The organism is Pelomonas sp. Root1237 (assembly GCF_001425055.1).
Lineage (GTDB): Bacteria > Pseudomonadota > Gammaproteobacteria > Burkholderiales > Burkholderiaceae_C > Pelomonas.
The window spans coordinates 341,146-397,174 of sequence record NZ_LMDK01000019.1 but is presented as its reverse complement, the minus strand read 5'-3'; the positions used below and the strand labels follow the sequence as shown (position 1 = coordinate 397,174).

Annotated in this window: 53 protein-coding genes, 2 tRNA genes and 1 pseudogene (2 of these 56 running past the window's edge); 27 read left to right on the top strand and 29 right to left on the bottom strand. The window is 66.0% G+C overall.

Features of this window, described 5'->3' with window-relative positions:
• The 4 genes in view from ASC91_RS24620 to ASC91_RS24605 are tightly spaced (at most 32 nt apart) and all read left to right on the top strand, a layout consistent with a single transcriptional unit that may run on beyond the window.
• A protein-coding gene (locus tag ASC91_RS24620) for a sugar-binding domain-containing protein (RefSeq protein ID WP_056203467.1) crosses the window boundary here: on the top strand, nt 1-224 show its end. It extends 2,716 nt beyond the left edge of the window; the window shows 224 of its 2,940 coding nt (coding positions 2,717-2,940); its start codon lies beyond the left edge, outside the window; the stop codon is at nt 222-224.
• Between the two features lie 3 nt (nt 225-227).
• Nucleotides 228-1,244, top strand: coding sequence for a family 43 glycosylhydrolase (locus ASC91_RS24615; RefSeq protein WP_056203464.1), 1,017 nt, complete (start codon nt 228-230; stop codon nt 1,242-1,244).
• The gene (locus ASC91_RS24610; RefSeq protein WP_056203461.1) at nt 1,241-2,020 is read left to right on the top strand and encodes an alpha/beta hydrolase; all 780 of its coding nucleotides are present in this window, start codon (nt 1,241-1,243) and stop codon (nt 2,018-2,020) included. Before ASC91_RS24615 ends, ASC91_RS24610 begins: the two co-directional genes overlap by 4 nt.
• Before the next feature lie 32 nt (nt 2,021-2,052).
• Nucleotides 2,053-2,919, top strand: coding sequence for a hypothetical protein (locus ASC91_RS24605; protein WP_056203458.1), 867 nt, complete (start codon nt 2,053-2,055; stop codon nt 2,917-2,919).
• A gap of 52 nt (nt 2,920-2,971) precedes the next feature.
• On the opposite strand, the gene ASC91_RS24600 is transcribed toward ASC91_RS24605, so the two are convergent.
• The 8 genes from ASC91_RS24600 to ASC91_RS24565 all read right to left on the bottom strand — a co-directional run bounded on the left by ASC91_RS24600 (nt 2,972) and on the right by ASC91_RS24565 (nt 15,296).
• A complete protein-coding gene (locus tag ASC91_RS24600) occupies nt 2,972-3,484 on the bottom strand; it encodes a hypothetical protein (RefSeq protein ID WP_056203453.1) in 513 nt (170 codons plus the stop codon).
• A gap of 9 nt (nt 3,485-3,493) precedes the next feature.
• Nucleotides 3,494-4,465 (bottom strand): family 43 glycosylhydrolase, encoded by a 972-nt coding sequence (locus ASC91_RS24595; RefSeq protein WP_056203450.1) that lies wholly within the window; start codon nt 4,463-4,465, stop codon nt 3,494-3,496.
• A 19-nt stretch (nt 4,466-4,484) separates the two neighbouring features.
• Nucleotides 4,485-4,979, bottom strand: coding sequence for a hypothetical protein (locus tag ASC91_RS24590; protein ID WP_157282042.1), 495 nt, complete (start codon nt 4,977-4,979; stop codon nt 4,485-4,487).
• 42 nt (nt 4,980-5,021) lie between these two features.
• On the bottom strand, nt 5,022-7,448 hold the full coding sequence (locus ASC91_RS24585) for a glycosyl hydrolase 115 family protein (protein WP_056203445.1): 2,427 nt from the start codon (nt 7,446-7,448) through the stop codon (nt 5,022-5,024).
• A 61-nt stretch (nt 7,449-7,509) separates the two neighbouring features.
• Nucleotides 7,510-8,496, bottom strand: a complete 987-nt coding sequence (locus ASC91_RS24580; RefSeq protein ID WP_200955331.1) for a hypothetical protein — start codon at nt 8,494-8,496, stop codon at nt 7,510-7,512.
• The gene (locus tag ASC91_RS24575; protein ID WP_056203442.1) at nt 8,493-10,325 is read right to left on the bottom strand and encodes a rhamnogalacturonan lyase; all 1,833 of its coding nucleotides are present in this window, start codon (nt 10,323-10,325) and stop codon (nt 8,493-8,495) included. The genes ASC91_RS24580 and ASC91_RS24575 overlap by 4 nt, the downstream gene beginning before the upstream one ends.
• A 95-nt stretch (nt 10,326-10,420) precedes the next feature.
• Nucleotides 10,421-13,567 carry a TonB-dependent receptor gene (locus tag ASC91_RS24570; protein WP_056203437.1) on the bottom strand — a complete coding sequence of 1,049 codons (3,147 nt, stop codon included), beginning with the start codon at nt 13,565-13,567 and terminating at the stop codon, nt 10,421-10,423.
• 376 nt (nt 13,568-13,943) lie between these two features.
• On the bottom strand, nt 13,944-15,296 hold the full coding sequence (locus tag ASC91_RS24565) for a hypothetical protein (RefSeq protein ID WP_056203434.1): 1,353 nt from the start codon (nt 15,294-15,296) through the stop codon (nt 13,944-13,946).
• 120 nt (nt 15,297-15,416) lie between these two features.
• Here ASC91_RS24565 and ASC91_RS24560 point away from each other — a divergent pair, with 120 nt between their 5' ends.
• Nucleotides 15,417-17,063 carry a rhamnogalacturonan acetylesterase gene (locus ASC91_RS24560; protein WP_235532088.1) on the top strand — a complete coding sequence of 549 codons (1,647 nt, stop codon included), beginning with the start codon at nt 15,417-15,419 and terminating at the stop codon, nt 17,061-17,063.
• A 54-nt stretch (nt 17,064-17,117) separates the two neighbouring features.
• Nucleotides 17,118-17,194 (top strand) — tRNA-Met (locus ASC91_RS24555).
• A gap of 296 nt (nt 17,195-17,490) precedes the next feature.
• On the opposite strand, the pseudogene ASC91_RS24550 reads toward ASC91_RS24555, so the two are convergent.
• Nucleotides 17,491-18,483: pseudogene (locus ASC91_RS24550) on the bottom strand (IS3 family transposase); the annotation flags it as partial.
• 664 nt (nt 18,484-19,147) lie between these two features.
• Between ASC91_RS24550 and ASC91_RS29050 the strand changes: the two are divergent.
• Together ASC91_RS29050 and pepA are read left to right on the top strand one after the other, a co-directional pair.
• Complete coding sequence (locus ASC91_RS29050) at nt 19,148-19,960, top strand: class I SAM-dependent methyltransferase (RefSeq protein ID WP_162247859.1); 813 nt, start codon at nt 19,148-19,150, stop codon at nt 19,958-19,960.
• Nucleotides 19,961-20,221: 261 nt separating this feature from the next.
• The gene (pepA, locus tag ASC91_RS24540) at nt 20,222-20,887 is read left to right on the top strand and encodes a flocculation-associated PEP-CTERM protein PepA (protein ID WP_056203427.1); all 666 of its coding nucleotides are present in this window, start codon (nt 20,222-20,224) and stop codon (nt 20,885-20,887) included.
• Nucleotides 20,888-20,916: 29 nt separating this feature from the next.
• On the opposite strand, the gene ASC91_RS24535 is transcribed toward pepA, so the two are convergent.
• Nucleotides 20,917-21,738, bottom strand: coding sequence for a Crp/Fnr family transcriptional regulator (locus ASC91_RS24535; protein ID WP_200955330.1), 822 nt, complete (start codon nt 21,736-21,738; stop codon nt 20,917-20,919).
• Between the two features lie 311 nt (nt 21,739-22,049).
• On the opposite strand from ASC91_RS24535, the gene ASC91_RS24530 reads away from it, so the two are divergent.
• Entirely contained in the window at nt 22,050-22,427 is a 378-nt protein-coding gene (locus ASC91_RS24530) for a hypothetical protein (RefSeq protein ID WP_056203424.1), read from the top strand.
• Nucleotides 22,424-23,779 carry a tRNA (N6-isopentenyl adenosine(37)-C2)-methylthiotransferase MiaB gene (gene miaB, locus ASC91_RS24525; protein ID WP_235532087.1) on the top strand — a complete coding sequence of 452 codons (1,356 nt, stop codon included), beginning with the start codon at nt 22,424-22,426 and terminating at the stop codon, nt 23,777-23,779. Before ASC91_RS24530 ends, miaB begins: the two co-directional genes overlap by 4 nt.
• Here the strand turns inward: miaB and ASC91_RS24520 are convergent.
• Nucleotides 23,769-24,044 (bottom strand): hypothetical protein, encoded by a 276-nt coding sequence (locus ASC91_RS24520; protein ID WP_056203421.1) that lies wholly within the window; start codon nt 24,042-24,044, stop codon nt 23,769-23,771. The two genes, miaB and ASC91_RS24520, sit on opposite strands and share 11 nt — an antisense overlap.
• Nucleotides 24,045-24,099: 55 nt before the next feature.
• Here ASC91_RS24520 and hemA point away from each other — a divergent pair, with 55 nt between their 5' ends.
• The 6 genes from hemA (at nt 24,100) to ASC91_RS24490 (ending at nt 28,955) form a co-directional block, all read left to right on the top strand.
• Nucleotides 24,100-25,362, top strand: a complete 1,263-nt coding sequence (gene hemA / locus ASC91_RS24515; protein ID WP_056203417.1) for a glutamyl-tRNA reductase — start codon at nt 24,100-24,102, stop codon at nt 25,360-25,362.
• 68 nt (nt 25,363-25,430) lie between these two features.
• Nucleotides 25,431-26,516, top strand: coding sequence for a peptide chain release factor 1 (gene prfA / locus ASC91_RS30505; protein ID WP_056203414.1), 1,086 nt, complete (start codon nt 25,431-25,433; stop codon nt 26,514-26,516).
• A complete protein-coding gene (gene prmC, locus ASC91_RS24505) occupies nt 26,513-27,322 on the top strand; it encodes a peptide chain release factor N(5)-glutamine methyltransferase (RefSeq protein ID WP_056203410.1) in 810 nt (269 codons plus the stop codon). Before prfA ends, prmC begins: the two co-directional genes overlap by 4 nt.
• Before the next feature lie 111 nt (nt 27,323-27,433).
• On the top strand, nt 27,434-28,018 hold the full coding sequence (locus tag ASC91_RS24500) for a hypothetical protein (RefSeq protein WP_056203407.1): 585 nt from the start codon (nt 27,434-27,436) through the stop codon (nt 28,016-28,018).
• 56 nt (nt 28,019-28,074) lie between these two features.
• Complete coding sequence (gene grxD, locus ASC91_RS24495; RefSeq protein ID WP_056203405.1) at nt 28,075-28,389, top strand: Grx4 family monothiol glutaredoxin; 315 nt, start codon at nt 28,075-28,077, stop codon at nt 28,387-28,389.
• Nucleotides 28,389-28,955: a UbiX family flavin prenyltransferase gene (locus ASC91_RS24490; RefSeq protein WP_056203402.1), complete on the top strand. Its 567-nt coding sequence runs from the start codon at nt 28,389-28,391 to the stop codon at nt 28,953-28,955. The genes grxD and ASC91_RS24490 overlap by 1 nt, the downstream gene beginning before the upstream one ends.
• 167 nt (nt 28,956-29,122) lie before the next feature.
• On the opposite strand, the gene ASC91_RS24485 is transcribed toward ASC91_RS24490, so the two are convergent.
• From ASC91_RS24485 to ASC91_RS24475, 3 genes are all read right to left on the bottom strand, one after another.
• The gene (locus tag ASC91_RS24485; RefSeq protein WP_056203399.1) at nt 29,123-31,261 is read right to left on the bottom strand and encodes a M3 family metallopeptidase; all 2,139 of its coding nucleotides are present in this window, start codon (nt 31,259-31,261) and stop codon (nt 29,123-29,125) included.
• Between the two features lie 83 nt (nt 31,262-31,344).
• Complete coding sequence (locus tag ASC91_RS24480; RefSeq protein WP_056203398.1) at nt 31,345-31,953, bottom strand: lytic transglycosylase domain-containing protein; 609 nt, start codon at nt 31,951-31,953, stop codon at nt 31,345-31,347.
• Nucleotides 31,950-33,695: a proline--tRNA ligase gene (locus ASC91_RS24475; RefSeq protein ID WP_056203395.1), complete on the bottom strand. Its 1,746-nt coding sequence runs from the start codon at nt 33,693-33,695 to the stop codon at nt 31,950-31,952. Before ASC91_RS24475 ends, ASC91_RS24480 begins: the two co-directional genes overlap by 4 nt.
• Nucleotides 33,696-33,862: 167 nt before the next feature.
• Between ASC91_RS24475 and ASC91_RS24470 the strand changes: the two genes are divergently transcribed.
• On the top strand, nt 33,863-34,465 hold the full coding sequence (locus ASC91_RS24470) for an RNA pyrophosphohydrolase (RefSeq protein ID WP_056203392.1): 603 nt from the start codon (nt 33,863-33,865) through the stop codon (nt 34,463-34,465).
• 13 nt (nt 34,466-34,478) lie between these two features.
• Here the strand turns inward: ASC91_RS24470 and proB are convergent, their stop codons facing one another.
• From proB to rplU, 4 genes are all read right to left on the bottom strand, one after another.
• Nucleotides 34,479-35,594: a glutamate 5-kinase gene (gene proB, locus ASC91_RS24465; RefSeq protein WP_056203390.1), complete on the bottom strand. Its 1,116-nt coding sequence runs from the start codon at nt 35,592-35,594 to the stop codon at nt 34,479-34,481.
• Complete coding sequence (gene cgtA, locus ASC91_RS24460; RefSeq protein WP_056203387.1) at nt 35,591-36,655, bottom strand: Obg family GTPase CgtA; 1,065 nt, start codon at nt 36,653-36,655, stop codon at nt 35,591-35,593. Before cgtA ends, proB begins: the two co-directional genes overlap by 4 nt.
• Before the next feature lie 197 nt (nt 36,656-36,852).
• Complete coding sequence (rpmA, locus tag ASC91_RS24455; protein WP_056203384.1) at nt 36,853-37,116, bottom strand: 50S ribosomal protein L27; 264 nt, start codon at nt 37,114-37,116, stop codon at nt 36,853-36,855.
• A 37-nt stretch (nt 37,117-37,153) separates the two neighbouring features.
• Nucleotides 37,154-37,465: a 50S ribosomal protein L21 gene (rplU, locus tag ASC91_RS24450; protein WP_056203376.1), complete on the bottom strand. Its 312-nt coding sequence runs from the start codon at nt 37,463-37,465 to the stop codon at nt 37,154-37,156.
• 367 nt (nt 37,466-37,832) lie between these two features.
• On the opposite strand from rplU, the gene ASC91_RS24445 reads away from it, so the two are divergent.
• The 8 genes from ASC91_RS24445 (at nt 37,833) to ASC91_RS24410 (ending at nt 44,515) form a co-directional block, all read left to right on the top strand.
• Entirely contained in the window at nt 37,833-38,762 is a 930-nt protein-coding gene (locus ASC91_RS24445; RefSeq protein WP_056203374.1) for a polyprenyl synthetase family protein, read from the top strand.
• Nucleotides 38,763-38,782: 20 nt separating this feature from the next.
• Nucleotides 38,783-38,859: transfer RNA gene (locus tag ASC91_RS24440), tRNA-Pro, on the top strand.
• Nucleotides 38,860-39,072: 213 nt separating this feature from the next.
• Entirely contained in the window at nt 39,073-40,740 is a 1,668-nt protein-coding gene (gene pilB, locus ASC91_RS24435) for a type IV-A pilus assembly ATPase PilB (RefSeq protein ID WP_082532993.1), read from the top strand.
• Between the two features lie 19 nt (nt 40,741-40,759).
• On the top strand, nt 40,760-41,983 hold the full coding sequence (locus ASC91_RS24430) for a type II secretion system F family protein (RefSeq protein WP_056203372.1): 1,224 nt from the start codon (nt 40,760-40,762) through the stop codon (nt 41,981-41,983).
• On the top strand, nt 41,983-42,912 hold the full coding sequence (locus ASC91_RS24425) for an A24 family peptidase (protein WP_056203370.1): 930 nt from the start codon (nt 41,983-41,985) through the stop codon (nt 42,910-42,912). Before ASC91_RS24430 ends, ASC91_RS24425 begins: the two co-directional genes overlap by 1 nt.
• 4 nt (nt 42,913-42,916) lie before the next feature.
• The gene (gene coaE / locus ASC91_RS24420; RefSeq protein ID WP_157282070.1) at nt 42,917-43,525 is read left to right on the top strand and encodes a dephospho-CoA kinase; all 609 of its coding nucleotides are present in this window, start codon (nt 42,917-42,919) and stop codon (nt 43,523-43,525) included.
• Between the two features lie 22 nt (nt 43,526-43,547).
• Complete coding sequence (gene zapD / locus ASC91_RS24415) at nt 43,548-44,303, top strand: cell division protein ZapD (protein WP_056203365.1); 756 nt, start codon at nt 43,548-43,550, stop codon at nt 44,301-44,303.
• On the top strand, nt 44,300-44,515 hold the full coding sequence (locus ASC91_RS24410; protein ID WP_056203363.1) for a DNA gyrase inhibitor YacG: 216 nt from the start codon (nt 44,300-44,302) through the stop codon (nt 44,513-44,515). Before zapD ends, ASC91_RS24410 begins: the two co-directional genes overlap by 4 nt.
• Nucleotides 44,516-44,523: 8 nt before the next feature.
• Here the strand turns inward: ASC91_RS24410 and ASC91_RS24405 are convergent, their stop codons facing one another.
• Genes ASC91_RS24405 through tal form a run of 3 tightly spaced genes read right to left on the bottom strand, consistent with a single transcriptional unit; the run spans nt 44,524 to nt 47,706 of the window.
• Entirely contained in the window at nt 44,524-45,144 is a 621-nt protein-coding gene (locus ASC91_RS24405; RefSeq protein ID WP_056203360.1) for an HAD family phosphatase, read from the bottom strand.
• Nucleotides 45,141-46,763 (bottom strand): glucose-6-phosphate isomerase, encoded by a 1,623-nt coding sequence (pgi, locus tag ASC91_RS24400; protein ID WP_056203357.1) that lies wholly within the window; start codon nt 46,761-46,763, stop codon nt 45,141-45,143. Before pgi ends, ASC91_RS24405 begins: the two co-directional genes overlap by 4 nt.
• Before the next feature lies 1 nt (nt 46,764).
• Entirely contained in the window at nt 46,765-47,706 is a 942-nt protein-coding gene (gene tal / locus ASC91_RS24395; protein ID WP_056203355.1) for a transaldolase, read from the bottom strand.
• Nucleotides 47,707-47,829: 123 nt separating this feature from the next.
• Here tal and zwf point away from each other — a divergent pair, with 123 nt between their 5' ends.
• Together zwf and ASC91_RS24385 are read left to right on the top strand one after the other, a co-directional pair.
• A complete protein-coding gene (gene zwf / locus ASC91_RS24390; protein ID WP_056203641.1) occupies nt 47,830-49,275 on the top strand; it encodes a glucose-6-phosphate dehydrogenase in 1,446 nt (481 codons plus the stop codon).
• A gap of 2 nt (nt 49,276-49,277) precedes the next feature.
• Entirely contained in the window at nt 49,278-50,138 is an 861-nt protein-coding gene (locus tag ASC91_RS24385) for a MurR/RpiR family transcriptional regulator (protein WP_056203638.1), read from the top strand.
• Here ASC91_RS24385 and ASC91_RS24380 read toward each other — a convergent pair whose 3' ends face one another.
• The 8 genes from ASC91_RS24380 to ASC91_RS24345 all read right to left on the bottom strand — a co-directional run.
• Nucleotides 50,139-50,447: a lipid asymmetry maintenance protein MlaB gene (locus tag ASC91_RS24380; RefSeq protein ID WP_056203352.1), complete on the bottom strand. Its 309-nt coding sequence runs from the start codon at nt 50,445-50,447 to the stop codon at nt 50,139-50,141. It abuts the gene before it with no gap.
• Nucleotides 50,448-50,449: 2 nt separating this feature from the next.
• Nucleotides 50,450-51,100, bottom strand: coding sequence for a phospholipid-binding protein MlaC (locus ASC91_RS24375; protein ID WP_056203349.1), 651 nt, complete (start codon nt 51,098-51,100; stop codon nt 50,450-50,452).
• 88 nt (nt 51,101-51,188) lie between these two features.
• Nucleotides 51,189-52,049: a VacJ family lipoprotein gene (locus tag ASC91_RS24370; protein WP_235532086.1), complete on the bottom strand. Its 861-nt coding sequence runs from the start codon at nt 52,047-52,049 to the stop codon at nt 51,189-51,191.
• Nucleotides 52,046-52,546: an outer membrane lipid asymmetry maintenance protein MlaD gene (gene mlaD / locus ASC91_RS24365; RefSeq protein WP_056203343.1), complete on the bottom strand. Its 501-nt coding sequence runs from the start codon at nt 52,544-52,546 to the stop codon at nt 52,046-52,048. Before mlaD ends, ASC91_RS24370 begins: the two co-directional genes overlap by 4 nt.
• Nucleotides 52,547-52,558: 12 nt before the next feature.
• On the bottom strand, nt 52,559-53,338 hold the full coding sequence (mlaE, locus tag ASC91_RS24360; RefSeq protein WP_056203342.1) for a lipid asymmetry maintenance ABC transporter permease subunit MlaE: 780 nt from the start codon (nt 53,336-53,338) through the stop codon (nt 52,559-52,561).
• On the bottom strand, nt 53,335-54,189 hold the full coding sequence (locus ASC91_RS24355) for an ABC transporter ATP-binding protein (RefSeq protein WP_056203339.1): 855 nt from the start codon (nt 54,187-54,189) through the stop codon (nt 53,335-53,337). Before ASC91_RS24355 ends, mlaE begins: the two co-directional genes overlap by 4 nt.
• Nucleotides 54,190-54,227: 38 nt before the next feature.
• On the bottom strand, nt 54,228-54,887 hold the full coding sequence (locus ASC91_RS24350) for a hypothetical protein (protein ID WP_056203336.1): 660 nt from the start codon (nt 54,885-54,887) through the stop codon (nt 54,228-54,230).
• Nucleotides 54,866-56,029, bottom strand: partial view of a pilus assembly protein gene (locus ASC91_RS24345; RefSeq protein WP_162247858.1) — the end only. Its footprint extends 2,352 nt past the window's final position; 1,164 of the gene's 3,516 nt are visible here — the last part of the coding sequence; its start codon lies off the right edge, out of view — the gene reads right to left on this strand; the stop codon is at nt 54,866-54,868. Before ASC91_RS24345 ends, ASC91_RS24350 begins: the two co-directional genes overlap by 22 nt.

The window sequence follows — 56,029 nt, the reverse complement described above, 5'->3', positions numbered from 1 at the left end:
AGGTCTGGCGCGGCCTGACCGAGCGCAGCCTGGGCTATGTGACGCTGCCGCTCAAGCCCCAGCGCGGCCAGACGGTCGGCATCGAGCTGGCCGGTGAGGCCGAAGGCGGCACGGAAACGGCGAACACCGAAGTCGCCAACCAGAAAATCGTCGACACCGGCGCCAGCCGCCTCGGCCGCGGCGTGCTGTCCATCGTCGAGGCCGAGTTCTACCGCCTGCCCTGAACCATGTCTGCTGCAAACCTCACCCGCCGCCAGCTGCTGACCACTGCACTGCTCGCCACGGCCCTGCCCGCCGGCGCCCAGCCCACATCCTGGCCCAACCCGTTGGTCCCCCAGCGCGCCGACCCGCAGATCCTGCGCCGCGGCGATTGGGTCTACCTGATGGCCACGGTGCCCGAATACGACCGGCTGGAGCTGCGCCGCGCGCGCAGCATCGCTGGCCTCGCCACTGCCGATCCGAAAGTGATCTGGCGCCGGCACGAGCAAGGCCCGATGAGCCACCACGTCTGGGCGCCCGAGCTGCACTTCATCGACAACCGCTGGTTCATCTACTTCAGCGCCGGTGAAGCGAAGGAGCCGTGGAAGATCCGCCTGTGGGTGCTCGAGAACGCGTCGCCCGACCCCATGCAGGGCGACTGGACCGAGCGCGGGCAGATCAGGACGCAGTGGGAGACGTTCACGCTGGACGCGACCGTCTTCGAGCATCGCGGCCGGCGCTACATGGCCTGGGCCCAGACCGACCCGGCGAAGAAGAACCACAGCACCGACATCTTCATCTCAAGCATGAAGAGCCCGACCGAACTGCAAGGCCCGCAGGTGCGGCTGAGCCAGCCCGACTACGCCTGGGAGAAGGTGCGCCACTTCGTCAACGAGGCGCCGGCTGCGCTCATCCACGGCGGCCGCGTCTTCATGACCTACTCGGCCGCCGGCACCGGCGCCGAGTACTGCCTGGGCCTGCTGTGGGCCGACGAGAACGCCGACCTGTTGGACGCGAAGAACTGGCGCAAGTCGCCCGGCCCGGTGTTCACCAGCAGCCCGGAGAACGGCATTTACGGCCCCGGCCACAACAGCTTCGTCACCGAGCCGGATGGCAGCGTGCTGAACGTCTTCCATGCCCGCAACTACCGCGACATCGTCGGCGACCCGCTGAAGGACACCGGTCGCGCCACCCGCGTACAGCCGCTGGCGTTCACGGCCGACGGCATGCCGGACTTCGGCCTGCCGCTGCCCGAGAAACGATGAACCTCATTGCTCTGTCAGCCGGCGCGCCGAATGTCTTTGACGGCGAATCGCCCGACCGCATCTGCCGCCGCCCGACGCGGGCCGAGCTGCACGCCTATCCGTCGCCCTCACCGGCGCGCGGCCGTGCCCTCGTCTATGCCGGCGGCGGCTACCTGCAGCTGATGCACGACAAGGAAGGTGTCGAGATCGCGCAATGGCTGAACACGCTGGGGCTGGACGCCCATGTGCTGGTGCATCGCCTGCCCGGTCAGGACGGCCAGCCCTTCGACATCGCGCTGCAGGACGGTCTGCTCGCGCTGGATCACCTCGCCACGCTGCCGCCGCTGCCGCTGCTGCACGTGGGCCTCTCCTCCGGCGGCCATCTGGCCGGCGTCATGGCCTGCCAGCGGGAATCGGCGGGCGCCGTCATCGCCTACGCGCCTCTCAATGCCAACCACCGTGATCACAAGTTTCCTGCCGGAAAACCCGACTTTCCGCCGCCCGAGAAGCAGGCCTTCTACGACGCCTGGCCCATCGGCATTGCCAGCCAGCCCCACGGCCTGCCGCGCTGCCCGGTGTTCCTGGCCTATGCGCTGCACGACCCCGTCGTGCCCGTCGCCCATGCACTCAACCTGATCGCCGCGGCCCAGCAACACCGGCTCGACGTCGAGGCCCATGTCTTCCCGCAGGCCGAACACGGCTTCGCGCTGCGGGAACTGGCCGGCACGCAGGATCAATGGCCAGCGCTGGCAGCCCGCTGGATGGGCGAGAAACTGGGCAACCCAAACTTCGCCTAACCTTGCGCGCTTGTCGGGGCAATAAAGCAAGCATGCTGCAAGAGATCAATACCTGGGCTGACTACCGTTCCAAGCTGCGCGAGTTCGACGCCGTGCTCGAACATGGCAAGGCGGTTTCCGCGGCCCTGACCGGCCAGCCCCTCTCGGCTGTGCATGTCAGCTATGGCGAACAGATCTTCGCCAAGCTGCTGTCCCACGGCATCGCCTTGCGCCGGCTGGCGCCTGACCCCACCCAGCAGCCGCCTCTCGATCTGTGGGATCTGCCGTCCATGAGCGCCCTGGCGCGCTGCGTCATCGAGGCCCATGACGCCTTTGAGTACATCGCGGGTCATCAAGTGCCGGACTCGGAACGCAGCTTCCGCATCCGGCTCTGGGAACTGCATGACGCCACGCGCCGCCTGAAGATCCTGGGCGGCATCGCTTCGACGGACCCGGCCATCACCGGCATCCTGGCCGACGCGGCGCGGCTCCAGCTGGCGCTGGAAGCGCACGAATACATGGCTTCGCTGCCGGCTGTGCCACAAGCGGAATTGCGCCTGCGACTGCGGCGCAGCGACCCGCCGGACTTTCATCTGAGCCGCCGCCAGCGCTGTGCCATGAGTGGCGTCGACGCCGATTGGCACAAGTCGGTCACGATGCAACTCGCGCAGCACGCGCTCACGCTGCCGTTCTCCGTCCACCAGTTGCACCAGTTCCAGGCGGGTACGCCCCAGGCGCTCCGCCTACTGGCCATGCCGCTGCTCTTCGCCCTGCCCTTCCTGGTTCGCGCCATCCAGGCCATGGACCTGCTGACGCCCGGGCGAGTCCCCAAGCCGCCAAGCCGCACGGCTCGCACCATGACGGTGTGGCGCACCCTGGCCGAGCGAGGCACAAGAGACACCGGACGAGCCGCTGGCTAAAGGTACTGCTGCTCTGGATGACCCGTCTGCAGCGGCGGCAGCGAGCGGGCCATCAATCCCGCAGTACCGCCTGCAGGCGTTCGGCCAACTGGGCACGCTTGGCGTCCGAGCCGGCATTCGCCAGCGCACGCCGGGCCGCGGCCTTGGCCTCGTCGGCGCGGCCGACGGCCAGCAGCGCCTCGGCCTGCGCGGTGTTCAGCAGCCAGTCATCGGGCAGGGCGGCCAGCGACGGCGCCAGCACCTTCAGCGCCCGCCCGGTCTCCGCCAGGCGCAGCAGCCGGTCCGCCAAAAAGTAGCGCGCCACCTTCACGCTGGGCTGCGAGTCCCCCTGCCCCAGCGCCAGTTCTGCCGCCAGCGCCAGTTCGGATTGGGCGACGGCATCGGCCAGACGGCCGGCACCGTCCATCACGGCCGCCAGCTGGCCGTGCAGGTCGGCGACACCCGCCTGCCCGCCGGCTGCGGCGATGGCTCGGACAAAGCAGGCCTCGGCCGCGTCGAGGCGCCCGGCCTCCCAATGCGCGCGGGCCTGCCGCGCCAGCGCGTTAATCGATTCATCAGTGTTCATCGCTCCCCCTCAGCGCTTCGCGGCGCGCTGCGGGAAGTCGCCCACGCCTTGCTCCGTGCGCTCCACCTTGCGGATCGTGCCGTCGTCATTGAAGTGCAGGTACTCCGCCGCCACGTGCCGCTGCTTCTTTGCACAGACCGCACCGGAGACGTCCAGCCAGCGGTGATAGAACAGCAGCCACTGGCCTTTGTACTGGACGATGGAGTGGTGGTTGTTGCCGCCCTCGGCGTCCATGATGACGCCGCGGTAGGTCCACGGGCCTTTGGGCGAGGTGCCCGTGTAGTAGGTCAGGATGCGGTTGTGCTCGGGCATGGTGAAGTAGTACAGGCCGTTGCGCTTGAACACCCACGGGCCTTCCATCGGCGGCTCGTAGCCGCCCATGTCCATCTTCTGCAGTTCGCCCTTGATGCTGCGCATGTCGTCAGCCATCTCCGCCACCAGGTAGTTGACGCCTGATGTGCGGCTGTAGAGGTAGGCGCGGCCGTCGTCGTCGACGAACAGCACCGGGTCATTGGCGTAGGGCTTGCGCCACAACGGCGCGCCGATCATGTCCTTGAAGGGGCCGGCGGGTGAGTCGCTCTCGGCGATGCCGATGCCCATCCACTTGGTGCTGTTCTTCGGGTTCTGGCGGTCCTTGACGCCGGTGCCGGCGGGGAAGACGAGGTAGTACTTGCCGTTCTTGTAGGCCGCGTCGGGCGCCCAGGCGTAGTCGTCAGCCCACTTCAGGTCCTTGACCGACAGCACCGCGCCGTGGTTCGTCCAGTTGACGAGGTCGGTGGACGAGAAGGCGGTCCAGTCCTTCATGTGGAAGTCGGCCTGGCATTCCTCGTCGTGCGAGGTGTAGAGCCACAGGCGGCCGTCGGGCCAGACATGGCCGGAGGGGTCGGCGGTGCGCAGGTCCTTGCCGAGGGCCAGCGGGTTCTGGGCTTGGCAGGCCGAGGCGGCGAGCAGGGCGGCAAGGGCGAGCGAAGCAAGTTTCACGAGGTCACCTCAGAAGCGGTTACCGGCACGTTGCGACGAGCACGCGGCGGAGCACCTTGCCGAGCGAGGCACCCTGCTCGTCGAAGGCCTCCATCAGAACCTGGCCGCCGAACTTGTCCGTCTTGCCGATGAGGTCGAACGTCCTGAGCCGCCGCACGTCGGCGGGCGAGAACGGCAGGTTGACGAAGTCACGCGTCTTCGGGGATTCGCGAAGACCCTGCAGGTGCACCAGCGAGCGTTCGGCGGCATTGAACTGCGCGAACTCCTTGCCATGGGGATCGGCAGCGAGGTTCAAGCCGGGGCGGACGACTTCGTCCACGGGCGAGGTGGCCGCGTTCGTCGTGCTGCCGTTGACCACCGCATCAAATCGTCCGTCCGGTCTCGCCTTGATCTCGACGGCAAACCGCCCCTGGCCGAACGCCGAGAAATCTGCGACGCAAGTCGTCTGCGCATGAGCGGCGCCTGCGAGGGCCAGCAGACAAGGGATCAGCGTGACTGGGATGCGTGCTCTCATGGGGAGGGTGGGGTCAACAAGGTTGGGAATTCTGACTCGCGGTCAGGAGCGGCAGGCACCGGGCAGCAGTTCGGCACCATCGAACATCAGGTCGCGCTGGCCGGCCGCCAGTTGCAGCCGCAGCGTTCCGGCGGCGCGCTCTGGCAGGCTCAGGGATGCGCTCAGTCGATTGGCCAGCACGCCCTGACCCCAGGCGGCGTCCTGCACGCCGCGCGGCCAGCGCAATGGGTGGGTCTGGCCGTCGACGACCACATCAGCCTGCCAGGGCTCGCCTGCGGTCAACGGGTAGGTGGGGAGCACGTAGACGCGCAGGCAGCTGGCGCCGGCGGGTGCCTGGGCTTGCAGCGCCAAGGTCGAGCCGGGCTGCTGTGCGGCGAGCACGCCGTCGCCGCGACCGAGGCCGGGGATGAGGCGCCAGCCCTGCGAGGCGGTCACACGCAGCGCGGGTGGCGCTGCAGCGGCCGTGGCCACGGGTGCGAGGTCGGCAGCGGCTTTCGCGATGTCGCTCAGCGCATCGGCCGTGCTGCCACCCAATCCGGCGGCCGGTAGCAACGGCGCCTGCTGGCGGTAGCTGGTCCAAAGGCCATCGGCCGGTTCCTCGGCCAGGATGCCGGCCCAGCGGCCGCCGTTGCAGCGCGCGGTCAAGGCCTTGAGGCGCTGATCGGCGCGCACGGCCTGGGCGGCGAAGCGGCGGGCACCAGCGGGATCGCGCTCCATCGTCGCCGCGTAGCGCTCCAACGCGAAGAAGCGCTCGTTGGCCAGGGCCGAAGCGCGCAGCGGGTATTCGACCAGTTGGAAGAAACCGTCGCGCTGCGCGGCGGCGATCCGAGGGCGCACGGCGTCCAGGCGGGCAAGCAGCTGGGCGAAGCGATCCAGGCGCTCGTCGATGACGGCCGGCGCCAGGCCACTGCGCTTCACGCGTTCACCGGGCAGGTGATATTGCAGATGCTCGGGGCGGCGCTCGAAGTTGAGGCGGTAGTAGCCGTCCCAAATCGCGGCGATCTCGGCGGCGATGCCAGCAACGCCGAAGAGCCGCTGCGCCAGCTCACGAAGGTAGGCCTGCTGGCCCTGCGCCCGCACGGCGGCCGGGTTCCAGGCCAGGTCGAACCAGTGGCTGAGGTTGACCTCGTGCGGCTTGATGTCGCCGGCGTTGGCGATCCACAGCCGCTGCGCGCCGGCATCGAAGGCGCGGCCCATTTCTTCGGCGACGAGTGCGGGCGGCGTGGTGGACAGCCACAGATAGGACAGCGGCGCGCCGAGATAACTCAGGTGGTAGTACACGCCCGAGCCGCCTGAGCGCTTGGTCTGCTCCGCGTCGGGGAACTGGCGGAGGTAACCGAAGTTGTCGTCGGGCCAGACCAGCGTCACGTCGTCGGGCAGGGCCAGCCCGGGCAGCAAAGGCAGCACTTCCTTGTAGGGCACGAAGACCTGGGGCAGCGTCACCGGGTCGCCTACGCGCTTTGCCAGCAGCTCTCGTTGGTCGGCCAGCAAGCGGTTCAGCAGCGCCTGCTTCTCGGCCACCGTGCCGCCGCCCTGCATGCCAGAGTCGTGGATGCCGCGCATGCCCAGCGTGTAGAGGTTGTCGAAGCGGCCATTCGTCTTCAGCCGCTCGGCCCAGTAGTCGCGCACCTGTTCGGGATGGGTTGCGTAGTTGTACTGCTCGGCCGGCGCCTTCCACTCGGCGACGTTGTTGCGCAGCATCGGCTCCGCGTGGGATGAGCCCATGACGATGCCATAGCGCTGCGCGAGCTCGGCATTGCGCGGATCGGCGTTGAAGGCGCCCGAGACTTGGTGCATGGCCGGCCACAGCGTGTTGGCCTTCAGGCGCAGCAGCAGGCGGAAGACCTGCTCGTAGGTGCGCGGGCCAATCGTGCGGGCCTCGGGCTCGAAGGTGCGAGAGGCCCAGGGGAAGAGGCCCCAGTCCTCGTCGTTGATGAAGAGGCCGCGGTATTTCACGGCGGGACCGTCGTGCAGTGGCTCAGTCAGGCTGACATGCAATGGCCCGCGCTTGAGCGGCGCGACGTCCGCCCACCAATGCCAGGGCGACACGCCCAGCGCCTGGCTCAGCGTGTAGACGCCGTAGGCGGTGCCGCGGCGGTCGGCGCCGGCGATGACGAGTGCCTGCTTCACGCCGGGCGCGGGGTCGCGCAGCAGCGCAATCTGGAAACATTCCCAGCAACTCTTGAGCTTGCTGAGGTCGAGGCCGGCGGCGTCAATCTGCGCATGCCGGCCGGCCGTGCCGACCCAGATCTGCACGGCGCCCTTGTTGCCAGTCCGCAAGCCGAGGCGCTTGAAGTCTTCCGCCAGGTCTTGCGCAACGAATGCTTCCAGCGGATCAGCGTTCGCGCTGCCAACGATGACGGCGCCATCCAGCGGCAGGCTGGTAGGCGTGGCATGAGTCGAGACGTCCAGCGCCGCATGGACAGTTCCCGCAAAGAACAGGACACAGCCACAGAGCCACAGAGGCACAGAGAAAGTGCGTCTGCCTCCGTGCCTCTGTGCCTCGGTGGCTGTGTTCATGAATGGCCTTTCACCGCGCCTTGAATGCGGAACGCAGGTCCGGCGGTGGCGCGTTGCGGTCCACGGTCAGCCAGCCGTCCTGCAGCTTCATCTCCGCGACCTGGATGACGGTGCGCTGGTGCCAGCGGTCGTCGGCCTTCGCTTCAGGCTCGCCGCTCTGGTGCGTGAAGTAGAAGAGGTAAGCCCGGCCGTCGACAACGGTGACGCCCGGGTGCTGACCCTTGGCGCGGTCGGTGGGGTGCTCGCCGATGCCGGCCAGCAGTCGCGTGGGCTGCTCCTGCCAGTGCTCGGCGTCGTCGGAGCGCAGCACCAGCAGCCCCTTCCACAGGTCGGCAACCAGCCACCATTTGCCGGCGAACTGGAACACCGTCGGCCCTTCACCGGGCAGCGGGCTGACCGGGCCGCGCACGGTCCACGTCTTCATGTCGGGGCTGTCAGCCACCGTGAGCTTGCTGCCGGCCTGCTCGTCCTTGAACCACATGCGCCAGCCGCCCTGCGGCGCGCGGATGACGGATGCGTCGATGACCTTGGGCGAGCCCAGCTCCGCCTTGCCGGCGCAGGTCCAGTTGCGCAGGTCCGTGCTGGTGAGGTGCTCGATGCGCCGCTCGCCCGTCCAGCTCTTGTGCACGCCGGGCACGATGGTGAGCCACAGGTGGTACACGTCGTCGAAGTCCTGGATCTCGGGCGCCCACAGCGTGGCGCCGGTGCACTCGGCAGGGAACTTCGCCTCGCCCGACGCGCGCCAGCGGTTGCCGTCGTCCGTCGTCGCGATGCCGATGGGCGTGGCGTGCACCCAGGTCACGTCCTTGGGGTCGTCCAGCCGCAGCGTCGCGCGGCGGTTGGTGTAGAACATCTCCCAGCGCTTCAGGCCGCGGTTGAAGACGAGCGACACGTCGGCCGCGCCGTCCAGCACCGGGTCGCGGTAGAGCGGCCGCGGCGCAGGTTCCATGCTGACGCAGCCGGCCAGCGCAACAAGCAACAGCGCGACCAGCCTCATGGCGTGGTGATGGGCAGGTAGCGCGGCGGCTTCATCCCGTGGCCGAGGTGGAAGCTGGTGTGCGGCGGCTGGTTGTAGCCGGCGTTCTGCGCGGCCACCTGCACGCGGTATTGCGGGTCGTGCATCAGCGTGACGAGGCGGTGCTCAGTCGGCACGGCCGTCGAGAAGACCAGCAGGGCCGTGCTGTCCTCGTTGCGCCAGACGACTTCCTCGCGCCAGTCGCCGAACAAGTCGGCCGACAACACCGGGTTGCCCTTGGTGCCGTTGTTGGACGCCGCACCAAACTTCTTGCCGTTCAGCACGTTCTCGAACTTGACGCTGGCAGGGTTCCACTTGTCGATGGCGACGTGGTCCAGCGACTCGCGCAGCAGGTCGCCATCCCACCAGACGGCGAAGTTGTAGCGGTTGGGGTGCTGCTCGCTGATGAGCTTGCCGCCCGCGCTCATCAGGCCGCCGACGGAGCCCCAGCATTCGGCGCCGGGATAGGCTGGGTCGATGTCGAAGCAGACGCCGCGGCCGACGTCGGTGTTCTTGCCGGACATGCTCCACAGCAGCTTGCCCGTGGCCGCGTCGTGCATCTCCAGGCCGTGCTCGCCGTAGCAGCGCGGAGTCTCGTGAACCATGAAAACTTGCTGGCCCTCGCGCGCCGGGTCGAAGGCGCTGACGTGCAGCGCGTCGCCGTGGCACAGGCTGGTGCTGTAAAGCAGCTTGCCGGTGCCAGAGATGGTGGCAGCGCCGTAGATGATGTCATCCAGGCCGTCGCCGTTGACGTCGGCCACCGAGAACCAATGCGCGCCCTGGCCCGCAGCGGGCTTGCTCGCAGCATCCGCGTCGCTGTCGAACACCCACCGCTGGGTCAGCTTGCCATCGCGCCAGTCCCAGGCGGCCAGCACGGCGCGGGTGTAGTAGCCGCGCGAAAACACCGCGCTGGGGCGCTGGCCATCCAGGTAGGCCACGCCGGCCAGGAAGCGGTCGACGCGATTGCCGTAGGCATCGCCCCAGGCGGCCACGTCACCGCGTGGCGGTGTGTAGTCCGCAGTGGCCATGGCAGCGCCGGTCAAGCCGTTGAACACGGTCAGGAACTCGGGGCCGGCCAGCACATAGCCCGCCTCGTTGCGGTAATCGGCCTTGGCGTCGCCAATCACCTTGCCCGCACCATCCACCGCGCCATCGGCCGTCTTCATCATGAGCTCGGCCTTGCCGTCACCATCGAAGTCGTAGGCGAGGAAGCTGGTGTAGTGGGCGCCGGCACGGATGTTCTGACCGAGGTCGATGCGCCACAGCCGCGTGCCGTCGAGCTTGTAGGCGTCCAGCAGCGTGTGGCCGGTATGGCCCTTGTGCGAGTTGTCGTGGGCGTTGGTGGGCTGCCACTTCACGATCAGCTCGTATTGGCCATCGCCATCCAGGTCGGCCGCCGCGCCGTCGTTGGCCTCGTAGCGGTAGGCCACGCCGTCGGGCGTCACGCCGCCTTCGGGCTTTTGCAGCGGCACACGCAGATAGGGCTGGCTCCACGGCGCGGTGGCGGTGGACGCGGGCTGCTCCTGGCCGCCCACAACGGCGCGCACGGTGTAGAGGCTGTCGCTGCGGCCTTGCGCGTCCACCAGGTTGGTCAGCGCCTGCGGCTCGTGGTTGATGCGCTTGCCATCGCGGTAGACATTGAAACGCACCCCGGCTGGCTCCGTGCCCAACAGGCGCCAGCTGACGAACACGCCGGACGAAGTCGTCAACGCAACGACGCCGCGATCAAGCCTCTCCATCTGCCTGGGCTGGGCTTGCGCAACGCTGGCCAACAACAGGCAGCAGACGAGGAGATGGCGCAGAAGACTCATGGTGGCGGTCAAAAAAAGCGGCCCCAGCGGAGGCGGGGGCCGGTGCGCGATCAGCGCAACACAGAGGCCATGCCGGCCCGGGAGTCCAATTCAGGTCAGAGCTTGTAGCCCAGTGTGACGTAGTAGCGGCGGCCCGACCAGGCCAGCTCGTTGGGCCGGCCCAGGTCGCCGGCATAGGTCAGCTCGGCCTGGTTGGTCAGGTTCTTGGCTTCCAGAGCCAGCGTGAAGTTCTTCGTCGCCTTCCACTGGATCTTGGCGTCCAGGTAGCCGGTCTTGTCGCTGAAGTTGGGATTGCCCGACACGTCGTTGCCGCCGGTGTAGTACTTGTCGCGATAAGCGTAGGCCAGGCGCGCGTTGAAGTTGCCGTCGTCGTACCACAGGCCCAGGTTGTAGGAATTCTTCGACATGCCTGGGTAAGGCAGAACCGAGTTGTCCAGCGGGCTGATGAGTTCGTTGCCCTTGGCGTAGCTGAACGCCATGCGCGTGTAGTTGGCATCCACGCCGAAGTTGCCCAGCCAGCCCGGCAGGAAGGACAAGGCCGTGCGGCCCGCCAGCTCGATGCCCTGCGTCTTGGCACCCTCGCCGTTGACGGCCTGGGTCACGTCGAACAGCCGACCGTCGCCGTAGAAGTTCACGCTCGGCCGGTAGACGCCGGTACGCACATAGGTGCCGATCTCGGTGCGGAAGGTGGCCAGGCTGACCTGCGTGTCGCGGCTGGGGTAGTACTCCACGCTCAGGTCGTACTTGGTGGCGCGGTAGGGCTTGAGTTCCGGGTTGCCGGCCGTGCAGTCGTCGGTGCCGTCACCGCCGCGCGCCGGGTCGCCGCTGCCGGTCGTGCAGGTGACGTTGGGCGCCAGCAGATTGATCGCCGGACGGGCCATCACCTTGGCCGCACCACCGCGGACCAGCAGCTTGCCGTTGATCAGCTGCAACGTGGCGTTCAGGCTGGGCAGCACGTCGCTGTAGCTGTTGCTGATGGACACCACCTTGTTCGTGTTCACGAGCGGCGAGCAGGTCGACACCGTGGCCGGGTTGCAGGTACGGTCCGTCTGCAGGCCGGTCGAGGTCACGTCGGTGCGGGTGTAGCGCACACCGACATTGCCATCCAGCGGCAGGCCGAGGATCTCGGTGCCCCAGTCCAGCCGCACGTAACCCGCCTTGACCTTCTCGGTGATGTCGAAGGCCGGGATCTGCGGGTAGGTCTTGCCGTCGTTGCCAGGCGTCGAGTACAGGTATTTGTGGCTGAAGTCGCTGGTGTCGAAGATGCCCGAGGCCACCGTGGCGGCATAGTTCGGCGCCGTCCAGTTGGCGGGTACGCCGGAGACGTCGCCATAGCCGCCCATGAAGGTGCCGGGCGACTTGGTGCGGATCGCGTTGACGATCTCCTGCATGCGCGCGCCGGTCACGTACGCCGTCTTGTAGCCGCTGTTGATGTAGGTCTGCGCGTCGTTGGGGCGTTGCGCCGTGCCGGTGTAGAGCGGGTCCCAGATGAAGGTCTGGTTGACGTTGGCCGTGCGGGCATTGATGTCCACCGCCTCGTCGGTGGCGGTCAGGCTGCCGTTGTTCTGCACCAGGTAGCCGCCACCGTTGTACTGGCGCGAACTGGACTCGCGCGCCTGGCCGCCGAACCACAGGCTCTGGAAGAGGTTGTGGTCGAAGTTGTACTGGAAGTCCAGCTTGCCCTGGCGCTCGGCGTTCTTCGTGGCCGACGGCCGGTACTGCAGCTGCGCCTGCACATAGGACGACGCGTTGTCCGGGCTGTAGGCCGTCGGGAACGTGAACTGCGGCAGGTGGCTGCCGTCGAGCTTGACGACCAGGCCCGGCGCGTTCTGCGTCAGCACGATGTTGTTGCTCTCGCTCTTGTAGTCCGACTTGGAGTCGCCCAGCAGCCCTTCGACGCGCCAGCTGTTGTTCTTGAACTTGAAGCCGGCGGTGGTGTACTTGGACTCGATGTCCAGCGCGAAGTCGCGCGCCGACGTGCTGAACGCGCCCTGGCCGCCCTGGCCCGCCACGTTCAGGCAGTTGCCCACGGTGAACTGCGTGACGTGGTGGTTCTCCACCACCATGCCGGCCGGCGTGGTGGTGGTGGGCGCCGCGACGCAGGTGCCGGCAGTCTGCACCGTGGCGTCGGCGCGGTAGACCGGCGCATTGCCCGGCGAAGCCAGCCGCGTCACCGCCGAGAAGTCGGTGCCGTAGTTCATGTCGTTGAGCCGCTGGGCCTGCGTGTTGGCCTGGTAGCTCACGTAGGCGTCCAGCTCCCTGGTGAACTGGTATTGCGCCGTCACCTCGGCGGAGCTGCGCTTGTGGTCGCGGGTCCAGATGCCGTAGCGCGAGATGCGCGGCGAGTAGTCGAACCACTGGCTGCGGCAAGGCGCCTGGTCAGCGGCAGCCAGGCTGCTGCAGCCGGCCGACGTGGTGACAGCCGCCGCATTGGCGTTCAGGCTGGTGATGGTCTTGTCGGCCGAGAAGTCCCAGTCGCGCAGGAAGGCCCAGGAGGTGTTGCGGGAGAAGTCACCGCGCGTGTAGATCTTGTCGTAGACCAGGTTGGCCATGAGGCCGAGCTTGCCGTCCAGGAATTTGTCGGCCAGCAGCAGCGTGCCGCGCGGCTGCATGCCGCCGCGCAGACTGCCCTGCTCGGCCGCCAACGTACCAGCGATGGTGCGCTTGGTGAAGTCGAGCGGCTTGCGCGTCGTGATGCGCACGGTGCCGCCGATGCCGCCTTCGGTCAGGTCGGCCGTGGAGCCCTTGATGACGTCGATGGAGGAAATCAGCTCCGACGCCAGCTCGCGCAACTCGGCCCCGCGGCCCGCGCCGCCGTTGGTACCGAGCACCGACATGCCGTTGATCTCGACGCGGTTCAGGTCGGGCTCGACACCGCGGATGGACACCTGCGAGCCTTCGCCGAACTGGCGCGACAGCTGCACGCCGGTGATGCGCGACAACGCCTCGCCGACGTTCTTGTCCGGGAACTGGTCGATGTCTTCCGCCACGATGCTGTCGCTGACGGTGGAGGCGTTGCGCTTGCGGTCGATGGCGCTCTGGATGGAGCGGCGGATGCCGGTGACGGTGACCGTGTCGAGCTGCTGGGCCTTGGCCTTGTCGGCCGCCGCAGGTGCCGAAGCGGCATCTGCCGGCGCGGCGGGCTGCTGGGCGTGCGCCTGGCCGGCCAGGGCCGCCGAGATAGCCAGGGCCAGCGGCGTCCAACGCGAAACCGGCGAACCACCGTGAATCTTCTTCAGCATTTTGTCTGTCTCCGAAAATATCAACCGGGGAGAGCTCGAAAAGGCTCTCTTTATTGCCCCGAAGACAGTCTAGGGGCCGGTTTTGCGCTGTGTTCACACGCCGGCAAAGAATCACGACCGTGATTGCTTTGACTCCGCAAAAACCCTTGAAAGGCGCAGATTCTCTCAAATTCCTGATTAACCCGGCCCAGCGGCTGAGCGCGCAACGGCCCAATGGCCAGTGATGCGGCCATGCGCCAGCCGCGTGCCGGCAATTTGAGCGTTAGGCAATATGGCGCCTGATTTTCAATATCAACAAACCCGCCCGCGGCGGTTTCATTCGAACGAATCGAATATCAATATTTGAATATTGGCGTCGAACCGTCAGCGTACAAGCTCACGGCTTGCGCTCAAGCCAAGCCTGGGGTACCGGCACGATGCAGATATTCATCTCGCGTCCGTCGGCGGCGAGCATGGCGGACTGGATCTGGATCTTCTTGCCGTCCGGGCTGAAGGTCGGGTGCGGGTGGTCGCGCGCCGTGGTCTTGTGGCCGGTGGTCAGCAGGATCATTTCGCGCGTCTTGCGGTCGATCAGGTAGAGGCTGCGGCTGAAGTCGTCGCCAACCGCAAAGCGCCCGTCTGACGAGCCGTGGACATGCCACAGGCCGCTGCCCGAGGGTGTCTGGCCCGCAATCGTCATCTCCCGCGTGCGCAGGTTGACGATGGCCAGGCCCGTCGGCTTCTCGCGCGTGCCGGCATCGCCCCAGGCGGCGTCCTGACCGGGGTTGGCGCCGCCCACGTCGGTGGCGGCCGGCCGGTTCGGATCAACGACGCCGGGAATAGCGCGGTGGCCCATGATGGCCAGCGCCACCTCGTCCTTGCCGATGAAGGCCTCGTGCGTGACCCATTCATACGGTGCTTCGGGATAGAGCGGCCGCAGGCCGGTGCCGTCGCCCTTGACCGTCCAGGTCCGCTGCGGTGACTTGCCGCCCGTCTCCCAGCTGAACACCAGCTCGCCCGGGTTCCAGCTGTTGCTCTGGATGTGGCCGATCTGGAAGGGCACCGAGACGACGTGGCGGATCTCGCCCGTCTGCACATTGATCTTGCCGATGGCATGCGGCCCGGCACCCATGCCGCGCGGGCCGAAAGGTGGCTCGATCTTGGTACCAGCGGGCAGCCGCGCGCCGGCGTAGGCCTTGCCCTGGATGCGGAAGTAGAACCACTGACCGTCCGCGTCGAGCGCGTTGTCGCCCACGGCTTCCAGTTCGGGCGGCAGCGTGCCGATGACGCGCTGGTAGCTGCTGGCCGGCTTGATCATGCCGGCGCGGCTGTCGGCGAAGACGCGGTCCAGGTCCACCTCGATGGCCTGCATGGCCCTGGGGGCGCCCTTCCTGTCGGGCCGCAGGAAATAGAGCTTGTTGCCGCCCGACTGCGCAAGGTTGAGCATGCCGTCATAGCCGCCTTCGGTCACCTGCACCATCTCGCCACTGGCCTCGTTGACGGCGATGGCCTCGCCCTTCACGCGCGCCGAGCGGAACACCAGCCACTGGCCGTCGGCCGTCCACTGCGGATGGCTAGGGTAGATCTTCGAGTCGCCGCGCGGCAGCGTGGTCAGGAAGGTCAGCGGCGTGCCGGTGACGGGGTCAGGAACGACGCGCTTCTCGGACGGGAAGCGCTGGCCGATCTGTGCCCAGGTGGACGCCGTGGCCAACAGCAGGCACAGCAGCAGGGAGGTCTTGCGAAGCGACATGATGGGTGCCCGGTAGAAGTGGCGCGACTCTAGGACTCGCTCTGTTGCGCGATGTTGCTGGGCCTCAATCGCTCAAGAACTTGCGCCGTCCTGGCCCGGCCTGCTCCTAGCATGCGCGCCATGATCCGCACGCTCATCGCCTTGCTCTCACTGTTCGCCTTGCCCCTGACACAGGCCCAGACCTTCACCGCCAGCACCGACCCCGCCCGCGCCCAGGTCAAGCTGCCCGAGCCAGCCAAGCCCGAACTGCCGTCGCTGATCCTCATCGGCGACTCGACGGTGCGCAATGGCCAGGACGACGGCCAGGGCAAGGGAGCCGAAGGTCAGTGGGGCTGGGGCAACCCGATCGCCGCCTACTTCGACACGAACAAGATCAACGTCGTCAACCGCGCCGTGGGCGGCCTCTCCAGCCGCACCTACCGCAGCAGCGGCCATTGGGACCGCACCAAGCCCTTCATCAAGCGAGGCGACTGGGTCGTCATGCAGTTCGGCCACAACGACGCCAGCCCCGTCAACGACAACAGCCGCGCCCGCGGCGTGTTGCGCGGCACGGGGTCGGAGAAGGAAGACATCGACAACCAGCTGACTGGCAAGCCGGAGACGGTCTACACCTACGGCGCCTACCTGCGTGGCTACATCGCCGAGATCCGCGCGGCCGGCGCCACACCCGTCGTCTGCTCGCCCGTGATCCGCAAGCGCTGGGAGGCTGATGGTGTGAAGGTGACGCGCGCCGGCGGTAATTTCGCGGCTTGGGCCGCCGAGGTGGCCAGGCAGGAGAGCGTGGCCTTCATCGACCTCAACGAATGGGGCGCGTTGCGCTATGAGGCGCTCGGCAAGGCCACGGTCGAGAAGCTCTTCCCTGCCGACACGCCGCAGGAGACCGTACACACCAACTGGCTCGGCGCGGCGGTCAACGCGCAGCTCGTCATCGCCGGGCTGATCCAGAACAAGGTGCTGCCGGACGCCGTCTACACCCGCCGCTTCGCGCCCGACGGCTCGGACGACCGGCCCGTCGTCGACGCCCGCAAGGTCAAGGTCGAAGCACCTCGCGATCCCAAGCTGCCCAGCCTCGTGCTGATTGGCGACTCCACCGTGCGCAGCGGCGGCCAGAACGGCGCCTATGGCTGGGGTGAGCGACTCGCACCCTTCTTCGACACCCAGCGCATCAACATCGTCAACAACGCCATCGGCGGCCGCAGCAGCCGCACCTTCTTCACCGAAGGGCGCTGGGCCTCGGTGCTGGACCAGCTGAAAGCCGGCGACACGCTGCTGATCCAGTTCGGCCACAACGACGGCGCCCGCATCGGCGACCCGGCTGGCAAGAACCGCGGCTCGGTGCCCGGCATCGGCCCGGAGGCGGTCGAGGACACGCGGCCTGACGGCAGCAAGGAGATGGTGCAGAGCTTCGGCTGGTACCTGGCCCGCTACATCAACGATGCGAAGGCCAAGGGAGCCCATGTCGTCGTGCTGTCGCCCATCCCGCACAAGGACCGCTGGCAGACGGGCCAGCCGCGCGACTTCGAGAGCTACACCGCCTGGGGCGAGCAGGTGGCGCGCGAGAACGGCGCCCAGTTCATCGACCTGACGATGCTGGTGACCGAGGCCTATCGCGTCATCGGTGCCGAGCGCGTCGACGCCTATTTCGCCGACGCCCGCACCCACACCAATGACGCCGGCGCCGTGTTCAACGCCACCCGGGTCGTCGAGGGCCTGAAGCGCCTGCCGGGCAAGCCGCTGCAAGCCTACCTGCGCGAGCCCACGCTGTGATCTTTCGCGACAGCTTGCCAGCCTCCAAAAACTTCGCTTAGAATAGCCGGCTCAGGCGCTTTAGCTCAGTTGGTTAGAGCGATGGAATCATAATCCACAGGTCCGGGGTTCGAGTCCCTGAAGCGCCACCAAAAATAGTCCAAGCGCGAAAGCACTTAGACACGAAAGCCACCCTAGCGGTGGCTTTTCTGCTTTCTAAGCTTCAGTGGCGGCCTATAGCGCTTCTTACGCGCTTCTTACCCCCAAGGCGCCTACGGAGCGCGCCTCTGCCCGCACGTACGGGACGGCCCCACTTCCCCGTACGTACGTCGTCGGGGCGGCGTATTGTGCTGATCAAGTTTTCTCGGACACAGCGATAGGTTGTTTGACTGCCGATTGCTGCTCGAAGGCATTGGGTGGCAGGTTGCCCAGTTTGAGTGCAGGCGCGTTGCCAGACGCGCTCGGTCTTGAGGCTCAGGAAGAAGCGCTCCATCACCGCGTTGTCCCAGCAGTTGCCCTTGCGGCTCATGTGCCGACCAGGCCGTAGCGAGCCAGAAGCCCCTGATGCAGCGCACTGGCGTACTGACTGCCCCGGTCCGAATGCACGATCAGCCCTGGCGCCGGGTGACGTTGCGCGATGGCCAGTTGCAACGCCGCGCAGACCAACTCGGCGTGCATGCTCGGTGCCATCGCCCACCCACGACTTTGCGCGCGTACAGGTCCAGCACTACCGCCAGGTACAGCCAGCCGCTGCGCGTGCGGATGTAGGTGATGTCGCTCACCCAGGCCTGGTTGGGGCCGCTGGGATCAAAGCGCCTCGCCAGCACGTTGTCGGAGACGGGCACGCATGGCCACTGTCGGTGGTGTGAATGAACTTACGCCTCCACAGCGCGCGCAGCCGGTGCTCGCGCATCAGCCGACGCACCCGGTGTCGCCCCAGCCGCAGGCCCTTGGCGCGCAGCGCCGCACACAGCCAGCGGCTGCCGTAAACCCGGCCGCTGGCGGCGAACTCTGCCTTGAGTTGCGTGCTGGCCAGGCGGGCTGCGGGCGCAGCCCGAGCGGCTGACGCCCAGCACACTACACAGGCGGCCCACAATGACGGCCTTCTTGCTCAACTGCTCGACGAGTCGGTGCCTCAGCGCAGTTCCCGGGCGAAGAAGGCCGATGCTTTTTTAGGATGTCGACGTCGCCTCGCAGCTGCTTGTTCTCGGCTTCAAGCTGACGGATGCGCTGCTGCTCTGCGGTGAGCGGCTTGCCGATGCCAGGCCGGCCGGTCGCCTCTTCATCGAGCTGGGCCTGATCTTGCCACCGCCTCATGGCGAGGCTCGCCCAGCTTCATGTCGCGGCAGACCTCGCTCACGCCCAGGCCATGCTCGCGAATCATCTGCACGACCTGCAGCTTGAATGCCGCGTCGAAGTACCTTCGTTGTCTCTTGCTCATGTCCCTCGTCCAGGTGAATTCCACCTATCGAGGCGTCCGTGGAAATTAGACCAGCACAGGTCGATGCGCAGCGGCTATGTAACTAATAACGCTCATGGAGAAACGCAGGCCGATCCGTCGTAATCTCCAGTCGATCGCCTTCACAGGGCTGCCTCGGGAAATCTTGGGACAGTCGCTGACGAAACGAATGAGTTGGGCTGAGTAGTGGAACACGATCCGGGAACAGGCGGGGTAATCAGTCAGTACGGCACCGCAGCTCCGACCGGTTCTGGACTTTGGGCGGTCGGTGACCGTGTTATCCAGCTGGCTTCGGCGGTAGGACTGCCTAAGGCATGGCGCTGCACTATGGCCGGAAATCCTGGCACTGGGTCGTCAGAGGGCAACCTTGGAAACGACGGATGGACGAATATGCCTGAGCACAATTCCGGTTAGGCGCATTCAGATGTCGTAGTGAATGATGTGGGGAGCATCAATACCACTGATCGCGGCGAGCAAAGAGCTAGTTAGTTGTAAGCCATGGCGGCAGCAATGTCGGTGTGCTAGAGGTGCTTCAATTCACCCGCGAGGCGTCTTTTGATAAGTGTGAGGCGAACTCTTGGCTGAAATCATGTCGATGTCAATATGCCAATGGTAATTCTTCGCTATGGCAGTTAGGAGAAGCTTGATGAATGACGGAAAATTTGAGCTATATATTTCTGGCAAAAGGCTCTACGGAGATGATTTGACGCCTCCGCAGATAATGGATTGGTTCAAAAGCGAGGAAGATGGGTATGCAAATCTTGGCGCAAAGGACAAATCGAACTATCGTTATGAGTATCATGCATTAAATAATGAGCTGTTCTACAAATTTCTCAGAGGGAAGAGATTCAAAGAAGCGCTCGGCATTGGTAGTGCCTACGGCGACGAATTGATTCCGATAGCTGACCGCTTGCAAAGCATAATGATTCTTGAGCCATCCGACGCGTTCGCTATGGACTCGACGATTGGCCAAACACCTACAACCTATGTAAAGCCGAACGTATCTGGGGATTTTCCCTTTGAGAGCAACCGTTTCGACTTAATTACGTGCTTCGGAGTAATGCACCACGTGCCCAATGTTTCGCACGTAATGAAGGAGATTTACCGATGCCTATCTGTCGGCGGCTCTTTCTGTATTCGAGAGCCAATTGTTTCAATGGGCGACTGGAGGAAGCCGAGGGCCGGCCTCACTGCTAACGAGCGGGGAATTCCAATCGACATATTTGATAAGATAATTGACGAGGCTGGTTTCAAGGTCGCGCGCCGGTCTTTTTATGATTTCCGGCCCATCCCAATAATTGCAACAAAAATTGGTGTTGATGCTTACAACAATTATTTCACTGTGAAACTCGACCAATTGGTATGCAACTTGTTGTCATGGCGGACGCCTTATCACCGAACGACGTTCGTGGAGAAACTGGCCCCCGCATCCGTCGCCTACCTTCTCGAAAAAGCGTGACGCTTGGCGGTTGAGGCTCAAGTGCCGCCGTCGTTGCAGACAGTGCAGCATGGCCCCGACGGCCAACGAAGGAGGTCCGCTCCTGCTTGGCGCGTGGGACCAGATCAATGCCTCAAGCATGGCCGCGGAACGGCTTGGTTCCTTCGCTAGAGGAGCTAACAGCCGAGATGCAAGCGCGCTGGCGGGGGTTTTCCTTCATGCCCGAAGTCGTTGAGTCGTTGGCTCAAGGTATTGGGGGTGGTGTTGGGGGGACATGTGTGAGTGCGCGCGCAGACGCCGCTCCATGCGACTGCTGTACTGATCTCGGACTATTCCACCGTCACCATCGACGCACTGGGCAACTTCACCGAGACCGGCTATCTGCCCGTCACCGGCTTCCAGCTCGGCGGCAACGCCCTCACACCCACCGGCCTGAACACCGACTACGGGCTGTATCTCGCCTTCACCGGTACCGGCACGACGACGACGAACGATCCGACCACGACGTTCAATTTCGGCAACTTCACGACCTTGACCTACACGCTGTACGGCTACAACGGCACAGCGACCTTCGGCTTCAGCGGCAACACGCCCACCGAAACAGCCAGCGGTGAAATGGCACTGGCCAGCGGCACCTTGATCTCGGGCAGCGTGCTGACGGTGCCGACTGGCGGCGGCACCTTCAGCCCCTCGGCCAACGCCATGCTGACGGTGGCGCTGAACCAGCCGACGTTCTTCTCACCCGATCCCTTCTATTCGGTCGCGCTGACGGCCTTCTCCAACACGCCGTCACAGGTCGAGCCGTTCGCGGGCGGCTTCCGCATTCGCCAGGGCGGCGGATCGCTGAACTTTGCGCCGGTGCCCGAGCCGAGCAGCACCGCCATGCTGTTGGGCGGTCTGGCTGCCGCAGGCTTCCTCGGCTACCGTCGCCAGCGCAAGCAGGGCTGACGCAAGGGACGCCGGGGCCGGCCCCGGCGTCAGTAGACCGGGCGGGGCCGCAGCAAGCGCTCAAACTCGCGGTGGATGGTGTGATAGCAGTCGCAGGTGCGCGTCTCTAGTCCGCTGCGATTCAGTACCGTGATATGGCCCCGTGCATAGCGGATATAGCCCCCCTGCTGCAGCCGAGCCGCGGCCAGCGTGACGCTCTCGCGCCGCACACCCAGCATGCCGGCCATGGACTCCTGGGTCATGGTCAGCTCATCGGACTGCTGGCGGTCCATCCGCAGCAGGATGAGGCGCGCGAGCTGCTGCTCCAGGCCATGATGCCGGCTGCATAAGGCGGTCTGCATGATCTCGGCGACCAGGGCCTGCGAATAGGCCAGCAGCAGCCGGCGTACCGTGGCGTGGCGCGCGAACTCCTCGGCCACGGCAGAGGCACGCAGGCGCAGCGCCTTGCCCGGCATGTGCACCACGGCGCGGCTGCGCGTGTAGTTGCCATCGATCAGCGGCAGACCCACGACACCTTCGCGGCCAACGGTCGCCACTTCGGCGCAGGCGCCCGCGCGATCCGGCACCGAGAGCGACGCCAGCGCGGTGATCGGAAAGTACACCCACTGGATGAAGGCAGACGCTTCGTGAAGCATCTGGCCGGGGCGCAGGTAGACCCATTCCGCTTGCGCCAGCCACCTCTGGCGGTGCTCCGGCAGCAACGCTGCCAACAGTCGGTTGTATCGCCAGTCGCCCGCGTACGCCGCTCCGCGCCGGATACCTTCCTCCACGTCGTCCTGCAGCCAGGCTCGGGCGTGAACTCCCGCGGTCGAGCTCTCATCGGCGGCATGGAGGGTGGGTAAATCTTTCATGTTCAAGCCGTGTATGCGCTCTGGGCGCGGTGGACAGGCGGCTGCCAACATTTCAATTGGCAAAGGCCGTTCCCGCCTCAGGCAGCGGCAAGGATTTCCTGCCCGTCTTTGCACCGAAGGGATGCCGACGCGGCCAGCTTGAAAAATTTGCCGAATCCTTTCCATGCCGGGGACTGCCGCGCATGAGCCGCCACCAAGCTCAACCGGTCCCGTCGCTACAATGGCGGGCGCTTGGCTCGTCATGCCGAGCCCGACGGCTCGGGACACTCCCGGGTCGTTTTCATTTCCACCGCAGCCACTGGACACATACCATGTACCGCTGTGCACTCCCGCTGGCGCTGGCCGTCAGCTGTCTGGCCGCCCAGGCCCAGACGCACCGCTTCTTCACGCCTCAGACCCTGCGTGGCGAACTCGTCGTCACCCAGCACCCTGACGTGCTGTTGAACGGCAAGTACGCGCGCCTCGCACCCGGCAGCCGCATCAAAGGCGACACCAATCTGCTGGTGCAGCCAGGCGCCATCACCGGCCAGAAGTTCATCGTGCACTACACGGTCGAGAACAGCGGCTTGATCATGGACGTCTGGCTGCTGAACCCGGCCGAGATCGCCAACAAACCCTGGCCGACGACGCCGGCCGAGTCGGCAACCTGGCAGTTCAACCCGGGCAACCAGACCTGGAGCAAGCCATGAGCGAGGTCGTGACAAAAAAGGTCTTCATCAAGACCTTCGGCTGCCAGATGAACGAGTACGACTCGGACAAGATGGCCGACGTGCTGGGCGCCGCCCAAGGCTACGAACCGACGACCGATGTCGAGCAGGCCGACCTCATCCTCTTCAACACCTGCTCGGTGCGTGAAAAAGCGCAGGAGAAGGTCTTCAGCGACCTCGGCCGCGTGAAGCACCTGAAGGCCAAGGGCGTCATGATCGGCGTCGGCGGCTGCGTCGCCTCGCAGGAAGGCGCGGCCATCATCGAGCGTGCACCCTACGTGGACATCGTGTTCGGCCCGCAGACCCTGCACCGCCTGCCCGCCATGCTGGATGCCCGCCGCGAACAGCGCCGCCCGCAGGTGGACATCTCCTTCCCCGAGATCGAGAAGTTCGACCACCTGCCGCCGGCCAAGGTCGAGGGTGCCTCGGCCTTCGTCTCCATCATGGAAGGCTGCTCCAAGTACTGCAGCTACTGCGTGGTGCCCTACACCCGCGGCGAGGAGGTCTCGCGCCCGTTTGACGACGTGCTGACCGAGATCGCCGGCCTGGCTGACCAGGGCGTCATGGAGATCAACCTGCTGGGGCAGAACGTCAACGCCTACCGCGGCAAGATGGGCGATACGCCTGAGTTCGCCGACCTGGCCCTGCTGCTGGAATACGCCGCCGAGATCCCCGGCATCCGCCGCCTGCGCTTCACGACCAGCCACCCTAACGAGTTCAGCCCCCGCCTCATCGAGGCCTACGGCAAGATCCCGCAACTCGTGAACCACCTGCACCTGCCCGTCCAGCATGGCAGCGACCGCATCCTGATGGCGATGAAGCGCGGCTACACGGCGCTGGAGTTCAAGAGCATCGTGCGCAAGCTGCGCGCCATCCGCCCGGACCTGCGCCTGGCCAGCGACTTCATCGTCGGCTTCCCCGGCGAGACGGACGAAGACCACGCCAAGCTGATGAAGCTGGTGCACGACGTCGGCTTCGACGCCTCGTTCAGCTTCATCTTCAGCCCCCGCCCCGGCACGCCGGCCGCGGCGCTGGAGGACACGACACCCTACGAGGTCAAGGTCAAGCGCCTGCAGGAGCTGCAAGCGGCCATCGAGGCGCATGCCATCACCATCTCGCAAGGCATGGTGGGCAAGGTCGAGAAGGTGCTTGTCACCGGCAATGCGCGCAAGGACGTCTCGGAGCTGATGGGCCGCACCGAGTGCAACCGCATCGTCAACTTCCCCGGCTCGCCGCGGCTGATGAACCAGCTGGTCGATGTGCGCATCACGACGGCCTTCGCGCATTCGCTGCGCGGCGAGGTCGTCACGACCGAGGACGTGCTCAGCGCTTGAAGCTCAGCAAATACCACTGCGGCAGGGCGACGCCAAGCACCAGCAAGGCGTAACCCGCCATGCGGCCATCGCGGCCCAGCAGGATCAATGTGGCGATGGTGGCCGCCGTGCCGCCCGCCGCTCCCCAGGCCCACAACCTTTGCCAGCCCAGAGGCTTCGCCACCCGCCGCCACAGGCCCTTGATCGCCAACGCCAGTAGCGCCGCCAGCCCCCAGGCTGGGGCAAAGAGATTCGCGATGTGCCAAAAGGCGTCAAGTGGGCTCATTCGGGCTTGACCGATGTCAGATGCGGAAAAGCCGCGAATCCTACAATTCACGCCCATGTCCGTCTTTGCTCTCGGCCTGAACCACAACACCGCCCCGCTCGATCTGCGCGGGCGGTTTGCATTCACGCTCGAGCAGCTCGCCCCTTCACTGACCGGCCTGCGCCAGAAGCTGTCCGGCACGCCCGAGGCGGCCATCCTGTCGACCTGCAACCGCACCGAGGTCTATGTGGCCGCACCGTCAGCCCTGGTGCAACCCGCCATCGCCTGGCTGGCCGATGCCGGCGGCGTGCAGGCCGGCGCCTTGCGCGAGCATGCCTATGTGATGCAGGGAAGCGATGCCGCTCGCCATGCTTTCCGCGTCGCGGCTGGCCTGGACTCCATGGTGCTGGGCGAGCCACAGATCCTGGGCCAGATGAAGCAGGCCGTGCGTGAAGCCGAGAACGCCGGCGCCCTGGGCACGACGCTGCACCAGCTCTTCCAGCGCAGCTTCTCGGTGGCCAAGGAGGTGCGCAGCTCCACCGAGATCGGCGCCCACTCCATCAGCATGGCCGCTGCTGCCGTGCGGCTGGCCGGCCAGCTCTTTGAGGACCTGGCCAAGACACGGGTCCTCTTCGTCGGCGCCGGCGAGATGATCGAGCTGACCGCGACTCACTTCGCGGCCAAGACGCCGCGCCAGATGGCCGTGGCCAATCGCACGCTGGAACGCGGCGAGAAGCTCGCCACCCATTTCGGCGCCGAGGCCATGCGCCTGGCCGACCTGCCTGAGCGCCTGCACGAGTTCGACATCGTCGTCTCCTGCACGGCCTCCAGCCTGCCGCTGATCGGCCTGGGCGCCGTCGAGCGGGCGCTGAAGAAACGCAAGCACCGCCCGATGTTCATGGTCGACCTGGCCGTGCCGCGCGACATCGAGCCCGAGGTCGCCCAGCTGGACGACGTCTATCTCTATACGGTCGACGAGCTCGCCGCCCAGGTGCAGACCGCCGGCGAGAAACGCCAGGCCGCCGTGGCCCAGGCCGAGGCCATCGTCGAGACCGGCGTGCAGAGCTTCATGCACTGGCTGGACCAGCGCCACACCGTGCCTCTGATCCAGGCTCTGCATGCCCAGGCCGACGACTGGCGGGCGCTGGAGATCGCCCGCGCCCGCAAGCTGCTGGCCAAGGGCGCGGACGTGGACGAGGTGCTGGATGCGCTGTCCAAGGGCATCACGCAGAAGCTGCTTCACGGCACGCTGGCCGAACTGCATGCCAGCGACGGCGAGCAACGCCTGCAGTTGGCCCAGACGGTGTCGCGCCTCTTCCTGCGCGGCAAGCAGTCTTAGCGGCGCTCTCAAGCCGCCGCTCGGTGCATCGCTTGCGCCGCCCCTGACTGCATTCCCGTTCCGTGCCCATGAAAGACTCCCTGCGCCAGCAGTTCGACCGCCTCGGCTTCCGCCTCGCCGAGCTCGACACCATCCTTGCCGACGGCAGCGTCGCCTCGGACATGAAGCGCTACCGCGCGCTGACCAAGGAGCAGGCCGAGGTGTCTGGCCTGGTCGAGCGCTACCGGCGCTATCTGCAACACGAGGCCGATCTCGCCGCGGCACGCGACATGCTGGCGGACACTGAGATGGCAGAGATGGCCCGCGAGGAAATTGCGTCCAACGAGACAGCACTGACGTCGCTCGACGCAGAGTTGCAACTCGCGCTGATCCCCAAGGATCCGGACGACGAGCGCAACGCCTTCCTCGAAATCCGCGCCGGCGCCGGTGGCGACGAGGCGGCCCTGTTCGCCGGCGACCTGGCGCGCATGTATCTGCGCTTCGCCGAAGGCCAGGGCTGGCGCACCGAAATCCTGTCCGAGAACATCTCCGACCTCGGCGGCTACAAGGAACTGGTCGTGCGCGTCGAGGGCGATGCCGTCTACGGTCGTCTCAAGTTCGAATCCGGCGGCCACCGCGTGCAGCGCGTGCCGGCGACCGAAACCCAGGGCCGCATTCACACCAGCGCCTGCACGATCGCCGTGATGCCCGAGCCCGACGAGGCCGAGGTCATCACGCTGAACCCGGCCGACCTGCGCATCGACACTTTCCGTGCCAGCGGCGCCGGTGGCCAGCACATCAACAAGACCGATTCCGCTGTACGCGTCGTCCATCTGCCCACCGGCATCGTGGCCGAATGCCAGGACGGCCGCAGCCAGCACAGCAACAAGGCCAAGGCGCTGCAGGTGCTGCAGGCACGCATCCAGGAGAAGGAACGCAGCGAGCGCGCCGCCAAGGAGGCCGCCACGCGCAAGGGGCTGATCGGCAGCGGCGACCGCAGCGACCGCATTCGCACCTACAACTTCCCCCAGGGCCGCCTGACCGACCACCGCATCAACCTGACCCTCTACAAGCTGGGCCAGATCATGGACGGCGACCTCGGCGACGTCATCCAGGGCCTGCAGGCGGCGCAGGCGGCCGAGCAGTTGGCTCAGCTCGAAGAAGGCCGGGCGTGACAGTCGATGAGGCGCTCGCCCTCGCCCGCCAGCTCGGCGTCGAGCGCGGCGATGTGCAGACGCTGCTCGGCCACCTGACCGGCCAGGGCCGCGCCTGGCTTGTCACCCATGGCGACGCACTCGCACCCGGCGCCGAAGCCGCGCTGCAAAGGCTGGCCGCTGGTGAACCGCTGGCCCACCTGACCGGCTGGCAGCCCTTCCACGGTCTGATGCTGCAGGTCACGCCGGCCACGCTGATCCCTCGGCCGGACACCGAAACCCTGGTCGACTGGGCGCTGGAACTGCTCGCCGCCCTGCCGGGCCAATCCAGCGTCGCCGACCTCGGCACCGGCAGTGGCGCCATCGCGCTGGCCATCAAGGCCGCCTGCCCGCACGCCCAGGTCACGGCCGTTGACTTCAGCGCCGACGCCTTGGCTGTTGCTCGCGCCAATGGTGAACGCCTGGGTCTGGCCGTTGACTGGCGGCACGGCAACTGGTTCGCGCCGCTGGCCGACCGGCGCTTCGACCTCGTCGTCAGCAACCCGCCCTATATCGCCGGCGACGACCCGCATCTGCCAGCCCTGCGCCATGAGCCGATCACGGCCCTGACGCCTGGAGGTGACGGACTGGCCGACCTGCAAACCCTGATTGATGCTGCACCGCAACACATCAACGATGGCGGCTGGCTGCTGATGGAACACGGCTGGGACCAGGCCGAAGCGGTCGCCGCCCGCTTGGCCGCACGGGGGTTTGCCCAGGCCACGCTGAGGCGCGACCTGGGCGGTCGGCCGCGGGCCAGTGGCGGCTGCTGGCGTGCAACCAGCTGAAAGCTCCCCGAAATGTGTGATGTATTGCTGCCAGTTCTTCATTCCCGTAACTGACTGGCCGGCGTAGTATCAAATCCCGGTGCCACTCGATGCACCGCGCAGGAGACGATCATGGCCCGCCTCGCCAGCGCTGCAGTACTGAGCCTCTCTGTCCTTTGTGCTATCCATGCCGTCTCGGCCCAGGCCGACGACAACGCCAATCCGCGCTGGCAGGCGCGGTTGCAGCTGAACAGCATCGACAGCGGCAGCGAGGCGCAGCAGCCCCATCTCGGCGGATCCCGTGTGCTCAGCGCCAACCTGCTTGGCGACTACTACCTCACCAGCTCAGGCTTCTCCAGCCTGCGCGGCGGCCTTCGTGCCACCGGTGGCCTGTTGCTCGGACCGCTGTCCATGTCGCAAAGCAGTGGCGGCCTGGCCCTGGGCAGCGGCCCGGTCTCCGCGGGGCGGCGCAGCCTGTCGCTGAACGGCCCTGACGGTTATTCGCTGGACAACGCCAATCTCTCCTATGTCGGCATCGGCTACACCGGCCGCGTGCACAAGAGCGGCCTGGCCTTCAGCGCCGACTTCGGCCTGATGTCAGGCTCCTATGGCAGCAGCCTGCGCCTGGGCCGCAGCAGCGCCCAGGGCTTCGAGGACGCCATGCGCGATTTGCGCTTCAAGCCCTTGCTGCAATTGGGCTTGGCGTACAGCTACTGACGCTCAACCGGGCGCGTCCCGGATAATTGCCGTTTTGCCTTTTGACGAGAACAGCAATGAGTGACGTTCAGCAACGCATCGACGACCTGGTCAAGTCCAATCGCGTCGTGCTCTTCATGAAGGGCACCGCCCAGTTTCCGATGTGCGGTTTCTCCGGCCGCGCCATCCAGATCCTGAAGGCCGCCGGCGTGACCGATCTCAAGACCTTCAACGTGCTCGAGGACGAGGAAGTGCGCCAGGGCATCAAGGACTACGCCAACTGGCCCACCATCCCCCAGCTCTACGTCAACGGCGAATTCCTCGGCGGCTCGGACATCATGATGGAGATGTACGAGTCGGGTGAGCTGCAGCAGGCATTGACGGCCGCCTGATGAGCCCGCAGCGGCTCGTCGTCGGGCTGACCGGGGCGACGGGCGCCGCCTACGCGCTGCGGCTGCTGCGCCGCTCGCGCGAGCTGGGCGTCGAGACCCATCTGATCGCCACGCCCGCCGGCATCCTCAACGTCCATCACGAACTCGGCCTGGACCGCTCTGCGCTGGAAGCCGAGGCGGACCATGCCTACGCGCCAGGAGACATCGGCGCCTGCATCGCCAGCGGCAGCTTCGCGACCGCCGCCATGATCGTGGCGCCCTGTTCGATGAAGTCGCTCGCGGCGATTGCTCACGGGCTTGGCGACAACCTGCTGACCCGCGCCGCCGACGTCACCTTGAAGGAGCGCCGCCGGTTGATCCTGATGGTGCGCGAGACACCGCTCAACCTGGCCCATTTGCGCAATATGGTCGCGGTGACCGAAATGGGCGGCATCTGCTTCCCGCCGCTGCCGGCCTTCTATCACCGCCCCAAGACGATCGAGGAGGTGGTCAACGAGACCGCCGAGCGGGTGCTGGAGCTGGCCGGCGTCGCGGCGGCGCAGCCCAAGTCCTGGGCCGGGCTCTAGGGAAACGCTAAACCAGTCACTCGCGCGCAGCGCATCCCTGCTTTGGGCGGCCTGCGGCGTTGCAAATCCTCGCCATAGCCCGCTATGGCTGTGGTTTGCGCCTTGCAGTCCATCCCAAACCAGGGCGCGCTGCATCACGGGACCGATTCAGCGTTCCCCTGGCCCGCTCAGGGCTTCTGCACCACCAACCCACGCCGCTCCAGCAGCGGCTTGATGTCGGGCTCGTGGCCCACGAGGTGGCGGAACAGCACCATCGCATCCTCGCTGCCGCCACGCGACAACAGCTTGGCGCGCAGCGCATCGCCGTTGGCACGCTTCAAGCCACCATTGGCCTTCAGCCATTCGACGGTGTCTGCGTCCAGCACCTCGCTCCAGATGTAGGCGTAGTAACCGGCCGAGTAGCCGCCCATGATGTGGCTGAAGTAAGGCAGGCGATAGCGCGGCGGCACGGGGCCGAAGTCAACGCCTTCGTCCTTCAGCACCTTGGCCTCGAAGGCCATGATGCCGTCGGCTGCGGGCACTTCGCCGGCCTTGAGCTGGTGCAGGCGCTGGTCGACGATGGCGGCGCTCAGATAAGACAGTGTCGTGTAGCCCTGGTTGAAGCGCTTGGCACGCGCCACCTTGTCGAGCAGTTCACGCGGCATGGCCTCGCCAGTCTGGTAGTGCTTGGCATAGCTGGCCAGCACGCTGGGCCAGTCGGCCCAGACCTCGTTGACCTGCGAGGGATATTCAACGAAGTCGCGCGGCACGCGGCCCAGGCCCGGGTATTGGCCCTTGTTGAACATGCCATGCAGCGCGTGGCCGAACTCGTGGAACAAGGTGTTGACCTCATCCCAGGTCAGCAGCGTCGGCTCACCGGCCGGTGGCTTGGGGATGTTGAGATGGTTGGCAACGACCGGCTGCGTGCCCTCCAGCGCGTTCTGGCTGACGTAGGCGTTCATCCATGCACCGCCGCGTTTGCTGGGTCGGGCGTAGAGGTCGGCGATGAAGATGGCGAGCTGCTTGCCGTTGGTGTCGAAGACGTCGTAGGTGCGCACGTCGTCGCGGTAGACCGGCAGATCGGTGCGGCGCTTGAAGCTGATGCCGTAGAGCTGGTTGGCCGCGAAGAACACGCCGCGCTCCAGCACGCTGGTGAGCTCCAGATAGGGCTTGAGCTGGCTTTCGTCGAAGCCGTACTTGGCGGCACGCAGCTTCTCGGAGTAGTAGCTCCAGTCCCAGGGCTGCAGGGCGAAACTGGGTTGCTTCTTGACGGCCTGGTCGGTATCAATGAGCTTTTGCAGCTCGGCAGCCTCCTGTTTGGCCGACGCCACGGCCGCCGGCCCAAGCTTGCCGAGCATGGCATTGACGGCTTCGGCGGACTTGGCCGTCTCCTCCTCCAGCACATAGGCGGCGGGCGTCGCATAGCCGAGCAGGGCCGCGCGCTCCTGGCGCAACGTCATCACGCGGGACACGATGCCCGTCGTGTCATTGGCATTGCCGCGGCTGCCGCGCGCGACGGATGCGCGGTGCAGGCGCTCGCGCAGTGCACGGTTCTGCAACTCGGTCTCCAGCGGCTGGATGGTGGTGTTCAGCAGCGTCAACAGGTACTTGCCTTCTAGACCCTTCTTCTTGCCGGCTTCGGCCGCGGCGGCCACCTGGGCCGGCGTGAGCCCGGCAAGATCCTCGGCGCTGTCAACGATGAGAGCCGAGTCATTGACCTCGGCCAGCACCGCCTTGTTGAAACGCGCGCCCAGCGTCGCCAACTCGGCGTTGATGGCCTTCATGCGCACCTTCTGTTCGTCGCTCAGCTGCGCACCGGCGCGCACCATGTCGCGGCGGTAGCGCTCGATGAGGCGCTTGCCTTCGGCGTTGGGCGCTGCCTTGCCACGCGTCGCGTACAAGGTCTCGATGCGGGCGAACAGCCTGGGGTTGAGCAGCACCGCGTCGCGATGGGCGGCGAGCTTGGCGGCGTAGTCGGTCTGCAACTGCTGGCGGGCGGGGTTGGCGTCCGCACCGATCAGGCTGAACAGCAGCGTGGAGGTGCGGCTCAGCAACCGGCCACTCTTCTCCCACGCGACGATGGTGTTGTCGAAGGTGGGCGCTGCAGGGTTGTCGGCGATGGCCTGGATTTCGGCCAGTTGCTCAGCCATGCCCTTGTCCAGGGCCGGGCCGAAATGCTCGTCGCGTACCTTGTCGAACTGCGGATATTGCAGCGGCAGCGGGCTGGGCGTGAAGAGGGGGTTGTCCGAAGGCTGCTGAGCCCAGCTCAGGCTGGTAGCCAGCAATGTCGTCAGGAGAAGAGGCGCGAAGCGTTTGGCAGCGGGCATGGGTGGCTTGTCTTGTGGACGAAACCTCAAAGCCTAACGCCCTGACCGCTCCCGGCCACAAGCCACGCCGGGAAAGCCCTGAGTCATTTCTCGCCGGGCAGCAACCACTGCCGCCGCGCGGCAAATACGGCGTTCGGATATTCGGGCCGGCCGCGGCTGCCGTTGTAACGGCCCAGAGCCAGGAAGAGGTCGCCCTTCTCCAGGTCCAGGTAGTGGCGCAAGATGACGCAGCCGAAACGCAGATTGCTCTGCATGTGAAAGAGGCGCGCGGCATCGCCGTCGCCGATCAGCTTGGCCCAGAAGGGCATGACCTGCATATAGCCGCGCGCGCCGGCAATGCTGATGGCGTATTTGCGAAAGCCGCTCTCGACCTGCACGAGGCCGAGCACGAGGCTGGGCTCCAGGCCCGCGCGCTTGGCCTCGTACCAGACGGTCTCGAGGAACTCGATGCGGATCTGCGTCTCGGTTTTGCGCTTCTTCAGCCGCTCGCTCATCGCGCCCAGCCAGCGCAGATAGGCCATGCGCTCATCGACCTGGCTGGCCTCGAACTTCGGGCGCGGCGGGGCCGCCTGGGCGATGGAGGCGGTCAGCGCCGAGCGCATCGAGTCCGCCAGCGGCTCCTCGACCTGGGCGCCGGCCTGCGCCGCCAGCGGCGCGGCGAGCAGGCTGGACAGCAGCAGCCGGCGCTTCAAAGCTTGAGCAGGCCCTTCAGGTGGCCGACCACATCGCCCACGGCGAGCTTGGTCGCGGCCTCGTCGCGACGGCCCTGGTACTCGACCTGGCCTTCCTTCAAGCCACGGTCGCCCAGCACGACGCGGTGCGGCACGCCGATGAGCTCCCAGTCCGCGAACATCGCGCCGGGGCGCTCACCGCGGTCGTCCAGCAGCACGTCAACGCCCAGCGCCTTGAGCTCCTCGTACAGCTTGTGGGCGGCGGCCTTGACCTCTTCGCTCCGGTCCATGCCGATGGGGCAGATGACGACGGTGAAGGGTGCGATGGCGTCCGGCCAGATGATGCCGCGCGCATCATGGTTCTGCTCGATGGCGGCACCCAGGATGCGGGTCACGCCGATGCCGTAGCAGCCCATCTCCATCAGCTTGGGCTTGCCGTTCTCGTCCAGGAAGTTCGCGTTCATCGCGGCCGAGTACTTGGTGCCGAGATAGAAGACATGGCCGACCTCGATGCCGCGCTGGATGGCGAGCAGGCCCTTGCCGTCGGGCGAGGGGTCACCGGCAACGACGTTGCGAATGTCTGCAACGACGTCGGGCTCGGGCAGATCGCGGCCCCAGTTGGCGCCGGTGAAGTGGAAGTCAGCCTCGTTGGCGCCGCAGACGAAGTCGCTCATGACGGCGACCGTGCGGTCGGCGACGATCTTCAGCGGCTGCTTCAGTCCGATGGGACCAAGGTAGCCGGGCTTGCAGCCGAAATGGGCGTCGATCTCGCCGCTGGTCGCGAAGCGGAAGCCGCCCTTCAATCCCTCGACCTTGCCGGCCTTGACCTCGTTCAGGTCGTGGTCGCCGCGCACCAGCAGCAGCCAGACCTGGGTCTTGACGATGTTGCCGTCCTTGTCGAGCTCGTCGGTGGCCAGCACCAGGGACTTGACCGTCTGCGCGAGCGGCAGACCGAGCAGCAGCGCCACCTCGGCGCACGTAGCCTTGCCCGGCGTGGGCGTCTTGGTGAGCGTCTGCAGCGCGTCGGCGCGGCCGGGCAGCAGGGCGACGGCTTCCGCCAGCTCGATGTTGGCGGCGTAGTCGCTGGTCGGGCAATAGACGATGGCGTCTTCGCCGGTCTCGGCGATGACCTGGAACTCATGCGAGCGGTCGCCGCCGATGGCACCGGTGTCTGCAGCGACAGCGCGGTACTGCAGGCCGAAGCGGTCGAAGATCTTGCCGTAGGCCGCGTACATGTTGTCGTAGCTGCGGCCGGCGGCCTCGACGTCACGGTCGAAGGAGTAGGCGTCCTTCATCGTGAATTCGCGGCCGCGCATCAGGCCGAAGCGCGGACGGCGTTCGTCGCGGAACTTGGTCTGGATGTGATAGAAATTCTTCGGCAGCTGGCGGTAGCTGCGCAGCTCCTGGCGGGCAATGTCGGTGATGACCTCCTCGCTGGTCGGCTGCACGATGAAGTCGCGGCCATGGCGGTCCTTCACGCGCAACAACTCGGGGCCCATCTTGTCGAAGCGGCCCGTCTCCTGCCACAGCTCGGCTGGCTGGATGACGGGCATCAGGCATTCGACGGCTCCCGCCGCGTCCATCTCCTCGCGGATGATCTTCTCGACCTTGCGGATGACACGAAGACCCATCGGCATGTAGTTGTAAATGCCGGCGCCCAGGCGCTTGATCATGCCGGCGCGCATCATCAGCCTGTGGCTGACGACCTCGGCATCGGCGGGCGCTTCCTTGAGGGTGGAGACGAAGAACTGGGAGGCTTTCATGGGCAGACCGGATCAAAGGCCAGGAGAGCGCCTGGCAAATGCGAAGGCCGGGTGAAAACCCGGCCGAAGTCACGACAAAACAGGGAGAAATCTTCGGGTTAGCGAGGGCGCTGTGACGATCGTGGCCCGATGCAATAATCGAACCAACTAGAGATTTGAGGTTGATTATGCTCGACCGTGAAGGCTTCCGCCCCAACGTCGGCATCATCCTGCTCAACCAACGCAACGAGGTCTTCTGGGGCAAACGCATCCGGACGCACTCGTGGCAGTTCCCGCAAGGGGGCATCAAGCACGGTGAAACGCCTGAGCAGGCGATGTTCCGAGAGCTCCACGAAGAAGTGGGGCTCACGCCAGAGCATGTGCGCATCATCGCGAGGACTCGCGACTGGCTGCGCTACGAGGTGCCCGAGCATTTCATTCGGCGAGATGCGCGTGGCCATTACAGGGGCCAGAAACAGATCTGGTTCCTGCTGCAGATGGTGGGGCGCGACTGCGACATGAACCTGCGCGCCACCGACCACCCGGAGTTCGACGCCTGGCGTTGGAACGAGTACTGGGTGCCGCTGGAGGCCGTCATCGAGTTCAAGCGCGGCGTTTACGAGATGGCGCTGACGGAACTGGCGCGCTACCTGCCGCGCATCAACCATCACAACCGCTATCTGCGTGCCGGCATGCGACCCGCGCACCGGGAGCGCAACAGCGGGCCAATGCCGCTGGACACGCCGCTGGAGACAACGGCTACGCCGCCGGAGGGTGAGCCACCGAACTGAGGGGGCTGCGCCTCTAGCGGAGCACCAAGTTGTCTCGATGGATAAGTTCGGGCTCTGCCGCATAGCCGAGCAGCGCCTCGAACTCTGACGACGGCTTGCGCGCAATCAGCCGGGCTTCCGAGGCTGAATAGTTGGCCAGGCCACGCGCGAGTTCGACGCCCTCGGCCGTCTGCACGGCGATGACATCGCCACGGTGGAAGCCTCCCTGCACCTCGACGACGCCGATGGGCAGCAGGCTCTTTCCCTCGTCGCGCAGCTTGATCGCCGCGCCGGCATCCACCTTGACCGAGCCGCGCAGTTGCAGGTGGTCGACCATCCACTGCTTGCGCGCCGCCAGCTTGGGCGTGGCCGCCAGCAGGGCCGTACCGATGGCCTCGCCACGCGCCAGGCGCAGCAGCACATCGGGCTCGCGCCCCCAGGCGATGACGGTGCCGGCGCCGCTGCCAGCCGCGCGCTTGGCCGCGAGGATCTTCGTGATCATGCCGCCGCGGCCGATGCTCGAGCCGGCGCCGCCAGCCATGCGCTCCAGCTCCGGATCGCCGGCCTGTGCCGTATCGATGAAGCGGGCGGTTGGGTCCTTGCGTGGGTCGGCTGAATACAGGCCGCGCTGGTCGGTCAGGATCACCAGCGCATCGGCCTCGACCAGGTTGGCGACCAGCGCCCCCAGCGTGTCGTTGTCGCCAAACTTGATCTCGTCGTTGACGACGGTGTCGTTCTCGTTGATGACGGGCAGCACGCGATGGGCCAACAACGTCAGCAGCGTCGAGCGCGCATTGAGATAGCGCTCCCGGTCCGCCAGGTCGGCGTGCGTCAGCAGCACCTGGGCACTGGCCATGCCCTGGGCACTGAGCTGGCTCTCGTACATCTGCGCCAGGCCCATCTGACCGACGGCTGCAGCGGCCTGCAATTCGTGCAGTTCCTTGGGGCGTGTCGCCCAACCGAGACGCTTCATGCCCTCAGCGATGGCGCCGCTGGACACCATGATCAGCTCACGGCCCTCTTTCGCCAACGCCGCCAGCTGGCGGCTCCAGTTCGCGATCGCCTCGGCATCAATGCCGCGGCCCTCGTCAGTGACGAGGCTGGAACCGACTTTGACGACGATGCGGCGTGCGCTGGACAGCAAACTCATTCGGCGGGGCTGTTGGACTCGAAACGGATATCGGGCTCGACCAGCACGTTCTGCTCGGCAGCGACGTGTTCGTAGATCGCATGGATCAGCGGCTGGCAGCCCTGGCGTGTCAGCGCCGAGATCTCGAAGACCGGCCCCTTCCAGCGATAGCGCTTGACGAAGTCCTTCACGCGCGTGGCACGCTCTTCCTCTGGAACCATGTCCAGCTTGTTCAACACCAGCCAGCGTGGCTTGGCATGCAGCTGAGGGTCGTATTTCTTCAGCTCGGCCACGATGGCCTTGGCTTCCTTGACCGGATCGACCTCGGGATCAAAGGGCGCGAGGTCGACGACATGCAGCAGCAGCCGCGTGCGTTGCAAATGGCGCAGGAACTGGTGACCGAGGCCAGCGCCCTCGGAGGCGCCTTCGATGAGGCCTGGAATGTCCGCGACAACGAAGCTCTTCTCGGGCGCGACGCGCACGACACCGAGGTTGGGATGCAACGTCGTGAACGGATAGTCCGCAATCTTGGGCTTGGCGTTGGAGATCGCCGTGATCAATGTCGACTTGCCGGCGTTGGGCTGGCCCAGCAGACCAACGTCGGCCAGCACGCGCAGCTCCAGGCGCAGCTTCTTGGCCTCGCCCGGCCAACCCGGCGTTTTCTGGCGCGGCGCACGGTTGGTCGACGTCTTGAAATGCAGGTTGCCAAAGCCGCCGTCGCCGCCCTTGGCGAGCAGAATGCGCTGGCCGGACTCGATCAACTCGCCGATGACGGATTCGGTTTCCAGGTCCGTGATGATGGTGCCGACCGGCACACGCAGCACGATGTCGTCGGCCGCCGCGCCGAAGCAGTCGGAACCGCGACCAGCCTCACCGTTGCGTGCCTCGTGGCGGCGTGCGTAGCGGTAGTCGATCAGCGTGTTCAGGTTGCGGTCCGCCTCGGCCCACACGCTGCCACCCTTGCCGCCGTCACCGCCGTCCGGCCCACCGAAGGGAATGAACTTCTCGCGACGAAAGCTGGCGCAGCCCGCGCCGCCGTTGCCGGCTGCGATGTCAATGGTGGCTTCGTCGACGAATTTCATGGCTGAGCAGCCATCGTACTGGCTGGGTTGCGGCGCGCCCGCTGCGATTCAGTGCGGCGGGCTTTCCAAAAAACAAACCCGGCAAGCCGGATCAAACAAGCAAAGGCTCCGGCAAGCCGGACCTTAAAAAACAAAAGCCCCGGCGAGCCGGGGCTTGGAAGTATCCGGGCGGGCGACCCGTCCGGATCACGCAATCATCAAGCCGCCAGCGGCGTGATGACGACGGTCTGACGGTTCTTCTCGCCCTTGATGGCGAAGGACACGTGGCCATCGACCAACGCGAACAGCGTGTGGTCCTTGCCCATGCCGACGTTGACGCCAGCGTGGAACTTGGTGCCGCGCTGACGCACGATGATCGAACCTGCGGAGATCAGTTCACCGCCGTAAGCCTTGACGCCCAGCATCTTGGGCTTGGAGTCGCGGCCATTCCGTGTGGAACCGCCGCCTTTTTTCTGTGCCATGAGTTAGCTCCTAGAAATTAGCGAAAGACGACTGGAATCAGCCGTTGACCGCGCTGATTTCCAGCTCGGTGAAGTTTTGGCGATGGCCTTGGCTCTTCTTGTAGTGCTTGCGACGGCGCATCTTGAAGATGCGAACCTTGTCGTGCTTGCCATGGCTGACAACCTTGGCGCTGACAGTAGCGCCGGCGACCAGCGGAGCGCCGACCGTCAGGCCGTCGCCGCTGCCGATGGCCAGCACTTGGTCGATAGTGACCTCAGCGCCGACTTCCACGTCGAGCAACTCGACCTTGATCTTTTCGCCGGCAGCAACCTTGTATTGCTTGCCGCCGGTTTTGATGACCGCATACATATTCATCCTTCCGCACCTCAGGGGTGCAATCACCCGGCTCCAGCAGCTTGACGCCAGCCATTCAGCCCGCGCCGCCGCCCTCGTCGGGCCTTTTTGTCGGTTTTGATCCCCATTGCCCGCCACCCATCAAAGACACACGGCTTGCAAAGAGCCCGCGAGTATACCCTGACGCTTCATCGAAAGGCAATGCTCCACGCGCTGGGCCTCCTGCAAGCCTCACGACAACAGTGCGGCCCGACCATGCCCGCAAGCGCATGGACGCCGTTTCTATAATCACCCCATTCCTTGCCTGAGAGTCCACGTGCGCGTCGAGTCAGCCTCGCCCCCATCCCAAGTTGCTGAGGTACTCGCCCTGCTGGCCGACGAAATGGCCCAGGTCGACGCGGTCATCGCGCAGCGCCTGTCCTCCGATGTGGCGCTGATCGACCAGATCGCGCACTACATCGTGCATGCCGGCGGCAAGCGCATGCGCCCCAAGCTCGTGCTGCTGTTTGCGAACGCGCTCGGTTTTGCCAAGCCGGCGCGCTTTGAGTTGGCCGCCGTCGTCGAGTTCATCCATACGGCGACGCTGCTGCACGATGACGTCGTTGACGAGTCCTCACTGCGTCGCGGCAAGCCGACCGCCAACGCCCTGTTCGGCAACGCTGCGAGCGTGCTGGTCGGCGACTTCCTTTATTCGCGCGCCTTCCAGATGATGGTGTCGGTCGACCGCATGCGGGTGCTGGAGGTGCTGGCAGAGGCCACCAACGTCATTGCCGAGGGCGAAGTCCTGCAGCTGATGAACATGCACGACCCGGACATCACGGTGGAGAGCTATCTGCGCGTGATCCGGTTCAAGACTGCCAAGCTTTTCGAAGCCAGCGCTCGCCTCGGCGCGGTACTGGCCAACGCCCCGCCCGAGGTCGAGGAAGCCTGTGCCGCCTATGGGCGCGCGCTGGGAACGGCCTTCCAGCTCATCGACGATGTGCTGGATTACGAAGGAGACGCCCTGGAGCTCGGCAAGAACATCGGGGACGACCTGCGCGAGGGCAAGACGACACTGCCGCTGTTGATCGCGATGGAGCGAGCAACGGGCGAGCAACGCGCATTGCTTCGGCATGCCATCGAAGAGGGCGAGCAGGAAAAACTGCAGGATATCGTTGCCATCGTGCGCTCAACCGGCGCCCTCGAATCGACCCGGGAAGCGGCGCGAACCGAAGCGCGGCACGCGGCCGAATGTCTCAGCCACCTGCCTCCAAATAGGTGGACAGAATCTCTGCTAGAATTCGCAATTCAGTCGGTTGAGCGCCACTCATAGGCGGCTCGCGCAGAAGACATCGGGGTGTAGCTTAGCCTGGTAGAGCGCTACGTTCGGGACGTAGAGGCCGGAGGTTCGAATCCTCTCACCCCGACCAAGTCTTCGCCCTCGGGATGAGGGTCCGCAAATCGACCGGGCCACAGTACCGGCAACCCTGAAATCCTGACGTTATCCCTGGAATTCGTTTGCCTCGCGCCCGGCTACCGACTGGCACAATTGGCAGACTTCGCTCTTTCCGTCGTTGACGCAACTGCCTGTGGAAACCACGCTCGCCGAGCCGCTTCAGTCTTCCCTGTCGGGGGTGGCGCGCATGCTGGTGCACGCCGGCAAGCTCCAGGCCAAGGCCGCCGAAGATCTCGTCAAGCAGGCGAGGGAAAAGAAGGCCAGTTTCGTCAACGCGGTGATCGCAAGCGGCCTGGTTTCGCCAGTCGATCTGGCGCACACCTTGTCCAGTGCCCTGGCCTTGCCGCTGCTGGATCTGTCGGCGATGGACCCGCAGCGCATGCCGCAGAACGTCATCGACGCCAAGCTGGCCCAGCAGTACCAGGTCGTGGCCCTGTCGCGGCGCGGCAATCGCCTTTTCGTCGGCGGCGCCGATCCCACGGATCTCGAGGTCATTGAACGCATCAAGTTCGCGACCCAGCTGCAGCCGGAATGGGTCATCGTCGAGCATGACAAGCTGGCCAAAATGCTGGCCAGCAGCGGCGTCAGCGCGACGGAATCGCTCGAGAGCATCGCTGGCGGCGACTTCGACTTCGACATCGCCGAAGAGGATGCGACGCCGCAGCAGGAGGCTGCCGAACTGGCAGACGTCGAGGACGCACCCGTCGTCCGCTTCCTGCAGAAGATGCTGGTCGACGCGATCAATCTGCGCGCCTCGGACTTGCATTTCGAACCCTACGAGTTCCACTACCGCGTGCGCTTTCGCGTCGATGGCGAGTTGCGCGAGATCACGCAACCGCCCATTGCGATCAAGGACAAGCTGGCCTCGCGCATCAAGGTGATTTCGCGCCTGGACATCTCCGAGAAGCGAGTGCCCCAGGACGGGCGCATGAAGCTGAAGTTCGGCAGCAAGTCCATCGATTTCCGCGTCAGCACCCTGCCTACGCTGTTCGGCGAAAAGATCGTCATTCGTATCCTGGACTCGTCCTCCGCGAAGCTGGGCATTGAAGCGCTGGGCTACGAGAAGATCGAGAAGGAGCGCCTGCTCGCCTGCATCTACCGCCCTTACGGCATGGTGCTTGTGACCGGCCCGACGGGCTCCGGCAAGACGGTGTCTCTCTACACCTGTCTGAACATCCTGAACCAGCCTGGCGTCAACATCGCGACCGTGGAAGACCCGGCCGAAATCAACCTGCCCGGTATCAACCAGGTCAACGTCAACGACAAGGCGGGCCTGAACTTCTCGACGGCCCTGAAGTCCTTCCTGCGCCAGGATCCAGACATCATCATGGTCGGCGAAATCCGTGACCTGGAAACCGCCGATATCGCGATCAAGGCCGCTCAGACGGGCCACATGGTCATGTCGACGCTGCACACCAATGACGCGCCCAAAACGTTGACCCGTCTGCTCAACATGGGTGTGGCGCCGTTCAATATCGCGTCCAGCGTGCTGCTCATCACCGCTCAGCGCCTCGTGCGCCGGCTGTGCGAGAACTGCAAACAGCCGGCAGACTACCCACGCGAAGCGCTGATCAAGGCCGGCTTCGTCGAGGAAGATTTCGACGGCAGCTGGAAGCTCTATCGCGCCGTCGGCTGCAGCAGCTGCACAAATGGTTACCGCGGCCGCGTCGGGCTTTACCAAGTGATGCCCGTCACGGAGGCGATCCAGCGCATCATCCTGGCTGAGGGAACGGCGATGGACATCGCCGAGCAGGCCAAGAAGGAAGGGGTGCGCGATCTGCGCCAGTCCGGCCTCGTGAAGGCGCGCGTCGGCGTCACGACACTGGAAGAAGTGCTGTCCGCCACCAACGAATAATCAGTCTCGAGGAGAGCGCATGGCTACTGCCACTGCCGCAGCAAAAGGCGTCAAGGACTTCGTCTTCGAGTGGGAGGGCAAGGATCGCAATGGCAAGATCGTCAGAGGCGAACTCCGGGCCGGCGGCGAGGCCATGGTCAGCGCCACCTTGCGCCGCCAGGGCATCCTGGTCAACAAGGTCAAGAAGCGCCGCTCCAGCGGCGGCAGCGCGGTCAAGCAGAAGGACATCGCGATCTTCACGCGCCAGCTCGCGACGATGATGCGCGCCGGCGTGCCGTTGCTGCAGTCCTTTGACATCGTCGCCCGCGGCGCGACCAACCCGCGCCTCACACGGCTGCTGAACGACATCCGACAGGATGTGGAGACCGGCACGAGCCTGTCATCGGCCTTCCGCAAGCACCCGATATATTTCGACGCCCTGTACTGCAACCTCGTCGAAGCGGGCGAAACCGGCGGTATCTTGGAGGCCCTGCTGGACCGGCTGGCGGTCTATCAGGAAAAGACGGTTGCCATCAAGAACAAGATCAAGTCGGCACTGACCTACCCCGTCGCGGTGATGGTGGTCGCCTTCATCGTGGTCGCAGTCATCATGATCTTTGTGGTGCCGGCTTTCGAGGACGTGTTCAAGTCCTTCGGCGCCGACCTTCCAGCACCGACGCTGATGATCATTGCGATGTCGAAGTTCTTCGTCTCCTACTGGTGGGCCATCTTCGGCAGCATTGGCGGTGGCATCTATTTCTTCCTGCAGACCTGGAAGCGCTCCGTGCCGATGCAAAAGCGCATGGATCGCCTGCTGTTGAAGGTCCCCGTCTTCGGTGACCTCATGTACAAGTCCGCCGTCGCGCGTTGGACGCGGACCCTGTCGACGATGTTTGCCGCAGGCGTCCCGCTGGTCGAGGCGCTCGATTCCGTCGGCGGCGCCTCGGGGAATGCGGTATTCGCTGAGGCGACCGAACAGATCCAACGCGACGTTTCCACCGGCGCCGCGCTGACGACGTCGATGCAGACGACGGGCATCTTCCCGACCATGGTGTTGCAGATGTCTTCCATCGGCGAGGAATCCGGCTCCCTCGACCACATGCTGGCCAAGGCCGCGGAGTTCTATGAGGACGAGGTGGATGAAGCGGTCAAGGCGCTGTCCAGCCTGATGGAGCCCTTCATCATCGTCATCCTGGGCGGCCTGATTGGCGGCATCGTCGTGTCGATGTACCTGCCGATCTTCAAGCTCGGCCAGGTGGTCTGATGGCGGTGGACTACAGCCTGCTGCTGTCACCCTGGATCCTCGGCATCTTCGGTCTTTGCATCGGCAGTTTTCTCAACGTCGTCATTTACCGCCTGCCGCTGATGTTGGAGCGCCAGTGGCTGCATGAGTCGGCCGCGCAGCTCACTGACGCGGCCGCCATGGCGCGCGTCGCTGACGTGCCTTTGCCCGAGGCTGAAAAGCTGGCCAAGGCCGTGGATGTCTACGGCACCAAGATCGAAGCCCTGCCTCCATTCACTATCGCCGCGCCGCGTTCACGCTGCCCGCATTGCGGCCATCAGTTGCGCTGGCATGAAAACCTGCCGGTCATTGGCTGGCTTCGCCTGGGCGGTAAATGCGCCACGTGCAAGGCGCCGATCTCCAAGCGCTATCCCATCATTGAAGCGCTCACCGGCGCCGCCTTCGCCGCCCTGTCCTGGCGCTTCGGCGCCCAGCCGACCACGCTGCTCTGGTGCGGCTTCGTCGCTGCTCTGATCGCACTGGCGATGATCGACTGGGACACCACGTTGCTGCCGGATGCGATCAACCAGCCCCTGCTCTGGGCCGGGCTCGCCGCCGCCCTGATGGGCTGGACGATTCCGCTGGACAAGGCCCTGATCGGCGCCTTGAGCGGCTACCTGTCGCTGTGGTCGGTGTACTGGGTGTTCAAGCTCCTCACCAAGAAGGAGGGCATGGGCTATGGCGACTTCAAGCTGCTCGCGGCGCTGGGCGCCTGGCTGGGCTGGCAGATGGTGCTGCCCATCGTCCTCGGCGCCTCAGCCATCGGTGCCGTCATCGGCATCATCATGAAGATGAATGCCGGCCTGCGTGAGGGCCGCTACGTGCCCTTCGGCCCTTTCCTGGCCGGCGGTGGCCTGGTGGTGCTGTTTGCCGGCCAGCCGACGGTGCTGGGCTGGCTCGGCTGGACATGAACCCTTGATGAGGGTCGGCCTGACCGGCGGCATCGGCAGCGGCAAGAGCACGGTCGCAGGCTTTCTACACGAAGCCGGCGCCGCCCTCATCGATACGGATGCCATCTCCCGCACCCTGACCGCGCCCAGCGGTGCGGCCATGCCTGCCATTGCAGTGCAGTTCGGCGCGGACTTCATCAGCACCGATGGGGCCCTGGACCGCGATCGAATGCGCGCCCTGGTCTTCTCTGACCCGACGGCCAAGCGCCGGCTCGAGGCCATCCTGCATCCGCTGATCACCGCTGAAGCACAGGCGCAGGCTGAGACCGCGACGGCCCGCCTTGTCGTCTTCGACGTGCCTCTGCTGGTCGAATCCGGTCGCTGGCGGGCGCGCGTCGCCCGCGTGCTCGTCGTCGATTGCGCGATCGAAACCCAGATCGAACGGGTGCTGCAGCGCCCGGGCTGGACGCGCGAACGCATTGCGGGCGCCATCGCAGCACAGGCCAGCCGCGAAGCCCGCAGGGCGGCGGCCGACGCTGTGCTCCACAACGATCGCCTACCGCTTGTTGCGCTCAGAAACGAGGTTCTCAGCCTGGCCGAGCGCTGGGGCTGTGAAACAATCGCCCGGCCCTGATCGCAGTCCACCCGAGGCACCTTTGGTCCTGTACGAGTACCCGTTCAACGAAAGCATCCGCACGATGCTTCGCCTCGAGCATCTGTTCGACCGCCTCGGCACGCTGATGTCGCGCGAGACCGCGCTGGACCATCATTTCGCCCTGGTCACGCTGTTCGAAATCATGGACGTCGCTTCGCGTGCCGACCTCAAGAGCGATCTGCTCAAGGAACTCGAGAAGCACAAGGCGCAATTCATCGGTTACCGCGGCAGCCCCGGCCTTGACGAAGCACGCCTGGATGAAGTCGTCGCCCGCATCGACGGCGCCTTCCAGCGTTTGAACGCGCTGGCCGGCAAGGCCGGCGCGACGCTGACGGGCAACGAGTGGCTGATGAGCATCCGCAGCCGCATCAGCATTCCCGGCGGCACCTGCGAGTTCGACCTGCCGGCCTATTACAACTGGCAGCAGTTGCTGCCGGTGCGCCGACGCAAGGATCTGATGACCTGGGCCCAGACGCTGATGCCGCTGGCTGAGGCCCTGCAGGTGCTGCTCGGCCTGCTGCGCGACTCTGGAGCCCCGCACAAGGTGGCGGCCACCGCGGGGCAGTTCCAGCAGAGCCTGCCGCCTGGCCGCGTCTACCAGCTGCTGCGCATGCGCATCGACCCCAGCCTCGGGCTGATCCCCGAAATCTCCGGCCATCGGCTGATGATCTCCATCCGCCTGATGCGCCAGGACGAGGAAGGCCGGCTCAAGCTGGCACAGGAAGACAGCGGCTTCGAACTCGCCTTGTGCCAATGAAGACGAACCCCGCAGGCGAGCGCATCGTGCGCTGCCCTCAATGTGGCGGCGACAGCGTGTTCGCACCCAGCAACAAATGGCGGCCCTTCTGCAGCGAGCGCTGCCGGCAGATCGACCTCGGCGCCTGGGCCAGCGAGTCGTTCCGCGTGCCCGCCACGCCGCCCCAGAACCCGGATGAATACGGGCCGGACGGCGAGCCGCTGGTGCACTGATCAGGCGCTCAAGCGCTCAACAGACGCCGCGACACCAGCTCACGCCGCGCGCTGGCGGCATCCGTGAACAGGAAGGCCTGCCAGTCGCGTGACAGGGCCGCATCAACATTGGCCGGGTGGTCGTCCAGGAAAAGCAGGTCCTGCGGCGGCGCATTGAAGTGACGCTCGGCCATCGCGAACATCTCGGCGCTCGGCTTGATCTGCTTGACACGGCCCGAGAACAGGCCCGACTCGAACCATTCATTCAGTGGAAAGCTGCGGCTGAGATGGTCCGCATACGGCTCGGGCATGTTGGACAGGAAGTGCAGCGTGTGCCCCGCGGCGCGCAGATCGCGGATCAGCACGGCAGTAGCGGGGATCAGCATCAGCTCGTCCGGCACTGCACGCACGACCGCAGCGACGTCGCCCCGCGGCCAGCCGGTGCGCGCCGAGATGCGGCGCACCACCTCGTCGGCGCCGATCAGGCCCTGGTCGAACAGGCCCCAGTCGCCACCATAGTTCTGAAAAAAGACCACAGCCGCGGCCGCCCCCTGCTCCAGCGTCTCGATGCGGTGCGGCCAGATGCGCGCGAGGAAGCTGGCCGGATGCCAGCGGAACACCACGCCGCCAAAATCAAAGACGATCTTCATGCGGCCACCAGCCGCTTCAACAGGCCGGCGGTCGAGCCGTCCAGGCCCGCCGTGTCGCCGGAGTCCAGGCGCGGCAGCAACTGGTTGCAGAGTGCCTTGCCCAGTTCCACGCCCCACTGGTCGAAGCTGTTGATGCCCCACAGTGCGCCGGTCACGAAGACGCGGTGCTCGTACAGGGCGATCAGCGCGCCGAGCGAACGCGGCGTCAGCGCATCCAGCACGAGGGTCGTACTCGGGCGGTTGCCAGGAAAGCTGCGGTGCCGGGACAAGACGCCACGGTCCAGCGTTGCCGACGCGGTCGGCGCCTTCTCGGTGAGGGCCTCGGCGGCCGTCTTGCCTTGCATCAATGCCTGGCTCTGCGCCAGGCAGTTGGCCAGCAGCTTGCGGTGCTGGTCGGCCAGCTTCTCGGCCAGTTCTCCGCTTACGCCGTGATTCGGGCGCTTCACCGCGATGAACTCCACCGGGATGACGTCCGTGCCCTGATGCAGCATCTGGAAGTAGGCGTGCTGGCCGTTGGTGCCGACCTCGCCCCAGACGACGGGCGACGTCCCGATTGACAGCGCGTTGCCGTCCAAGTCCACGCCCTTGCCGTTGCTCTCCATCTCCAGCTGCTGCAGATAGGCGGGCAGGCGGCGCAGGCCCTGGTGATACGGTGCGACGCTGCGGCTGGTGAAGCCATGGAAATTGCGGTACCAGACGTCGACCAGGCCCAGCAGCACCGGCAGATTTCGGTCGAGCGGCGCCGACGCGAAGTGTTCGTCCATCGCATGCGCGCCGGCCAGCAGTTCACGGAAGTTGTCGGCGCCGACGGCGATGGCAATGGGCAGGCCGATGACCGACCACAGCGAGTAACGGCCGCCGACCCAGTCCCAGAAACCAAAGGCGGTGTCGATGCCGAAGGCGGCAGCGGCGGCAGTGTTGCTGCTGGTCGCGACGAAGTGGCGCGCCACATCCGTTCCGCCGGCGGCCAGGAACCAGGCCTTGGCAGCTTGCGCATTGGCCAGCGTCTCCTGCGTCGTGAAGGTCTTGGAGGCAATGACGAACAGCGTGTGCTTTGCGTCAACGCCGGCCAGCACGGGCGCCAGGTCATGGCCGTCGACGTTGGAGACGAAATGCAGCTTGAGATCGCGACGACCAAAGGCCTGCAGCGCCTGCACGACCATGGCCGGGCCGAGGTCGCTGCCGCCGATGCCGATGTGCACGACGTCGGTGATCTCGCCCCGCTCGCCGCGGCGCACGCGCTCGGCAAAGGCCAGCATCGCATCCAGAGATGCTTGCACCTCGGCATTGAACGGTGCCTTGCTGCCTGCCGGCGCGCGCAGCGCCGTGTGAAGCACCGCGCGGCCTTCGGTGTGGTTGACCGGGTCGCCGCGCAGCAGCGCATCGCGCCGCGCTTCCAGGCCACAGTCGGCCGCCAGCTTCAGCAGCAGGGTCAGCGTGGGCATGTCGATGCGGTTCTTGGACAGATCGGCGAACACCTCGGGCGCTTCAAACGACAGCGCGCCGAAGCGGTCTGCATCCGCCTTGAAAGCTTCACGGATATCGAAGCCGCGACCGCTCGCGGCGTAGTGGGCTTGCAGTTCAGCCCAAACGGGAGACAGGTCGCAGCGCGCCGTCATGTCAGGCGGCCTCGATGAGCTTGTCGAGCTTGCCGGCATCGACGGCGAACTGGCGGATGCCCTCGGCCAGCTTCTCGGTGGCCATCGCATCCTCATTCAGCGCGAAGCGGAAGGCGGCTTCGTCCAGGTGGATGGCGGGTACGGCCGCCGCCTTGGCCGGGTCGAGCGCGCGCTCCAGCTTGGCGTCGGTGGCCTGAAGTTGGGCGAGCAGATCGGGGCTGATGGTCAGCAGGTCGCAGCCGGCCAGCGCCTGGATCTGGCCGATGTTGCGGAAGCTCGCGCCCATGACCTCGGTCTTGATGCCATGCTGCTTGAAGTAGGCGTAGATCTGGCTCACCGACTTCACGCCGGGGTCGTTGACGCCGGCCATCGCCGCCTCATCCCAACTGCTGCCGGCGAACTTCTTGTACCAGTCGTAGATGCGGCCGACGAAGGGAGAGATCAGCTGGACCTTGGCTTCACCGCAGGCCACGGCCTGGGCGAAGGCGAACAGCAGCGTCAGATTGCAGCGGATGCCTTCGCGCTCCAGTTCGGCAGCGGCCTGGATGCCTTCCCACGTCGAGGCCAGCTTGATCAGCACGCGCTCGCGCGAGATGCCGGCGGCTTCGTACAGGCCGATGACGCGGCGGGCGCGGGCGAGCGACGCGGCCTTGTCGAAGGACAGGCGCGCATCGACCTCGGTGGACACACGGCCTGGCACGACCTTGAGGATCTCGAGACCGAAGCGCACCAGCACCTGGTCGACGATCTCGTCCAGGGGCTTGCCGCGATGCGCCTCGACCGCTTCCTTCAGCAACGGCGCGTAGTCGGGCGACTGCACCGCCTTCAGGATCAGTGAAGGGTTGGTCGTTGCATCTCGCGGTGCAAACTGCGCGAGCTGCAGGAAGTTGCCCGTATCGGCAACGACGGTGGTGAGGGTTTTGAGCTGGTCGAGCTGGTTCATGGGCTGCCTGTATCCGGGTCGAACGGATTGACCCGACGAAGAAACTGCTGCATAGTATTTCACGAAACTTAGTTACACAACGGTTAGCGCTCCATGGGAGACGCTGGCCTGGAGACCCCGCAGATGTCTTTCGATCTCGTGTTCTTTGGCGGTACCGGCGACCTGACATGGCGCAAGCTGATGCCCGCGCTGTTCCAGGCCTTCCGGCACGGCAAGCTGCCCGAAGGCGGCCGTATTCTCGCCGTCGCGCGTGACGACCAGACGGACGAGCGCTATCGCGAATGGCTGAAGGAGCGCTTCCGCGAAGTGGATGGCGCCAAGCGTCCCAACGACGAGGAGTTCGAGCGCTTCGCGGCGCTGATCCATTACCGCCGCATGGACTTGTCCCAGCCCGATCACTACGCCGGGCTCAAGGAATGGCTGGACGCGCGCAACGCCGACACCGTCGTCCTTTATCTCGCCACCAGCCCGCACCTGTTCACCGGCATCTGCCAGCAACTCGGCGCCGTGGGCCTGAACCACGACAAGGTGCGCGTGGTGCTGGAAAAGCCGCTGGGCCATGACCTGGCCAGCGCCCAGGAGATCAACCGCGCGGTGCGCAGCGTCTTCGCCGAAGCGCAGGCCTTCCGCATCGACCACTACCTCGGCAAGCCCTCGGTGCAGAACCTGATGGCGCTGCGCTTCGGCAACGCGCTGTTCGAGCCGCTGTGGCGCCGCGAAAGCATCGCCAACATCCAGATCACGCTGGCCGAGCGCCTGGGTGTGGGCACACGCGGCGCCTTCTACGACGGCACCGGCGCGCTGCGCGACATGATCCAGAACCATGCGCTGCAACTGCTGACCATGATCGCGATGGAGCCGCCGGCGCGCAACGACGCCGACGCCATCCGCGACGAGAAGCTCAAGGTGCTGCGTTCGCTGAAGCCCTTCACGCCCGACAGCGTCGCCCGCGACGTCGTGCGCGGCCAGTACCGCGCCGGCAGCATCGAAGGCAAGGCCGTGCCGGGCTATCTGGAAGAGGTCAAGGTGCCGCCCGACAGTGCCTGCGAAACCTTCGTCGCGCTGCGCACCGAGGTCAACAACTGGCGCTGGGCCGGCGTCCCCTTCTACCTGCGCACCGGCAAGCGCCTGGCCGAACGCGACGCACAGATCGTCGTCAACTTCCGCCCCGTACCGCACAAGATCTTCCCCGGCGCAAGCCAGCCCAACCGCCTGGTCATCAAGCTGCAGCCCGAGGACGGCCTGGAGTTGCAACTGCTGGCCCAGAAGGGCGCCGGCCACGGCGAACAGTTGACGCCGGTGTCGCTGGACCTGGACTTCGACAAGGCCTTTGCGACGCAGCGCGTCGGCGCTTATGAGCGCCTGCTGCTGGATGCGATTGCCGGCCGCCTCAACCTCTTCGTGCGCAGCGATGAGCAGGAGCAGGCCTGGCGCTGGGTTGAACCCATTCTCGACGCCTGGGCGGCCGACGCAAGCGGCCCGCGCCCCTATTCGGCAGGCTCCTGGGGCCCGGCCGCCGCAAGCGCACTGGTCGCGCGTGATGGTTTCAGTTGGGCGGAAGAACAATGAGCATTCTTGAGCGCGTGAAGGCCGCCCTGCCGGCCCTGCCGCCGGCCGAACAGCGCGTCGCCAAGCTGTTGCTGCTTGATGCCCGCAGCTTCGCCAGCCTGCCGGTCAGCGAGTTGGCCGACCGGTCGCATGTATCCAAGCCGACGGTGGTGCGCTTTTGCCGCAGCGTCGGCTACGACGGCCTGGCCGACTTCAAGCTGAAGCTGGCCGGCAGCGTCAACGAAGGTGTGCCCTTCGTGCACCGTGCCGTGGACGAGGACGACAAGACGGGCGACATCATCGTCAAGGTGGTCGACAACGCCGTTGCCGCCCTGCTGCATTACCGCAACGATGCAGCCAGCCATGCCTTCGAGCGCGCCATCGACGCGCTGACCGATTCGGCCCGCCACAACCGACGCATCGAGTTCTACGGCGTCGGCAACTCCGGCATCGTGGCCCAGGACGCCCAGCACAAGTTCTTCCGCCTGGGCGTGAACACGGCGGCGACCAGCGACGGCCATGTGCAGCTCATGAGTGCGACCATGCTGCAGCCAGGCGATTGCGCCGTCATCATCAGCAATTCGGGGCGCAGCCGCGACCTGCTGGATGCGGCCGACATCGCGCGCAAGAAGGGCGCAACCATCATCATCATCACGGCCAGCGCTTCGCCGTTGGCGCAGCTGGCGCTAGGCCCCAGCCAGATCCTGCTGGCGGTGGACCATCCCGAAGACTTCGACCGCTATAGCCCCATGGTGTCGCGTTTGCTGCATCTGATCGCGGTGGACATCCTGACCACGGGCGTGGCGCTGAAGCTGGGCCAGCACCTGCGGCCCATGCTGCAGGAGATCAAGAAGAATCTGCGCGCGAAACGTTACGCGGGCTGATCAGACGGCCGCGGCAGGCGGCCACAGCAGTTCGGCCACGCCGTAGACGCGAGCCAGTTCGCGAAGCTTGTCGGGCGCGTTGTCCAGCTTCAGCGTTGCGCCCTGCTCGGTGCACTGGCGCCCGGCCGACAGCAACACGCTCAGCGCCGCGGAATCGAAATCCTTCAACTCGGCAGCCGACAGCCTGACCTCACGGCCGGCCGCCGCCAGCACCTGGGCGGCCTCGGCGCGCAGGGCGGGCGACATCTGCGCCCAGGCGGCGCGGGCGCCGTCCGTGCGCAGCCGTGCAGGCAGCTTCAGGCCGCTCAAGATCAGCCCTTGGCGGCGGGAGCGCCGGCCTTGGCGTTCTTGTCCGCCAGGCTCTTGATCAGGCCGTCGATGCCGTTGGCGCCGATCTCCTGAGCGAAGCTGTTGCGGTACTGGTCCGCCAGCCAGATGCCCAGCACATTGACGTCATAGATCTTCCACTCGGCACCGGCCTTCTCCAGGCGATAGTCGAGCTGGATGGCATCGCCCTTGCCACGGATCTCGGTCTTCACGACGACCTCGGTGTCGGTCGGCTGGGCGCGCAGCGGCTTCAGGCCGATGGTCTGGTCCTTCACCTGCGTCAGCGCGCCGGCATAGGTGCGCACCAGCAGGGTCTTGAACTCGGCCTGCAGCTTGGTCTGCTGCTCCGGCGTGGCCTGGCGCCAGAAGCGGCCGACGGCCGATGCCGTCATGCGCTGGAAGTTGACGTGAGGCATCACCTTGGCGTCGACCAGGGCGATGATCTTGTTGACGTTGCCGGCCTGGATGTCCTTGTCGGCCTTGACGGCCTCGATGGTTTCCAGGGACAGCTGGCGGATCAGCTGGTCGGGCGTGCCGCCATCGGCCGCATGGGCGCCATGCACGAGGCCAAGGCTCAAGGTCGCCAGGGTGGCCACGGTGAGCAGGCGGCGGCGCAGGGATTTCAGCACAGTCATGGTTTCGCTTTCTCTGAACGGGACGGGCGCTCAACGCGCCAGTCCGGATTTTGGTTGGCTCTCGGGACGTAACCGTTCGCGTGCGGATTCACCGCGCCGCTGCAGAGGCAGGCTCGGCAGGCTTCTTCACGTTCGCCGCGGGTTCGGACGCCGCAGGCTCGGGCGCTGAAGCTGCGGTGGTCGCTGCCGAAGCGCCGTTGCCCGGCACGAGCACCTCGACCTCGTCGTCATCATCGAAGCTGCCGCGGCGTTGCAGATAGGCGTCGCGGTAAAAGGTGTATTTGTCCAACGCAATGCCATCGAGCATTTCACCGGCACGCAGGAAGTTGGAGCGCGTGTTGACGAGGCTCAGCGCGGTAATTGCGACCTTCTTGCGGCCATCGTCGAAGATCACGCCCGGCGAGGCCTGCCAGTCCACCGGCAAGGCCAGCGAGTCGCGCACCGAGGACGGGCCGAACAAGGGCCAGACGATATAGGCACCCGTGCCCATGCCCCATTTGCCCAGCGTCTTGCCGAAGTCCTGGCTGTTCTTCTCCAGGCCCGCTTCGGTGGCGATATCCAGCACGCCAGCCAGGCCGAGCGTCGAGTTGACGGCAAAGCGCATGCCCTGCTCCACACCGGCCTTGAAACGACCCTGCAGGAACAGATTGATCGCCGACCAAGCGTCGCCGATGTTGCCGAAGAAGTTGTCGACGCCGGTACGGATGGGCGCAGGCACGATCTCGGTATAGGCGGTCGCGACGGGCTTGAGCACGTTCTCGTCCAGCTTCTCATTGAAGGCGAAGACCTTGCGGTTCCAGGATTCCCAGGGATCCAGCCGCTGGCCCTTGGAGCCCATGACCTTGTCGACAGCCCGCTCGATGCGCGTGCCGACACCCTTGACGGTCTGGCAACCCGCCAGGCTCAGGGCCAGGACAAACAGGGCCAGCATGCGGACGATACGGTTCACGGCTTGCTCCCCGAGGCAGGTGCTGCCGCTGCGGCGCTGCCCATGTCCGACGCCTTGCTGTTGATGAACTGGCCAATGAGGTTTTCCAGCACCACGGCGCTCTGCGTCTGCCTGATGATGTCGCCGCTGGCGAGGTTCTTCTCATCCGCACCCGGCTCCAGGCCGATGTACTGCTCGCCCAGCAGGCCCGAGGTCAGGATCTTGGCCGAACTGTCCTTGGGGAACTGCGTGTTCTTGTACATATTGAGCAGCACCTTGGCCTGGAAGGTCTTGTCGTCGAAGCTGATCGACTCGACACGGCCGACGACGACGCCGGCGCTCTTGACCGCGGCGTTAGGCTTCAGGCCGCCGATGTTGTCAAAACGCGCCGACACCTGGTAGGTGGCATCGAAATTGAGGCTCAGCAGGTTGCCAGCCTTGAGCGCGAGGAACAGCAGCGCAGCGCCGCCGATCAGCACGAACAGGCCCACCCAGGCGTCATATCGAGAGGATTGCATCCTTCCTTCTCCCTAAATCGAAAACATCATGGCGGTCAGCGTGAAGTCCAGGGCCAGCACGGCCAGCGACGACAGCACGACGGTACGCGTGGTCGCTGCCGACACGCCCTCGGGCGTGGGCCGGCAACCATAGCCCTGAAGCAGCGCGATGAAGGTGACCGTCACGCCGAACACCAGGCTCTTGATGACACCGTTGCCGACGTCCTTGAACACATCCACGCCGCCTTGCATTTGCGACCAGAAGGCACCGGGGTCGATGCCCAGCAGCGGCACGTCAACCAGCCAGCCGCCCATGATGCCAACCGCCGAGAAGACCGCGGCCAGCAAGGGCATCGCGATCAGCCCACCCCAGAAGCGCGGCGCCAGCACACGCTGCACCGGGTCCACGGCCATCATCTCCATCGCGGTGAGCTGCTCGCCGGCCTTCATCAGGCCGATCTCGGCGGTCAGCGACGTCCCGGCGCGGCCCGCGAACAGCAGCGCCGTGACCACCGGGCCGAGCTCGCGCACCAGGCTCAGCGCAGTCAGCAGGCCCACCGCTTCCCGGGAGCCGTAGCGCTGCAGCGCGTAGTCGCCCTGCAGGGCCAGCACGGAGCCAACGAACAGGCCCGACACGCCGATGATGAGCAGCGAGCGATTGCCCAGATAGAAGAGCTGCTCGCGCACGAGCACGAAACGCATCAGCGCCCGGGGCGAACAGGCGAGCAGCGCGCCGAACAGCCGCGCGGCGGCGCCCCAGTCGGCGAGCAGCATGCGCACGCTCAAGCCCAGGTTGGCGGCCAGCGCCATCATGACGCCACCCCGAAGTCCTCGGCCACCGGCACGGCAGGCTGGTGAAAGCGTACCGGCCCGTCAGGCTCGGCACCCACGAACTGACGCACCAGCGGGTCATCGCTGTGGCGCAGCTCGTCCGGCGTGCCCTGGGCGACGATGCGGCCATTGGCCACCATCGCCACCTCGTCGGCGATCTCGAAGGTCTCGTGCAGGTCGTGCGAGACGATGATGCTGGTCAGGCCGAGGGCGTCGTTCAGGTCGCGGATCAACCGGGCGGCCACGCCCAGCGAGATCGGGTCCAGGCCGGCGAAGGGCTCGTCGTACAGCACCAGGTCCGGGTCCAGCGCAATCGCACGGGCCAGGGCCACGCGCCGGGCCATGCCGCCGGAGACTTCGCTGGGCAGCAGGTCACGCGCACCGCGCAGGCCGACGGCATTGAGTTTCATCAGCACCAGGTCGCGGATCATGGCCTCGGGCAGGTCGGTGTGCTCGCGCAGCGGGAAGGCCACGTTCTCGAAGACGCTGAGGTCGGTGAACAGCGCGCCGAACTGGAACAGCATGCCCATGCGCCGGCGCACGGCGTACAGGCCGTCCAGGTCCAGCGGCGCCAGGTCCTGGCCGTCGAACAGCACCTGGCCGCTCATGGGCCTGAGCTGGCGGCCAAGCAGGCGCAGCACGGTGGTCTTGCCGCCACCCGAAGTGCCGATCAGCGCCAGCACCTTGCCGCGCTCCAGCTTCAGGTTGACGCCGTCCAGCACCACGCGGTCGCCGTAGCCGACGCTGACGTTGCGCAGTTCAATCAGAGGTGCGGTTGCCAAGGGATTCACGCAGGCAGGCTGCAAGCCGGGGGGCGGGAGAAAGGGCGCCATGATAGGGGAAACACCAAGCCTTCCCGCACGCCCGGCCTTCAAGGCGGAGCGGCGACTTTCTCCGACTCGAAGTTCACCTCGATGCGCATCCAGGACTTGACCGCCTGGCCATTCAGCTGACCGGGGCTGAAATCGGTTGCCATGAAAGCCTGCCGCGCCGTCTCGAACAGCGGCTCGGGCAGCACGGCGTCGCCGTCGGGCTCGACACGCTCGACCCGCCCCTGCTCGTCCAGGTAGAGCTTGAGGATGGCGTTGTAGGACCGCCGCACCGGCCAGTTGAGTGGCCATTGCAGCAGCACGGGCGTGCGCGCCACGGGCCCGACGCTGAGCAGCGCCCGCGGCACATAGACGGCCGGCTCAACGACAGACGCCGCGGGTTGCGGCGAGGGCTCACGGGAAATCTCAGGCGGAAGGGGCGACGGCACCGTCGCCGGGCCAGAGATGGCGGCCGCAGGCGACGGTTGCTCGGCGGCCGCCGCAATCGGCGTGACGGCAGGCGCGGCCACGTACCGCACCTTCAGCGCCGCCGGCGCGTCGGTAGGCTTGGGCAGCAGCTGGTCCCGCTTCCAGTCGCTCAGCGCCTGCGCCCCGGAGGCGAGCAGCGCGAGGTGTGCCAGCGCCGCCCCGGCCAGGCACCACCACGGCGCCCGTACCGAGCCGCTGGCGCCTGCGCCTCTCAGTTCATCAGCTCGCGCCATGAGGTGCGCCGCAGGGTGCCTGGCGGCAGGTTGATCGGGTCAGCACCTGTGCGGGGGACGTTCTTGCCGTCGACCTGCTGCACCAGGGTCAGCAGCTTGCCGGTGGAGCTGACGATGGTCGTGATACCCGCCACCAGCGTGGTGCTGGAATAGGTCAGCAGCGGCTTGCCGGAACCGACGTCCAGGTAGTAGAGCCAGGAAGTGCCGCCGGGCGAGCAGACGGTCGGCTGCGGAATGTTGGTGGCGACGATGAGCTGGTTGAGCTGCTGGTCGAAGTCGACGCTGACACGTTCGCCGGCGCTGAGGCTGAGATCGACGTACCAGCCCTTTTGCGTCGCCCAGTTGATGGTCGCGCCGTTCTCCAGGCCGCTGCGGTCGGCTTTCAGCGTCTGCTGGACCATGTTGGCATTGCTGCGCAGCGCGCCCAGGCCAGACACCGCCAGGTCGTCCTTGAAGCTGTAGATGGACTGCAGCGAGGTGTCGCCAACGTCCCCGGTGCCCAGGTAGCGCCCCGTAGCCACCGAAACGATCGGGTATTTGTAGTTGCCATCAATGATCTCGCTCAGCACGGGCTTGGTCGTGATGGGCTGGTTGCTACCCGTCTGGCCCAGCAGCATGCTTTCCTTGCCGGCCGGGCCGTAGTTGTCGTCAAAGTCGAAGCGCCAGACGTTGCCGAGCATGTCGGCGCCATACACCCGCGATGCGACGCCGAGCTTGTCGTCATCCACCCAGGCGTTGATCTTGCCCAGGTTGCTGGGGTCGCTGGGGCTGCCTACACTGGTCCCGGCCTTGATCTTGCTCGTTGCATCCACCAGCGCGCCCGTGACGGCGTCCACCACGTACAGATAGCCCACGCCCGAAGCGTTGTTATAGCCCGAGGTGAACATCACGACCCATTTGCCGGCCTTGTTCTTGGTGATGATGGGGTTGCCGTAGCTGTAGCCCAGGTCGCCGTCAGTGGCGTACTCCCACAGGGCCTTGGGAGAGACGGGATCGGTAATGTCCAGCGCGTAGTAGCCCTTGCCGCCCTTGCCCAGGCCGCCCACCAGGATAGTGCGCCACTTCGTGCCGTCATACACATCGCCCACCACCGGCGCGCCGTCGACGAAGAAGCGGTGGTTGGATTCATAGTTGGCGTCCGC

Bases quoted from the DNA above. Each gene is read 5' to 3' on its own strand.
- ASC91_RS24410 (WP_056203363.1), top strand. From the start codon at position 44,300: ATGAAGACGAACCCCGCAGGCGAGCGCATCGTGCGCTGCCCTCAATGT.
- ASC91_RS24445 (WP_056203374.1), top strand. From the start codon at position 37,833: ATGGCCCAGGTCGACGCGGTCATCGCGCAGCGCCTGTCCTCCGATGTG.
- ASC91_RS24600 (WP_056203453.1), bottom strand. From the start codon at position 3,484: ATGAACACTGATGAATCGATTAACGCGCTGGCGCGGCAGGCCCGCGCG.
- ASC91_RS24500 (WP_056203407.1), top strand. From the start codon at position 27,434: ATGGCCCGCCTCGCCAGCGCTGCAGTACTGAGCCTCTCTGTCCTTTGT.
- rpmA (WP_056203384.1), bottom strand. From the start codon at position 37,116: ATGGCACAGAAAAAAGGCGGCGGTTCCACACGGAATGGCCGCGACTCC.
- pilB (WP_082532993.1), top strand. From the start codon at position 39,073: ATGCTGGTGCACGCCGGCAAGCTCCAGGCCAAGGCCGCCGAAGATCTC.
- ASC91_RS24615 (WP_056203464.1), top strand. From the start codon at position 228: ATGTCTGCTGCAAACCTCACCCGCCGCCAGCTGCTGACCACTGCACTG.
- mlaD (WP_056203343.1), bottom strand. From the start codon at position 52,546: ATGCAATCCTCTCGATATGACGCCTGGGTGGGCCTGTTCGTGCTGATC.
- pgi (WP_056203357.1), bottom strand. From the start codon at position 46,763: ATGACGGCGCGCTGCGACCTGTCTCCCGTTTGGGCTGAACTGCAAGCC.
- grxD (WP_056203405.1), top strand. From the start codon at position 28,075: ATGAGTGACGTTCAGCAACGCATCGACGACCTGGTCAAGTCCAATCGC.
- miaB (WP_235532087.1), top strand. From the start codon at position 22,424: ATGAGCGAGGTCGTGACAAAAAAGGTCTTCATCAAGACCTTCGGCTGC.
- ASC91_RS24425 (WP_056203370.1), top strand. From the start codon at position 41,983: ATGGCGGTGGACTACAGCCTGCTGCTGTCACCCTGGATCCTCGGCATC.
- ASC91_RS24535 (WP_200955330.1), bottom strand. From the start codon at position 21,738: ATGAAAGATTTACCCACCCTCCATGCCGCCGATGAGAGCTCGACCGCG.
- ASC91_RS24590 (WP_157282042.1), bottom strand. From the start codon at position 4,979: ATGAGAGCACGCATCCCAGTCACGCTGATCCCTTGTCTGCTGGCCCTC.
- ASC91_RS24570 (WP_056203437.1), bottom strand. From the start codon at position 13,567: ATGCTGAAGAAGATTCACGGTGGTTCGCCGGTTTCGCGTTGGACGCCG.
- ASC91_RS24560 (WP_235532088.1), top strand. From the start codon at position 15,417: ATGATCCGCACGCTCATCGCCTTGCTCTCACTGTTCGCCTTGCCCCTG.
- ASC91_RS29050 (WP_162247859.1), top strand. From the start codon at position 19,148: ATGAATGACGGAAAATTTGAGCTATATATTTCTGGCAAAAGGCTCTAC.
- cgtA (WP_056203387.1), bottom strand. From the start codon at position 36,655: ATGAAATTCGTCGACGAAGCCACCATTGACATCGCAGCCGGCAACGGC.
- ASC91_RS24350 (WP_056203336.1), bottom strand. From the start codon at position 54,887: ATGGCGCGAGCTGATGAACTGAGAGGCGCAGGCGCCAGCGGCTCGGTA.
- ASC91_RS24485 (WP_056203399.1), bottom strand. From the start codon at position 31,261: ATGCCCGCTGCCAAACGCTTCGCGCCTCTTCTCCTGACGACATTGCTG.
- ASC91_RS24530 (WP_056203424.1), top strand. From the start codon at position 22,050: ATGTACCGCTGTGCACTCCCGCTGGCGCTGGCCGTCAGCTGTCTGGCC.
- ASC91_RS24580 (WP_200955331.1), bottom strand. From the start codon at position 8,496: ATGAGGCTGGTCGCGCTGTTGCTTGTTGCGCTGGCCGGCTGCGTCAGC.
- ASC91_RS24430 (WP_056203372.1), top strand. From the start codon at position 40,760: ATGGCTACTGCCACTGCCGCAGCAAAAGGCGTCAAGGACTTCGTCTTC.
- ASC91_RS24490 (WP_056203402.1), top strand. From the start codon at position 28,389: ATGAGCCCGCAGCGGCTCGTCGTCGGGCTGACCGGGGCGACGGGCGCC.
- ASC91_RS24375 (WP_056203349.1), bottom strand. From the start codon at position 51,100: ATGACTGTGCTGAAATCCCTGCGCCGCCGCCTGCTCACCGTGGCCACC.
- ASC91_RS24470 (WP_056203392.1), top strand. From the start codon at position 33,863: ATGCTCGACCGTGAAGGCTTCCGCCCCAACGTCGGCATCATCCTGCTC.
- ASC91_RS24565 (WP_056203434.1), bottom strand. From the start codon at position 15,296: ATGTCGCTTCGCAAGACCTCCCTGCTGCTGTGCCTGCTGTTGGCCACG.
- ASC91_RS24610 (WP_056203461.1), top strand. From the start codon at position 1,241: ATGAACCTCATTGCTCTGTCAGCCGGCGCGCCGAATGTCTTTGACGGC.
- ASC91_RS24355 (WP_056203339.1), bottom strand. From the start codon at position 54,189: ATGGCGCCCTTTCTCCCGCCCCCCGGCTTGCAGCCTGCCTGCGTGAAT.
- zwf (WP_056203641.1), top strand. From the start codon at position 47,830: ATGTCTTTCGATCTCGTGTTCTTTGGCGGTACCGGCGACCTGACATGG.
- tal (WP_056203355.1), bottom strand. From the start codon at position 47,706: ATGAACCAGCTCGACCAGCTCAAAACCCTCACCACCGTCGTTGCCGAT.
- hemA (WP_056203417.1), top strand. From the start codon at position 24,100: ATGTCCGTCTTTGCTCTCGGCCTGAACCACAACACCGCCCCGCTCGAT.
- ASC91_RS24520 (WP_056203421.1), bottom strand. From the start codon at position 24,044: ATGAGCCCACTTGACGCCTTTTGGCACATCGCGAATCTCTTTGCCCCA.
- mlaE (WP_056203342.1), bottom strand. From the start codon at position 53,338: ATGATGGCGCTGGCCGCCAACCTGGGCTTGAGCGTGCGCATGCTGCTC.
- ASC91_RS24605 (WP_056203458.1), top strand. From the start codon at position 2,053: ATGCTGCAAGAGATCAATACCTGGGCTGACTACCGTTCCAAGCTGCGC.
- ASC91_RS24575 (WP_056203442.1), bottom strand. From the start codon at position 10,325: ATGAGTCTTCTGCGCCATCTCCTCGTCTGCTGCCTGTTGTTGGCCAGC.
- ASC91_RS24405 (WP_056203360.1), bottom strand. From the start codon at position 45,144: ATGAAGATCGTCTTTGATTTTGGCGGCGTGGTGTTCCGCTGGCATCCG.
- proB (WP_056203390.1), bottom strand. From the start codon at position 35,594: ATGAGTTTGCTGTCCAGCGCACGCCGCATCGTCGTCAAAGTCGGTTCC.
- prfA (WP_056203414.1), top strand. From the start codon at position 25,431: ATGAAAGACTCCCTGCGCCAGCAGTTCGACCGCCTCGGCTTCCGCCTC.
- rplU (WP_056203376.1), bottom strand. From the start codon at position 37,465: ATGTATGCGGTCATCAAAACCGGCGGCAAGCAATACAAGGTTGCTGCC.
- ASC91_RS24475 (WP_056203395.1), bottom strand. From the start codon at position 33,695: ATGAAAGCCTCCCAGTTCTTCGTCTCCACCCTCAAGGAAGCGCCCGCC.